Raw genomic sequence first — 57,671 nt, forward strand, 5'->3', positions numbered from 1 at the left:
GGGTCAGAAAAATAGATTTCTTCTTATTTAGATTATCTAATCTTTTTGCTTAATCCCCAACTTTTGCAACTGATCCGAAGAATGCTGTAAAAGTTAGGTGTAGGGTAATAAATTGTTGTTTTGTCTGTGATAGCCCGCATGAGGGATGGAAATGGCATCCTTTTCTTTTGCTTCTTTAGCAAAAGAAAAGATATAATGTACAGCCCGACCCAAAGGGACATGCCATAATTTGAACTAATGAATTGATATTGTTTTTATTAATATCTCGTTAGTTGATACTAGTAAGAATTTGTGATTGATAAAAAAAAGCTCAAAATTTTTATTTTGAGCTTTTCTATTGTTGTTAACGTGGTCTTGTTCTGTTTTTTTTGTACTAATATTTCCAAATTAATACATCGGCTGTTTTCATGGTTTTTGTCCCAATAAGAATCTCTGCTTTATTTGGGAGTTTCATTTCATAAACTTTATCGGTATAATTGACTGCGATTCCAAAACCATCACGATACTCTACAAGTATTCCTTCTGGATAATTTTCTATTGGAATATTTAGCTTTTGGTATAATTTGGTTAGAACTTGTTTTTCAAGATCTCCTTTCAATGAATCAACGCCAATGTATGTAACAGTTCCTTTGCCTAATTTTTGTGTTATAACAGCTGGAGTTCCTGCATAAAAGTCTCCTTGATAGGTAGCCCAGATTTCAGTTTTGTCGTAGGGTTTGAGTAGATCACCCCAGCTTACCCAGTCAAAATTTTGATTGTCAAACTTAATTTGGTCTGGCGAATTTGGCATTAATAAATCGTATGATTCTATTTCGGAACCTATAAGTTTCCATATTGGTTCGTAAAATTTAGATTCCCAAAGATGCCCTTTCTTATTTTGGATTCCTGTTCGGCAACTTAGTATTAGGTTTCCTCCTTTTTGTACATATTTAGTTAATTTGTTGATGAAAGGAATGTCAATCATTTGATACGCTGGAGCTATTATCACTGGGTAGTTGGCTAAATCGGTTGTATCACGGATGAAATCTACAGGGGCTCCAAATGATTTTACTGCTTTGTAATATTTTAAGAAATGTTTTTCGGTATCCCATTCCTTAGTTTGTTTGTTGAGATTTATTCCCATAACATTATCGGTATTGAATACAATACCAGTTTTGCGTTGTAAATAATCTTTTGGTAAGGATGTGTTCGAATTTTGTTTTTTTCTTAGAATATTTATTTCGCTGATGAATTGCATAAATTCTTGTCCTCCTGCTGTTGGGGTTATACCATCAGGACCGACTATTCCATAATGAAATTGTTCGTATCCATACAATGGCGCTCGATATCTGTAGGTGCAAGTAAATTTACTTCCTCCAGCAAAAACATGCCATAGCCATAAGCGTATTGCTCCGGGTAAAGGTTGTGGGTTGATACTTCCCCAATTGACTTGTCCTGGTTGTAACTCCATTACTCCATAACCATTTTGTATAGGACGGAAAAAATCATTTGCCATAGAGATACGGGAATATTCGCCTACTCGATACCCTTTTGCTCCTATACCTGTATCTTGTCCGTAAACCATATAACGTGTGTATGATACAAAATCTAATTCTTTGCTTGCTCCTATGTATCCTACATCATACATAGGGATATAATTAGAGGTAATCCATTGATTAGGATTTGAATATTTGCGGATTTCTATTGCTTGTTCGTCTAAAAAAGTAGCTGTTTCGTTGTCTGCAAATCGATAATGATCTAGTTGAGAATGAAGGTTCATTCCCCAAAGGGCATGTAAAGGAATGTTTATTTCTGAGAAATTTTTATATGTTCCACTCCAAAAATTATTTCCCCATGCCTCATTGAGAGTTTCAATTGTTTTGTATTTGTTTTTAAGCCAATCTCTATATCGTTGTGTAGCATTTTGTCCGTAATCGAGAAAACGACGCGGTTCGTTGTCTATTTGCCAGCCTATTATGTTTTCATTATTACCATATCTTTTAGCTAATTCGGCTATCATTTTCATTGAATAACTACGATAATAATTGCTCGAGAAAGATGCGTGTTGGCGTGTGCCATGATCCATTTTTGATCCATCTTCCATTGTTGCTAATACGTCTGGATGTTTTCGGACAAGCCATACTGGAGGGGTTGCCGTTGAAGTACACATTATAACTTTAAGGTCGTATTTCTTCGCTAATTCTATAGACTTATCAAGCCAGCCAAAATCATATTTGCCTTCTTCGGGTTCTAGTTGCGCCCAAGCAAATTCTCCAAAATGAGTAAATTCAAAACCCATTTTTTTCATGTTTTTAAAATCACGTTCCCATTGGGTTGGATCCCAATGTTCAGGATAATAATAAACACCGATGCTGGTGATATTTTTTTGAGGGAAGAATTTTTCTATTTTTTGTGAATACCCTAAAAAAATAAATAAAAAATATATTGCAAAGAAGTATTGAATGTTGATAGTTTTGATTCTATATTTCATTTTTTTGTAAATTTTGTTATTTACAAATCTAAGTTTTTCTAACTATCAAATTAATTTTATTTTTAGAAGGAGTTTAGAGTGCAAAAAAAAAATCCCGTCTTGAAGTATTAACAAGACGGGATTGGAAAATATTTTTAATCGAGTGTTTATGCAAGCATGGTTACTGGATTTTCAATATATTGTTTTAATGTTTGTAAAAATTGGGCTCCAGTTGCTCCATCAATTGTACGATGGTCACAAGCTAAAGAAAGCATCATAGTGTTTCCAACTACAATTTGGCCGTTTTTAACAACTGGTTTTTCAACAATTGCACCTACGGAAAGAATTGCCGAATTTGGTTGATTTATAATTGAATTGAATTCAGTTATACCAAACATTCCAAGGTTAGAAACAGTAAATGTACTTCCTTCCATTTCAGCAGGCCCAAGTTTTTTGTTTTTAGCTCTTCCAGCTAGGTCTCTTACGCTAGCTCCGATTTGAGATAAGCTCATAGCATCTGTGAATTTTAGAACCGGAACTACTAGTCCATCTTCAACAGCAACAGCAACCCCAATATTCACATGGTGATTGATAGTGATGGCATCATCTTTCCATTGAGAATTGATTTTTGGATGTTTTTTAAGTGCTAAAGCACAAGCTTTGATTACCATATCGTTGAAAGATACTTTTGTATCAGGAACAGTGTTGATAACGGCTCTTGATTGCATAGCGTCATCCATTGAAACTTCAATTACTAGGTTGTAATGAGGCGCAGTGAACAATGATTCAGATAAACGTTTCGCGATGATTTTACGCATTTGCGAATTTTTGATTTCTTCTGTGAAAACTTCTCCAGCAGGTACAAATACTTTTGGAGTTTCTGCTTTAGCAGTTTCAGGAGCACTTGAAGCTGGAGCATTTGAAGCTACAACTGATGGAGTAAAGTTTTCAATATCACTTTTTACGATACGTCCATTTTCTCCAGTTCCTTTAACTTGAGACAATTGAATTCCTTTGTCGCTAGCAATTTTCTTTGCTAACGGAGAAGCAAGAATTCGTTTTCCGTCAGTAACAGTTTCAACTATTTCAGTTGCTTTTTCAGCAGGAGTACTTTTTACTTCTTCTTTTGGGGCAGAAGCAGTTGTGCTACCACCTACTTTATAATTTTCTGCAATTCCATTAATATCTGTTCCTGCAGGACCAATAATTGCTAAAAGGCTATCAACAGGAGCTGTACTACCTTCTTGAATTCCGATATATAATAATGTTCCTTCATTGAAAGATTCGAATTCCATTGTAGCTTTATCGGTTTCTATTTCTGCAAGAATATCACCTTCGCTTACTTTGTCTCCTACTTTTTTCAACCAAGAAGCAACAGTACCCTCAGTCATTGTGTCGCTCAAACGAGGCATAGTTACTACAATAACTCCTTTTGGAAGTTCTGTTGCTGGAGTTGAAGCTGGAGCAGATTCTGGAGCTTTAGCTTCGGCAACAGGCTCTGATGCTGGAGCAGCTGGTGTTGCGCCTCCTGCTATTAAAGCAGAAACGTCTTCACCTTCTTTTCCTATAATTGCTAAAAGAGAATCTACAGGAGCAGTTTCTCCTTCAGGGATTCCGATATATAAAAGAGTTCCTTCGTTGAAGGATTCAAATTCCATTGTTGCTTTGTCGGTTTCTATTTCGGCTAAGATATCACCTTCGCTTACTTTGTCTCCTACTTTTTTAAGCCAAGCTGCTACCGTTCCTTCAGTCATAGTATCGCTCAAGCGAGGCATTGTTACAATTGTTGCCATAATTGATTTATAGTTTATGAGGTGTGAATGGATAGTTTTCTTGTTCGTACACTACGTCGTAAAGTTGTTGAATTTCAGGGTAAGGAGATTCTTCAGCAAACTGCGCACATTCTTCAACTAAATCTTTTACTCTTTGATCGATAACTTCAATTTCATCTTGCGTAGCATATTTTTGATCTAAAATAACATCTAATACTTGAGTGATTGGATCGATTTTTTTGTATTCTTCTACCTCTTCTTTAGAACGGTATAATTGAGCATCCGACATAGAGTGTCCTCTGTAACGGTATGTTTTCATCTCAAGGAAAGTTGGTCCGTCACCTCTTCTTGCTCTTTCAATTGCTTCGGTCATTGCTTCAGCAACTTTTACAGGATTCATTCCGTCAACAGGCCCACATGGCATTTCGTATCCTAAACCTAATTTCCAAATGTCAGTGTGATTTGCAGTTCTTTCGACAGAAGTACCCATTGCATATCCATTGTTCTCGACAATGAAAACAACAGGAAGTTTCCATAACATAGCCATGTTGAAAGCTTCGTGTAATGATCCTTGACGAGCAGCTCCATCTCCAAAATAAGTCAAAGTTACTCCTCCAGTTCCGTTGTATTTGTCTCCAAATGCTAAACCAGCACCCAATGGAATTTGTCCACCAACGATACCATGTCCTCCGTAAAAACGGTGTTCTTTGGAGAAAATGTGCATAGATCCTCCCATTCCTTTTGAAGTACCAGTAGCTTTTCCTAAAAGTTCAGCCATTACACGTCTTGGATCTACTCCCATTCCGATAGGTTGCACGTGATTTCTGTAAGCAGTAATCATTTTGTCTTTTGTCAAATCCATAGCGTGCAAAGCACCTGCTAATACAGCCTCTTGACCGTTATATAAGTGTAGAAAACCTCTAACTTTTTGTTGGATGTATAATGCCGCAAGTTTGTCTTCAAACTTTCTCCAAAGTAGCATATCTTCATACCACTTTAAATAAACTTCTTTTGTAACTTCTTTCATTTGAAATAATTCTTTTGCTTAAGTGTTATTGTTTTACAATTGTGACCTAGTAACGCAAAATAGTTTCCTCATCACAAATTTGCGCCCCGAAGGGATCGGGATGCAAAAATAAGACATTCCTACTTAGAACTAAAATTTAAAAGCTAATTTTTAGTTGTTTTTTTAGAGTAATTTGTTATCAAACATAAATGGGAGTAAATTTTTTAGTGATTCTGATCGATGAATTTCTCCTTTTTCGCCCATATAATAAATTTCGATTGAGGTATTTTGTTTTATTTCATATTCTGCAATCGACTGACGACAAGCTCCGCAGGGAGGTACTGGGGTGGTGGTTGTGTTGGAATCTGATGCTGCGGTAATCATTATTTTTAGAATTTTGACTTCGGGATAAAGTGTTCCTGCTTGAAAAATAGCAACTCTTTCTGCACAAAGTCCTGAAGGATATGCTCCGTTTTCTTGATTTGATCCGAATATGATTTTGCCATTGTCTAATAAAATTGCAGCGCCAACTTTGAATTTGGAATAAGGAGCGTAAGCTTTTTTTCTTATTTCTATAGCTTTTTCCATTAATTCTTGATCCAGTTGCGGTAATTCATTAATAGTATTAAATATATTGATTTTGGAAGTGATTGTTAGTTCTTTCATTCCGTTTTTTAAATTAAATAAGTGTTGAAATACAATAGATACTGTTAAAAATAAAAAAAAATCCAATTTCAAAATAGTTGAAGATTGGATTTTTGTTTGCTATAATAGAAAAAAATTAATAAGTCTCGTATTTGTCTCCAAAATTGAATGATAATGAGAATCGCAATGTGTTTTCCAATGGATTTTGAACTTTGGATGTTGAAAATAAGTAAGAGACATCTATTTTGATTGTAGTGTATTTGAAACCAGCTCCAAGCGAGAAATATTGTCTAGCTCCTTTGTCTTGATTTTCGTGAAAATATCCAGCTCTAAATGAAAATGAATCTTGATAAACATATTCAGATGCTAGTGAGTAGGTAACCTCTTTTAATTCTTCACTAAATCCTCCTGGTGCATCTGTAAAAGATTGAAACATTCCCGAGAACCATCCAATATTGTTGTAATCGACATTGTTTAGGTCTTCTTCCTCGGAAGTAACAGTTCCGTCGCCATTTAAATCAGCATTTTGAGGGGTTGGAACTAATAATTTGTTTAATTCTAGATTTACTGCAATCTTGTTGTATTCGTCAAGTATAAAATCGAAGCCTCCTCCCAATTTCATATTAGCAGGTAAAAAATTTCGGTTAATGTCGTTATTATCATAACTCATTTTTGGTCCCATATTTTGAAAATTGAAACCAGCTCTCCAACGTCCGTTAAAATCGTTATAGGCAATTTCTTCAGATTGATAAAAACCTGCTACGTCAACCGCAAAACTGCTGGAAGATGATGAATCATTATTGTCTGTTGCGACTTTTAAATTTGAATTGATAAAACGACCTGCCACTGCCATCGAGAATTGCTCGCTTAGTTTTAAAGAATAGGATAAGTCTAATGCGAATTCATTAGGAGAAACAACAAGTACAGGACTGTCATAATCGGTTCTTAAATCGATGTCTCCAAGTCCGAAATAACGAAAACTAGCGCCAAAAGCACTTTTGTCACTGTATTTGTTGAAATAATTTACCTGTGCCAAAGAAATGTCATTTACTAGCTCTGTCAAATAAGGTGTGTAACTAACTGAAACTCCTTGTTGATCTTCTGCAAATGCATATTTGGCTGGATTCCATTGTTGAGAAAAATTATCTGTTGAAGTAGCTACTCCATTATCGGCCATACCTGCAGATCTAGCATCGGCAGCAACTAATAGGAACGGAACAGCCGTTGTGATTTTGTTATTGTCTTGAGCCTGAATAAAATTATACGAGTATAAAAAGATAAATATCAATAAGGATTTTTTCATTATTTTAAATAAAATTAGTTGGGTATAAATATACTATGATTATTAAAGAATGACAAGTTTTTCAATTTTTTCAACTTTTTTGTTGGATAAAGTTGCCTTTACTTTTAGCTTATAAATGTAAACTCCTTTTCCGATTCTATTTCCAAAATCATCACGAGTATCCCATGTAATATCTCTCGATAAAAATCCTGGAGTTGTTATGGTTTGGTTTTTTGTCCAAACAACTTTTCCAGTAATTGTTAGTACTTGAACTTGTACTTCTAATGGCTCGTTTGGTTTGTTGTGAGTAAACCAAAATTCGGTATAGTTTACACACGGATTTGGATAATTTAGAACATTTGTTAGTGTTACCGTTTCATTTCCTACTACTAAAAATTGTATTTCGGTTGTAGTTGGATTGTTGTAAACATCCCATACAGTAAATGTAATGGTGTGTAATCCTGGTTCTAAATCTCTAAATTGAAAATGTAAATTACCTTTTGAATAACTATCGAGTTCTGTTTGATAATAATCGTTCAGAATAGTTGGGTTACTTTCGTCGCCATCTAATATTGCTATTATATCATGTCCTATCCCTCCAGCAGTGTTGATCCCGCTTTCATCCTCTAAATAAGCAATAAATATTGGTGATTGATTTGTAATTCCTCCAGAAACAAAAGATTCATCATTCATATATAACTTTACTTTGGGACTATTATTGTCTGCAATTGCATTTTCATTTATACCACCAACTTTAATTGATAAATCATAACCAGTAATGTTTTCTAAGGTTTGGTTTTTTTGTGAATAAAAACTGATTTTACCGTTGGCTAATGGGATTCGAATATCTTTTGGAACGATAAAACTGTATTCGAATTGTCCGTTTGTAACTGTTGCGTTTCCTCTAAAAATAGCTTCTCCTAGAATATCAAAATCTATCGAGGGGCTGTTTCCATCATTGTTTAAAGTGCTTTGTGTAATTTCTTTGTCAAAGAGTATTGTAGAAACAACACCGTTGTAACTAGTAAGGGGTGTGTTGTTTTCGTCTGTAACTTGTCCTGTGATTTTCATTTTTGCTAATGATTTAAAATCAGGTAAGGGTTCGGTAATTGGGATATCATTTACTTTGCTGAGAATGATTTTTGGCTTGGGTATGGCTAAGAATAAAGCTGGGTCACCTATATATAAAATAACATTGGTTGCTGAATTTGGATTTTCGTTTTTGGATATTCTAAGGGCTTCGGCAGTCGAAACGTATTCGTTAGTGCTATAGGATAAAAGGTTTTTTGTAAAAACATCGTTAAAATTTTCAGCACTAAATTGACCTATAGACCGAATAGTAGAGACAAGTGAAATTGCTCCTCCTTTAGAATTCCAATAAATGTATTCTCCCGCTGTTGGTCTTGTCGGATTGTCAAATCTTGAGAAATCACAGGTAATGGTTATAAAAAGAGGGTATTTGTATTGGTTGTTAAGGTTTTGACTATCTGTTTTGTCCCAAATGCGTTCGCTGGCCAATCCATCTTCTCCACCATGGCCTAAATAATTAAAAATTAATGCACCTTTTTCGAATTCATTGTAAAAATCGGTTTTGGCTTTAGGGTATCTTTGTCCACCCGCAGAAGCTTCTTGTGTATAAGAGTCAAGGAATATTTTAAAGACATTCAAGAAAGGTTTTTGCGATTTGATTTCGTCAGCCAGTGTGTTTTGTCTTGATTGCAAGGTTGCGTCACTGGCCTTGTCAGAATCATCAGCTATAGTTATATAATTGTTTCTCCAATGACCAAAAGATTTTTTATTATGGTATTCAATAACTTTGGTAACCATTTCTTCAGCTTGAACAGTGTTGCTTACAAGCATTCTTCCAACAGCAATATCAATTCCTCCAAAGTTAGTGGTGATATTTCCTTCAGTATCATCCATAAGCCCATAAAAGTCATCCGATGCAAAAGAAGCTTCTCCTGTTGTGTTGCTTGTTAAGGATTCATAAATAGGAACAATGTTAGAATTGTTGGTTATGTTATTTTTATAATCAAAAGAAGCATCGCCAAAAAGATTCACGTATTTTATTTTTTTGTCCACAGAAGAGGCATTGTCATAGATGTATTTGATGCAATTTCGAATGGCAGCAATGTCTTGTTTGCCTGATGAAAATTCTTGATAAATAGATTCTAGGGTTAAAACTTTGGTGTTTAAGCTTGAATTCGATCTGTGAAAATTTGCTAGTTTTTCGGCCTGGCTTCTTAAAAAATCTGGTGCAATAATGATGTAATCTATATCTTGAAATTCTCCTTGAGAATTTTGAAATACGGTACCTTTAATATTAATATTGTTGATTTTGGATTTGTTTTCTCTTAAAGGGGTGTAGTAATCGTTAGAATCAAGTGCAATATATTTTTGAGTTTCACCCAAATTTGCTTTGAATGAAAATTGACTTCCAGAATTGTTTTCTATGTTGGAGATATTATAAATGTCTGTAATGTTCCAGATTTGAGGAATAGATGAAGCGTTCGAAAAGTTATAAGAAGCAATACCAGTATTTGAACTAGCTAAATCGTATTGAAAAGGAAACTGTTTGCCAAATCCTTGCAGATTGCTTTTTGTTTTAATTTGAATATAATCTAAAAAACCCTTAGAGCCCGGAACTCCATTGTTATTATAAGTTAATTGTATAGTAATCGAAGTTGAACCGGTAAAGGTAATATCAGAAAGTTTGTTGTTGAAGTATTGAGTTTCGGAACTTGTGTTTAATGCTGGAAAAGAGACGTTGCTAATGTCAATTCCGTTAGCGGTAATTTTAAAAGAAGTTGGAGTATAAGCAGCCGAAGCAAGAGAAATATTTAGACGGGCTGGTGAAATACTGTTGATATTTGGAAAATTGAATAGAAATTCTTGTGTATTGTTGATTTCGAAAGATTCTCCCACCCATTGACGACCAACTTGGGCAATATTAGTGTTGTCTATTTCATGAAATTGATATTCATCGTACATTGTTAAATTTTCAGTACTGATACCTGTTGGTTGAGCCATTTCGGTTATCCTCTTTCCGTTATCCCCTTGAACTGTTATGTAATAATAAGATTTTGTGTCATAAAGATTAATGTTGGTTTGACTTTCTTCGCTCCAGTTCGTAATTCCTTCCCCATAAAATAATATATAATCGTTGGAATTGAAAATGCCGTCGTCTTCTCCTTGAATTTGAATTGCATTTTCTGTTAAATCAAATGGATAAAATGTTTCGTTAGAAAGAGGAAGCATTCTTCCTCCGTTGCCGTAGATTTTTATTTTCTTGGGGTCAACTCCGTTCAAATTTAAGCCTATTTGTTGTAAAAAATCAGTTGTGATTTTGTAAACTCCTGATTTTTCTATGTAAAATCGATACCATTCACCAGAAGCTAAAACAGAGTTACTGATGATTGTTTTTTTGTTTGTTGTCGAAATTCTTCTTGTAGAACCATTTTCAATTATGTAAGAAAATGATTTTATTTTTTTGTAACCTAAATCATCTTTAATAATGGGTGAAATTCTCAGAAAATTTTGAACATTATTTCTTGATTTTGTTGTAATAAGTGTTGGTTTTAACGAATTTGGAATCTCTTTTGTGTTTAAATTTCCAATTCCAGAACTAGCAATAGACTCATAAATTATATTGTTAATTTGAATGTTTTTTGGGTTTAAATTTTCGTCATTTTTTAGATTTAATTTAAAAAAAAGGGCTTGGTTTTTAGCATCGTAATCATAACTATTACCTTCAAAAATTGGAGTCTGAAGTCTTATGTTTGTTGGGTTGACGTGTGTTGGAGTTATCCAGTTTATGGTAACATCTCCTTTGGTTTGAGCAAGAGCAAAAAAAGGTAAGAGAATTATATGATAAAAGACTAGATTTCTCATGGGGGAAATGTGAGGATTTGTGTTGGAAATAATGTCTAAAAGTAATTAAAAAATATTAAAAGTGATTTTAGTTGTTTTGTGTAATAAAAAATATATTTTTGCGTTTCTATAAACATCTAAAAAAACGTTAAAAAATTAGTTAAAAAAGGGTTTTGTGATTTAATTTAAATTATTACATTGCACTACCTAAATTTTAATTATTACCTACTAGAAACTATGAGAGTAAATAAGACTTTTTCCCTACCAGTAATGCTATCACTTGCATTAATATTAGGATTAGCTAGTTGTAGCAAAAAATCGAAATCGGAAAGCGCTTCGAGAGGTACAGGCTGGAATGTTAGTAGCTCAAAAGGAGGTTTTACTAAAGGAACAGCTGGTAAACCACAAGAAACAGGGCCTGGATTAGTGTTTATAGAAGGAGGAACTTTTACAAAAGGATTGGTTCAGGATGATGTAATGCACGATTGGAATAATGTTCCTAGTCAACAACATGTTATGTCCTTTTATATGGATGAAACTGAGGTAACAAATTTAATGTACCTTGAATATCTTGAATGGTTGAAAAAAGTATATCCACCTACAGAAGAGAACTATAAGAACATTTATGAAGGAGCTTCACCAGATACCCTTGTTTGGAGAAATAGATTAGGATATAATGAGACAATGACTAATAACTATTTAAGACATCCTGCTTATGCTAATTATCCTGTTGTTGGAGTAAATTGGGTTCAAGCAGTTGAATTTAGCAAGTGGAGAACTGACCGTGTGAATGAGGCTGTCCTTGAAAAAAATGGTTATTTGAAGAAAAATGCTAAAAATTTAGATGTTACAGCTGAAAGTAATTTTAGTACAGCTACATATGTAGCCGCACCAACATTAACTTATGGAGGAAACGAAGAAATTCTTTTAAAAGGAAAAGGATCTTCTAAAAAAGCTCCAAAACCAGATAAAGACGGAAATGTTGTTGAGGAGAAAAACGTTTATGCTCAAAGATCTTCTGGAATTTTATTGCCAGAATATAGACTCCCGACTGAGTCAGAATGGGAATATGCAGCAGCAGCTGATGTAGGACAAAGAGAATACAATATCTACAAAGGACAAAAGAAATATCCTTGGTCTGGTAGTTATACTCGTTCTGGAAAAAGATCTAATAAAGGTTTCCAATTGGCAAACTTTAAGCAGGGTAATGGTGACTACGGAGGAATTGCAGGGTGGTCTGATGACGGAGCAGATATTACAAATCAAGTTAAGAGCTATCCAGCAAATGACTTCGGATTGTATGATATGGCAGGAAACGTTGCAGAATGGGTAGCGGATGTTTATAGACCAATTGTTGATGTTGAAACAAATGACTTTAACTATTTTAGAGGTAATGTTTATACTAAAAATAAAATTGGTAAAGACGGAAAAATTGAAATCATTACAATTGATAAAATTATTTATGATACGCTAAGTAATGGTAAATTAGTTCCTAGAAACTTACCTGGAGAGATTGCTCAAGTTCCAGTTGATGATAATGAAACATATTTGAGACAAAATTTCAGTACAAGTGACAATATCAATTACAGAGATGGTGATAAACAGTCTAGTAAATATTACAAGTTTGCTGGATCAGATGATGGAAAATCATCGGATAAAGAAATCATGTATAATGCTCCTAAACACAATGTAAGTGTTGATAGTTTAGGTACTATGGAAAGAAAATACGACAAGTCTAGTAAAAGAACAACTTTGATTAATGATGCGGTTCGTGTTTACAAAGGAGGTTCTTGGAGAGATAGAGCATATTGGTTAGATCCAGCGCAGAGAAGATTCTTCCCGCAAGATATGGCAACAGATTACATCGGATTTAGATGTGCAATGTCTAGAGTAGGTTCTAAATCAAACACAAAAAAAACACCAAGAAATTAATTTTTTTAGATAATTTAAACAAAAGCCCTTTTATTGGGGCTTTTGTTTTTTTAAAGCCTTTTATATGAACATAGATTATATTCATAATTTATTTTTAAAGTGCGATTCGATTTCAACCGATACACGAAAAATTGGTCCTAATTCGTTATTTGTTGCTTTAAAAGGAGAAAATTTTGACGCTAATACATTTGCAAAAGAAGCTTTAGCAAAGGGGGCAGCATATGTATTAATTGACAATCAAGATTTTTTTATAGACAATCGAACTGTTTTGGTTGAGAATTGTTTAATTGCTTTACAGGAATTGGCAAAGTTTCATAGAAATTATTTAAAGTTGCCAATTATTGCTTTAACAGGGAGTAATGGTAAGACAACCACAAAGGAGCTGATTAATGCTGTGTTGTCTAAGAAGTTTCAAACAAAAGCTACAATTGGAAATTTAAATAATCATATCGGAGTGCCATTGACGTTGTTGTCTTTTGATGAACAAACTGAAATTGGGATAGTTGAAATGGGTGCTAATCATCAAAAAGAGATTGAATTTCTTTGTGAAATAGCTCAACCTGATTATGGGTATATTACAAATTTTGGTAAAGCACACCTCGAAGGTTTTGGTGGTGTCGAAGGAGTGATTCAAGGTAAAAGTGAGATGTATAATTATCTTTTAGAAAATAATAAATTAGCATTTGTTAATTTTGAGGACGCTATTCAAGTAGATAAGACTAAGTCTATTAAATCTTATAGTTTTGGAGTTAATAGGATCGGTGTCGATGTAAATATTAATCATATAGAGGCAAACCCTTTTGTTGTGGTTAAGTATGCGAAAAATGTTATTACTACTCATTTAATTGGTTTGTATAATGCCAATAATATAAATGCAGCAATTGCTATAGGGAAATATTTTGGAGTGGAAGTAGTGAGTATTAAAGATGCTCTTGAAGGTTATATTCCTGAAAATAATAGATCACAATTGATAAAAAAAGGCTCGAATGAAATAATTTTAGATGCCTATAACGCCAATCCGAGTAGTATGAAAGTAGCAATCGAAAATTTTATCCTTTTAGACAAATCCAATAAGACAATTTTCTTGGGAGATATGTTCGAATTAGGTAAAGAAAGCCTTCTAGAGCATAAAGGTGTTTTGGATATGTTATTGAATCAAGATGCTATTAATTGTTATTTTATTGGTAAAGATTTTTATCATAACAAAATTGATATGCCTAACTTTTTCTTTTTCGAGAATTTTGATGTTTTTTCAAAAGATATACAAAATAAGAGTTTTCAAAACAGCATGATTCTTATCAAAGGCTCGAGAGGAATGGCTTTAGAGAGAGTATTAGATTTAATTTAATTTGTATAAACCCTGTTGTTTTCAGGATAATTTATATGTCGTACTCTGTTTATAAGGGCTACAGACATTTTTTATATCATTATGTAAAACTTTCGGATAGCTGTGAAAATATATAAACAATAAACATCCCTCATCTTAAAAGGGATGTTTTTTATTGGACGCCTTTGGTTTATTTACAGTACATGATAAATTTAACAATCTACACTTAGATTCGTAAGTGTAGATAAATAACCTGAATAGTTTTATTTGAAAGGAGTAGCTATTTGATGCTCATTAAGTAACTATTTAAATTTTCTTTTTGATTTAAGCCTAATTTTTTTCGTAATCGGTACCTGGCCAAATCAACTCCTCCAGTCGAGATATTCATGAATTCTGCAATTTCTTTTGTGGACATGTTCATTAATAAATAAGTAGCTAAGTCCATTTCTCTGGAGGAAATATTTGGGTGTTTTTCTTTTAATTTTTTTAGAAAATCAAAATGTACATTTCTCAAGTGTTTCTCAAGATCTTTCCAACTTCTATCGGTGTTGACCTCTTTGAAAATGCTTCGGTTTAATTTAGAAAACTGAGCTTTTGTAGATTCGTCAAATGAATTAGTGTCAATGTCCTTCAATTTGTGAATGATGCCGTTTAAGACTTTGTTTTTCTTGACTACTTGTAAGGTGTTGTTTACTAGTTCTTTGTCTTTTGATGAAAGCATTATTTGTAATTTTTCATTTTCTAATCTTTTAATCTCTTTTTCTAGTTCATATTGTTCTTGTTTGATTTTGGTTTCTTTTTCTAAATATAATTTTCTTTGTTCTAAAGTTTCGACATGTTTGTTTTTTCTTATTTTCATTTTAATACTAAATCGGATATAAAAAATTAAACAGGTAAACAGTAATAAGTAAAGAAAATAGGCTAATGGATGTCTGTACCAAGGAGGAGATATCTTAAATTCTATAATGGTTTCATTAGATTCGATTTTAAAGCTGTTTCTAGCTTTTACTTTCATTTTGTAAGTGCCTTCTCTTAAATTGGTGTATTCTTTTATCGCATTATTGGACCAATTGCTCCAATTTTCATCAAAGCCATCTAACTGATAGGAGAATTCGATATTTTCAATATTTTCATAGTATGGTGATGAGAATGTAAATTTTACTTGGTTTGAAGCATATGGGAGGTTGAATTTTTCAGATTTTTTTTGATCATTTCCAAGATAAATGGTGTCACTAGGGAACGAAAAGGTTCTGATGTGTGCGATAGGTTTTGACATAATTTTGTTCTCAATTGTAGAGTCATAATGCGCTAAACCATTTGTTAGACCAATAAAAGTGTTTTTTGAATCAATTGTATTAATAGACATATAATTGGTTACCAAGCTTCCAGTCAAGCTAGAAAAAGGTGTTACTACATGTTTGTATTTGTTTTTTTCTGTTTTCATCAACGCTCCCAAAGATTCATCATAATTATACCAAATATTTCCCATATCATCCTCAGTTATATTTTTAACCTTAGGGATTGATTTGAAAATATTGGTCATTTTTGTATCAATTACAAAAGTATCTTCAGTTGAAGAGTAGGTGTAAAAAATGTTATTGGATTGAAATAAAACGGTATTATTTATTTTTTGAAGGCTTCCAATACCACTATTTTGTTTTGAGAATCCAGTAAATCTTTCGATTGAGTTTGTGTTGGTAAAAGTATTGTTAAGTGTTATTTGATAAAGATACTGATCTTTTTTCAGCCACAAATAGTCATTATCAATTTCAAAGGTGTTTGAAGATTTATCTAGTCCTTCTATCTTATTCTTAAATTTCATTCCTGAATTTGTTTTTTCAAAAACAGAAAAACCATTGTAATTGGCTCCTATAAAAAGGTTGGGATGGTTGGGTATAGACTTAAATCCAAAGTATCCTTTTGGGTCTAGATTTTTTATAATACGCTGATTTTGTATTAATAAAGCCCCTTTGTTACTGGCGCAAATTAATTCTCCATTTATAACTTGAACGTTCCAAGTCTGAGTTGTTGTTTCTGGAATAAGCTTAAAGGTTTCTTCCTTAAAATCATCTCCCCAATGATGATAAAAAACACCTTGATTAGTAGCAACATACAAATAGCCTTTGTGTATGATGGAGGAATAAACGGTACCCAAGTTATAGCTAAATCCAAAATAGGTCAGAAATGAATTCTCATTAACATAAGCAATTCCATTATCCAATCCCAGCCACAAATTATTACTATTATCTATAAATGAAGTAAGAACAGTATTGTTTTGGAGGCCTTTGCTACGATCAATATGTTGTAGAATGTTTCCTTTAAGATCACAAACTATGATTCCATCTAGAACTGAGTTAATTACAATGTATTTATTTTTATAAAAGACGCATCCTAGAGAGCCATTTTTTTTGATAAAAGTGTTGGCCTCCGTATCCCAAGTATGGGTTTGATTATTTGTTGTAATAAACAGTCCTCGATCTAGAGTAGCGACCAAAATTTTGTTCTTCTCTATTTCGACCATACCCCAAATTTCAGAATGGTTTAAAACATTTGTTCCATTTAGATAAATTAATTTGCCATTTCGGTATTCTAAAATTCCAGAAGCAATGTCTTGGAAATAAAGCTTTGAATTTGTTTGAAAGGAGAACTGAAATTTCTTTGGTGCATTTATGATTTTTATTTTATTGTTTTTGTAGATATAGATGTTATCAAAGGATTGGAAAATTACTTCGTCTTTATAAAGATGGATTTTCCAAATAAAATCTATTGTATTTGAAGTTTTTTTAAGTAAAGAATTAGAGATAGAAAAGTATTGGAATTTTCCTTTAGAATTGGTTTTAAAATAGCCAAATTCATTATAACACCCTACATAAATTTTTCCAGACGGATCTACTTTAAGACATTTAATAGCATCCGAGTTTTTTGCTTTGTATTTATTCCAGGTTGTTCCGTCAAATTGTAAAAGACCATCGTTATTTCCAAAATAAATATTCCCGTTTTTATCCTGATCAATATCCCAGTTTTGAGTTCCTCCTTTATAGTCTGTTCGATTATAATTTTTAATATGGGGGAGACCAATTTTTTTTACTTGTCCCGAAAGATGTAAAGAAAAAGTAAGGAAAAAAATGAGCCATACAATGTTTGTCAATTTTATAAATGGCTTTTTTGCTGCTATATGGTTTAGTTTCATTTTGAAAATTAAGATTGCCTTTTTGATATTTTTTTTTCTGTTTTTTAGCCTTGTTTTCAAGGCTATTTTGTTGTTTTTGAGCTAAAGTATTCAAATTATAGCAATTGTAGTGATTTTTTTGAAATTAATATTTATTTAAGTAATGTTTTTTGAATTATAATTATCTGTTAATTAATGTGTTATTTTTTTTTTGATAATATTTTGTAATAGTAGAAAAGTGTTTTTGATGTGATTTTGTAGTGATATTTAATTTTTAATATGGAAATTTAGAGCCTACTTTCGCATCAAATAACTAATTAATTAACCAAAATAATCAGAAAAATGAAATTATTAAAAACATTTATTTTTTGTGTTTCATCAATCTTATTCTCAGTTTATGGTCATGCACAAGATGCTACTATAAGTGGGAAAGTAATCGATGAAACGGGTATGCCAGTACCAGGGGCTACCATTTTATTAAAAGGAACATCAACGTCGTCGGCAACAGATTTTGATGGGAAATTTCAAATTATTGCTCCAAAAAATGGAGTACTTGTTGTTAGTTTTATTGGTAATAAAACTGTAGAAGCAGCAATCAATGGGCAATCATCGATGCAAATAAAGATGTATTCTTCTTCAGAAAACTTAAATGAAGTTGTAGTAGTTGGATACGGAACTCAAAAAAAATCAGTAATAACTGGAGCAATCTCTGGAGTAAAAGCGGCTGAACTAAAAGATTTGCCAATTACGAGAGTAGAACAGTCATTACAAGGTAGAGTTTCTGGGGTTACTATCGCAGCTAATGCTGGACAACCAGGATCATCATCAACCATTCGTGTTAGGGGTATTACCACTTTTGGGAACAATGAGCCTCTATGGGTAGTAGATGGTGTTGTTGTAGATGCAGGGGGTATTGGGTACTTAAATCAATCCGATATCGAATCTATGGAGGTTTTAAAAGATGCCGCTTCACAAGCCATTTATGGAGCTAGAGCTGCTGCAGGGGTTATTCTTGTTACTACCAAGAAAGGAAAATCTGGAAAACTTAAGGTAAGTTACAATGGATATGCAGGATTTTCTTCAGCAGCTAGAAAACTAGATTTACTAGATGCAACTCAATATGCAACTATTATGAATGAACGCTATGCAAACGGATATAATCCTTCATCTGGTGCCTACAATTTGCCTTACCAATCTGCCGAAAGCTATGGAGCAGGAACGGATTGGCAAGATCAAATTTTTAATGATGGGGCTTTACGTTTAGGTCAAGAATTTAGCTTGAGTGGAGGTAATGATGTTTCGACATTTTATTTGTCTTATGGATTATTGGATCAAGAGGGGATTGTTGCTAGTCCAATTTCTAAATACAACAGACAAAACATTCGTTTGAATTCAACTCACAAAATTGCAAAAGGTTTAACCTTTGGTCAAACATTAGGATATTCCCATGAAAAAAATATCGGATTGGGTAATACAAACAGTGAGTACGGTGGGCCATTAAGTTCTGCAATAAATCTTGATCCTATCACTCCAGCTGTAGTAACAGATCCTGCAGTTGCTGGATTACCGCCTTATAGTAATCAAGCTGGAATTTTGAGAGACGAAAACGGGAATCCTTATGGTATTTCACAAGTAGTTACACAAGAAATGAGTAATCCATTGGCTTATATCAAAACTAGATTAGGTAATTATGGATGGTCCGATAATATTGTTGGGAATGCTTATCTAGAGTTAGAAGTTATAAAAGGACTTAAAGTTAGAAGTACCTTGGGAGCAAAATTAGCTTATTGGGGTGCTGAAAGTTTTAATCCAGTATCCTATTTAAATTCTTCTACGATAAATGCAGTAAATAGTTTGTACCGAGAAAGAAATAAAGGTTTTGGTTGGAATATAGAAAATACAATTTCTTATACAAAAGAAATAAGCGGTCATAATTTCACAATTTTAGGAGGGCAAGGAGCTTATGTTGATAATATTGCTTCAGGAGCTAATGTTACGTATAAGAACTTACCAGCTGATAACTTTGATGATGCCTCTTTTAATTCGGGAGCCACTCAAGATGATATTACTGCTGGGGCATATGATGGATACGAGCACGTAGTAACGTCATTATTTGGTAGGTTAAATTATGATTATAAAGAAAGATATTTAGTTACTGGAATTATTCGTCGTGATGGTTCATCTCGTTTTGGTGATAATAATAAGTACGGAGTTTTTCCTTCATTCTCTTTGGGATGGGTACCTACAAATGAAGAATTTTGGCCAGAAAATAATATTTTAACTTCTTTGAAAATTAGGGGAGGTTATGGAATAACAGGTAGTGATGCTATTGGAGATTTCAAATATTTGGCAACTATTGGAACTAATAGAAATTATACTTTAGGAAATCAAGGTTCTGTAGTTATTGGAAAGAGTCCAAACGCACCATCTAATCCTGATTTGAAATGGGAAGAAACCAGCCAAGGAAACATTGGTTTTGATGCTACATTTTTTAATAGTTTAGATTTAACTGTTGATTTTTACAACAAAAAAACATCTGGAATCTTGCGCGATGTTGTATTGCCAGGTTATGTAGGAAGTACAGGTAATCCATCGGCAAATATTGCAGATATGGAAAATAAAGGTGTTGATGTTGAATTAGGATACCGAAAAAGAATCGGAGAACTAAACTTTAAAATAGGAGGAAATATCTCTTATTTAGAGAACAAAGTTACTTATTTGGGTAACGGAATCGAATTTATTTCTGGTGATGCGTCCTTTCAAAACATGGGAGCTATTACAAGAACACAAGTTGGTCAGTCTATTAATTCTTTTTATGGATATAAAACAAACGGAATTTTTCAAAACCAAGAAGAGGTTAACGCTTACACAAACTCTAGTGGAGGTTTGATCCAGCCAAATGCACAACCAGGAGATTTTAGATGGCAAGATTTAAATGGTGACGGATCGATTAGCGATGATGATAAAACATTCATCGGAAGCCCATTGCCAAAATATACTTATGGGTTTACATTAAATGTAGATTATAAAAACTTTGATTTACTTGTTTTTACTCAGGGTTCGATTGGTAACCAAATTTTTCAAGGTTTACGAAGATTGGATATTGGGAATGCTAATTATCAAACATCAGCTTTAGGACGTTGGACTGGAGAAGGAACTAGTGATTCTTATCCAAAACTTTCCACTGTTGACAATAATAAAAACTTTTCTAATCCATCTGATTTTTATTTAGAAGATGGGGATTATTTCAGATTCAAAACTATTCAAATAGGGTATAGATTGCCAAGTGATGCTATTGGTAAGATTGGATTGTCAAGTTCAAGGATTTATTTGACTGGTGAAAATCTATTCACTTTTACAAAGTATTCTGGGTATGATCCTGAGATTGGTGGAAATGTATTAGGTATCGATAGAGGTTACTATCCACAGGCTAAATCGATCATGTTTGGTGTTAATTTACAATTTTAAAAAAAAGATTATGAAACTTAGAAATATAAAATATTCATGTGTTGCTTTTGGAGTGCTATTTTCGGCAATCTCTTGTAGTGATGATTTTTTGACCGTTACCCCAAAAGGACAAGCGCTCGAAAGTAATTATTATAAAAACGAAAGCGAAGCTTATGCAGGACTAGTGGCAGTTTATGACGTAATGGGTAAACAATCCAGAGGTTTTGAAAATATGATTTGTATGATGAATGCAGGTTCAGATGATTTTTTTGCTGCTGGAGGTGGAGCTGGAGATGGAGCTGGAATTCATGCTTTTGATAATTACACATTAGATCAAATCAATATACCAGGAAGTTTTTGGGGGGATTTTTACCAAGGAATTTCAAGAGCTAATATTCTCTTAAAAAAATTGCCTAATGTAAATATGGAAGCTTCAAAAATTGCCAGATTTACAGCAGAGGCCAAAGCATTAAGAGCTTATTATTATTTTGAATTAGTGCGAACTTTTAGAAACATTCCTTTGATTCTAGAGCCGCTAGCTCCTTCAGATACTTATAATGTAGTGCAAGTTTCACCTGAAGAAGTTTATGCACAAATTGAAAAAGACTTAATCGAGGCCAAAGCAGCTCTGCCTACAAAATTAACAGACTTAACTACCGAAGCAGGTCGTTTTACAAAAGGGAGTGCACAAGCATTATTGGGTAAAGTGTATTTGTATCAAGACAAGAAAAGTCAGGCAGCAACAGAACTTGCTGAAGTAAACGGAACTCCTGGAGGAACTAGTGTTTACGGCTATAAGCTACTAGCTAATTATGCTGATTTATGGGAAATAAGTAACAAGTTTAATACTGAAGCGATTATCGAAATTACGCATACTGATAAAAGTAATGCCGACTGGGGATTCTGGGGAGGCGGAAACGATGAAGGCAACTCTATAAATATTATGGTTGGTCCTCGTGGATATACAAGACCAGCAAATTCTCCAGCGCCAGATTATGTATCAGGATGGAGTTTTAATACAGTTACACCAGCATTGTATAATGTATTGAAAGGGGATCCTCGCTTTGATGCAACCATATTAGATATGAAAGCTTTGAAAGCTGCTGGCGAAGCAGATTGGGCTCCAAATTATCAAGATACAGGTTACTTTTTGAAAAAATTTATGCCTTTAAATTCAGATACATCAACAGGTGGAGGAGCAACAGCTTTAAATTACAAGCAAGACACTTATGCCATTCGTTTGGCTGACACTTATTTGATGGAGGCAGAAGCTTTGGGAGCCACAGGTACTAGAGCACAGGCTTTGTTGGATGCAGTTAGAGCTAGAGTTGGACTTCCATCGGTTCCTGTTTCTATGGATGCTATTATGTTAGAAAGGAGAAAAGAATTAGCTGGTGAAGGACATCGTTGGTTTGATTTAGTTCGAACTGGTACAGCAGCAGCTGCACTAGCTAATGATGGTTTTGTGGCAGGTAAAAACGAAATCTGGCCAATTCCACAAAAAGATTTAGAAAACACCAAAATTGTTCAGAATCCTAATTACTAATTGTCTAAAAAATATTTTATGAACTTACCTATAATAAAAACAAAAAGAAATTTACTATTGCTTGCTTTGACAACAATAGTAAGTTTTACAAGTTGTCAACCAGAAGATTCTTTTGCGGATAACGGTCTGACTGCAGAATCAGTTGATGCATCCTTTTCGATAACTCCAGTAGAAGGGAAGGTAAATACTTATAAGCTTGTGGCGCAATCAAAAGGGGTACTAAAATCACTTTGGGATGCAGGAACAGGAGAATTTGAGGGTAAAATGGAAGAAGAAGTTTCATTACCAGATGCAGGAACATATACAATTACGCACGTAGCAATTGGCGCTGGTGGAGCAACAGCAACTACAAGTCAAGAGGTAGTTGTTACTACTTCAGATCCCGAAAAAGGAAACTTGGTAAAAGGAGGAAGTTTTTTGAACGCCGAGGATAATGCCAATTGGACTTCTTGCCAAATCAATACCAATAATACTGCTTATTGGACATTCAACAATGGTAGTGCCACAATTCACTCAACTGGAGGATGGGCCCAGGAAGGAATTTATCAAGCAATAGATGTTGTTAAGGATAAAGAATATACGATTGATATGTTTGTTTCATCCACACAAAACTCCGATGAGACTTGGTTTGAAGTATATGCTGGAAAAACGGTACCAACTGCAGGTGCCGAGTATAAGGATAACAAAGTAATGGGATTAAGTACTTGGGATGGTTGTGCTAAAACAGCTTTTTCAGGAATGTTATCTAAAGTAGGTTGTGTCAAAAACGATGTTACAAAAACAGTGAGTAATGTCGTAAAATTTGATGTTACTGGCAAAGTTTATTTAGTAATTAGAAGTGGTGGAAATAGTTTTACTACTTCAGGAATAACTGTTTCTAAAATTGAATTAAGAGGAAAATAAAGTTAGTTGAGTTTTTAAGTTTGGTTTTTAAATGGCCCATATTTTAAAGTATGGGCTATTTATTACTACTTCTTGAATTCAATTTGAAAGTATTATTCATTAAATAATGAAGGGGCAACTCAAGTAAATCCAAAAAAGCAATGTGCATTGTTTAATAGCCATTGGATGAATTATAAAATATAAATTATGAATTTTTCAAAGTATTTATCAGTCGTAACTTTAAGTTTAACATTTCTAATAGTAAACTGTTCTTCTTCCAATGATGAAACATCTGAAAAGCCAACCCCAGTAACACCTCCTGTAGTTGTGAAAAATGATGTGGATTTTTGGTTGACAAAAGGAGATCAAAGCGCATTGTTAAAAAAACAAAATGTGATTTTAGGATTTGGAACCAATGCTAATAGTTTTCCGATAATAGAAGTTAAGCCGTCTGTAACCTATCAAACAGTAGATGGTTTTGGATATACCTTAACTGGCGGAAGTGCTCAGGTAATTAATGAGTTGACGGCTTCGGTTAGAAAAGAACTTTTACAAGAGTTATTTGGGAAAAATGAAACATCTATAAGTGTAAGTTATCTTAGAATTAGCGTTGGAGCATCAGATTTAAATGCTGAACCCTTTACCTATGATGATATTCCTTATGGAGATACTGATCTAGAGTTATCCAAGTTTACTCTTGAAAAAGATAAAACAACAGTCATTGCTGTATTAAAAGAAATTTTAGCAATCAATCCAAATATTAAAATTCTCGCTACTCCTTGGACTGCGCCAGTTTGGATGAAAGACAAAGATAGTTTTGTAGGAGGACATTTAAAGGCAGAGTATTATGAAACTTATGCTAATTATTTGGTAAAATATATCAAAGCAATGAAATCTGAAGGAATTACAATAGATGCTATAACCCCTCAAAACGAACCCTTACACGGCGGGAACAATCCAAGTATGGAAATGTTAGCAACAGAACAAACAGATTTTATAAAAAATAATTTAGGGCCTGCTTTTCAAAAAGCAAATATTACAACGAAGATTATTGCTTATGATCATAATTGTGATAACACACAATATGCAATTACAGTTTTGAGTGATCCAATCGCAAATACTTTTGTCGATGGTTCTGCTTTTCATTTATATGCAGGAGACATTAGTGCATTATCTACTCTACATAATAAATTTCCAACTAAAAACGTCTATTTCACAGAACAATATACCTCTTCAAATTCAGATTTTAAAGGAGATTTAAAATGGCATTTGAAGAATGTAATAATCGGTTCTATGCGCAATTGGAGTAAAAATGCTTTAGAATGGAATTTAGCTAATGATGGTAGTTTTGGCCCTCATACTACAGGGGGATGTACCATTTGTAAAGGAGCTATAACCATAAAGTCATCCGAAGCTTTTGATCGAAACGTAGCGTATTACATTATCGCCCATGCTTCGAAATTTGTTCCAGTGGGTTCTGTTAGAATTGGCTCTGAAATTGTTGGCAATCTGCAAAATGTAGCCTTTAAGACCCCAACAGGAAAATATGTTTTGATTGTAGAAAATGATAATGATACAGCTCAAAGTTTTAATATAAAATACAACGGGAAATGGATTACCACTTCGTTAGAAGCTGGAGCTGTAGGGACATATACTTGGTAAGGACTTTTCCCGAAAAAAAAACATTTTTATTTTAAATTATGAAAAAAATATCCACAACAGTATTAGTACTAGTTTCATTTTTTGTTTTTTCACAGAAAAAAAACAAAACTCATAGTAATTCTTTCTCTGCCGATAATAAAAAAATCACTGTATTTACAACAGCCGAGAATACTCAAAACCGTCTTTCATCTACGGCCAATATAGGTTTTGAAAAAGCGAAGCAATCGGTAGAGACCGAGATTTCTGTTTTTGTTGAGCCCGATATTACATTTCAAAATTTTATGGGCATTGGCGGTGCTATTACCGATGCGAGTGCTGAGGTTTTTGCAAAACTGAGCAAAGAAAAACAAGAAGAATTTTTAAACGCATATTATACTTCGGATAAAGGAATTGGGTATTCGATATTACGAACCTCTATCCATAGTTCCGATTTTGGTAGCAAAAGCCATACTTATATCCAAGAAGGCGATAAGGATTTAAAGACATTTTCTATAGAGCCAGATCAAAAATTTAGAATTCCAATGATAAAAAGAGCCATTGCTACAGCAGGAGGAAAATTACTGACGTATGTTGCGCCTTGGAGTCCACCAGCTTTTATGAAAAACACCAATACTATGCTCAAAGGAGGCGTTTTATTGCCAGAATATTATCAATCATGGGCCAATTATTATGCCAAATTTATCAAGGCATATGAGAAAGAAGGAATTCCAATTTGGGGAACTTCTACTCAAAACGAGCCATTGGCTACACAAACCTGGGAGTCGTGCCTTTACACGGCCGAACAAGAGCGAGATTTTATCAAAAATTATTTAGGACCAACATTAAAAAAAGAAGGATTAGGTAACAAAAAAATCATCGCTTGGGATCATAATAGGGACTTGATGTATCAAAGAGCCAATGTGATTTATTCAGATCCAGAAGCATCAAAATATGTTTGGGGACTTGGGTTTCATTGGTACGAAACCTGGACAGGAGCACAGCAAAATTTTAATAATGTTCGAAAAGTTTGGGAAGCTTACCCAAGCAAAAACTTAATGTTTACCGAAGGTTGTATCGAAAAGTTTGATGCATCAAGATATCAGTATTGGCCTAATGCAGAGCGTTATGGGCTTGCGATGATAAATGATTTCAATAATGGGACTACAGCGTGGACCGATTGGAACATTCTCTTGGATCAAAACGGAGGCCCTAATCATGTGGGGAATTTTTGCTTTGCTCCAATTCATGCTGATATCACGACTGGAGAGTTGATATACACACCATCGTATTATTATATAGGACATTTTTCAAAATTCATAAAGAAAGAAGCCAAAAGAGTTAGCTCGGCAGTAAGTAGAACTACCTTGTCTAGTACCTCATTTATTAATCCAGATGGGAAAGTCGTTACAGTTATAATGAACAACAGTGATGCTATTGTTGATTATAGTTTATATGTTCATAATTCAAAAGCAACATTGAGTATTCCAGCACACGGAATTCAAACATTGGTTTATTAACTGTATTTCTGTTGATTATGATTAGTTTAAGGGATAAAATCATAAAAAGAGCATTTCTATTATTTGTTTTGTTGTTTTATGTAATTGGCGTTTCCAGTCAAGGATTTCTCCATAGAGAAGGACAAAAAATTGTTGATGGTTCCGGAAAGAATATTGTTTTGCGTGGTTTAGGATTGGGTGGCTGGATGGTTCAGGAAGGCTACATGATTCAGACAGGAGCTTTTGCAGGACCTCAATCCAAAATCAAACAAAAGATAGCGGATGTAATAGGTAATGAAAGTACAGAAGAATTTTATAAGGCCTATAAAAAAAACGGAATTACAAAGAGAGATATAGACTCGCTGGCGGCTTGGGGATTCAATTCCATCCGATTACCAATGCATTACAATCTTTATACTCCAGCAATCGAAACCGAAAAAAATGGGCAAATTACTTGGTTAGAAGAAGGTTTCAAAATGACAGATGATTTATTGAGTTGGTGTGCTGCTAATAAAATGTATTTAATTCTTGACTTGCATGCCGCTCCTGGAGGACAAGGAAAAGATGCTGCAATATCCGACTACGATGATTCAAAACCATCGCTTTGGGAGAGTGCTGCAAATCAGGATAAAATGGTGGCTCTTTGGGAAAAACTCGCACAACGCTACAAAGACAATCCTTGGATTGGCGGTTATGATATTATCAATGAACCCAATTGGAATTTCACCGGTACCAACCAAAATGGTTGCGATGAAACTTCAAATGCTCCATTAAAAGCATTGATGATGAGAATTACCAAAGCAATAAGAGCTATTGATACCAATCATATGATAATTATCGAAGGGAATTGCTGGGGGAATAATTATAACGGAATTTTTCCGCTTTGGGACGAGAACATGGCATTGAGTTTTCATAAATATTGGAATACCAACGATACTGCTTCAATTCAAACAATGCTGAATTACCGTGATCAATATAATGTCCCGATTTGGTTAGGCGAAAGTGGAGAAAATTCGAATGTTTGGTTCAAAGAAGTACTCTCTTTGGTAGAGTCCAACAATATTGGGTGGGCATTTTGGCCAATGAAAAAAATTGAAAATCTGGCAGGAGTAACTTCAGTAACTAAACCTGAAGGTTATAATGATATACTTGAATATTGGAAAAATGGAGGTGTAAAACCCAATGAAAATTTTGCAAAAAAAACACTAATGCAGGTTGCAGAAAATTACAAAATGAAAAATCTAACCATTAGACATGATGTAATTGATGCAATGTTTAGACAAGTTCAAACCAATCAGACAAAAATCTATAAAAAGCATTCGTTACCAGGAAGGATTTTTGCGACCGAATTTGATTTGGGTTCAAATGGTTTTGCTTACTTTGATAAGGATGTTGCCAATTATGATGGGACAAAATTTACACAATGGAATAAAGGAGGCAAAATGCGAAACGATGGAGTAGATATAGAAGAATGTGCCGATAAAATTAGCAATGGTTATCAAGTTTCCTTTATTGAGGATGATGAGTGGTTGCAATTTACGGTTGATGTTAAAAAAGTAAATAACTTTGATGTTGAGGTTCGATATGCCAGCGAAAAGCCAGGGGGTAAATTGTATTTGGAAGTTGATGGTGTGAAAGTTTCTGAAGTATTAGAACTTCCAGTTTCTGGCGGATTATCAAATTGGAAAACAGTTACTATCAAAAATATTTCGTTGCATCAAGGACAAAATACAATCCGCGTTCATTTTGAAAAAGGAAATTTTAATCTCAATTTCTTAGATTTTAAAGAAGTAAAAAATAAATAACAATGAAAAAAATAGCCACATTAGCAATGGTAATGGTTTCGGTTTGTGCTTTTTCTCAGCAAACTATCGATCAAAAAGTTGAAGCTTTGCTCAAGCAAATGACATTAGAAGAAAAAATAGGACAACTCAACCAATACACCAGTAATGACGTTGCTACTGGTCCTATTACCATTAATAACAACAAGCAAAATGAAATAAAGAAAGGGCTTATTGGTTCGATGCTCAATGTAATGGGAACAACCCGCACCAGACAATACCAGGAATTAGCCATGCAATCCCGATTAAAAATTCCGTTGCTGTTTGGTCTCGATGTGATTCACGGGTACAAAACTACTTTTCCTATTCCGCTTGCCGAAGCGGCCAGTTGGGATTTAACAGCAATAGAGCTTTCTGCTAGAGTTGCTGCTATCGAAGCAGCTGCATCGGGAATTCACTGGACATTTGCACCAATGGTAGATATAGGCCGTGATCCGCGTTGGGGTAGAGTGATGGAAGGAGCAGGTGAGGATACCTATTTGGGTTCTAAAATTGCTTACGCCAGAGTCAAAGGTTTTCAAGGGAACTTAGGCGATGTAAATTCGGTTTTGGCCTGCGCCAAGCATTTTGCTGCTTATGGAGCTGCTGTAGGTGGACGCGATTACAACTCGGTAGATATGAGTAACAGAATGCTTTGGGAAACGTATTTACCACCTTTCAAAGCTGCGGTCGATGCGGGTGCTGCTACTTTTATGAATTCCTTCAATGATCTTAACGGAATACCAGCTACAGGTAATAGTTATTTGCAAAGAGACATCCTGAAAGGAAAATGGAATTTTCAAGGTTTTGTTGTTTCGGATTGGGGTTCTATGGGAGAAATGGTAGCTCACGGCTATGCCAAGGATAATAAAGAAGCTGCACTTATGGCCATTACAGCTGGTAGTGATATGGACATGGAAAGCAATGCCTATCGCTATAATTTGGAACAATTGGTTAAAGAAAACAAAGTTCCTATTGCTTTAATAGACGATGCTGTAAAAAGAGTTTTACGCAAAAAATTTGAATTAGGGCTTTTTGATGATCCTTATAAATTTTGCAATAAAGAACGTGAACAAAAAGAGATGTACAATCCCGAACATACCAAAGCAGCTAGAGAAGTAGCGGCCAAAAGTATAGTGTTGCTAAAAAACGAAAGAGATGTTTTACCACTTTCCAAAGGGTTAAAAACAATTGCTTTCATTGGGCCTATGGTGAAACCAAAAAGAATCAATCACGGATTTTGGGCTGTCGATGTCAAAGAAATAGATTCAACTTATATTGTTTCGCAATGGGAAGGTTTAGAGAATAAAGTAGGCAAAAGAACCAAAATTTTGTATGCCAAAGGTTGTGGGGTAAATGATACTAGTAAAGAAGGTTTTGCAGATGCATTACACGTTGCTAGTCAAGCCGAAGTGATTATTCTAAGTGTAGGCGAAAAGTTTGACGAAAGTGGCGAAGCCAAAAGTAGAAGCAACATACAATTGCCAGGAGTTCAAGAAGAATTGGTCAAAGAGCTCCAAAAAACGGGCAAGCCAATTGTGATTCTGATTAATGCAGGACGACCTTTGGTTTTCGATTGGATAGCCGATAATATGCCAACTATTGTTTATACTTGGTGGCTGGGATCAGAAGCTGGAAATGCCATAGCCGATGTGCTTTTTGGGGATTACAATCCATCAGGGAAATTGCCAATGACTTTCCCAAGAACCGAAGGGCAAATTCCTATTTATTACAACCATTTTAATACTGGAAGACCTTCTATAAATGGAGATAAAATTTATAAATCAGCTTATATTGACTTGCCAACGACTCCTAAATTTCCATTCGGATTCGGGTTAAGCTATACAACTTTTGAATATTCAAATCTGAAGTTGTCTCAAAAAACAATGAAAAATAACGAGACCATTACAGTTTCTGTCGATATAAAAAATTCAGGCAGTGTAAAAGGGGAGGAAGTAGTTCAATTGTATTTAAGAGATCGATTTGGTTCTGTAGTAAGGCCTATTATTGAATTGAAAGATTTTCAAAAAATAACATTAAATAGAGGGGAAAGTAAAACCATTCAGTTCATAATTGACAATCAAAAATTATCATTCTATAACAATGCATTAGAATTCGTTTCCGAGCCAGGTGATTTTGATTTGATGATAGGTTCTTCATCGGCGGATATTCGAGCAAAAGCTAGTTTCGAATTGGTGAAGTAAAAAATAGCATTTTTAACTATAAAGCGGTACATTTTCATAGAAAATTGTACCGCTTTTTGGTTTCAGAAAAGGTGTAGGACGATTGGATGAAATTAGTTTTGTAAGAATAGTTTTTTTTGATAATTTTATTCAACTCCAAATCAAATAAACATTTTCCTTAAAAATTTAAACCAATTTTTTAATACTTTAATTAAAAACAAAAAAGATGAGAGTAGCATTCAATTCCTATTACACAAAACTATTTGGTTTTTTTCTGATGTTAATTTTGATTGTTTCTTGTAAGCAAAACAAAGTCGAAACAACCGAAACGACAATAGATAGTACCACAGTAGTTCAAGAAACGCCATTAGCTTCTTGGAATGATACTAAAACGAAAACAGCAATTCTAGATTTTGTAAAAGAGGTAACAGATCCCAAAAGTCCAAGTTTTGTTCCAGTTGCTGATCGTATAGCAACATTTGACAATGATGGAACATTGTGGACAGAACAACCAGTCTATTTTCAATTGTTTTTTGCAATGGATAGAATCAAAGAGTTAGCCCCAAAGCATCCTGAATGGAAAAACAAACAACCCTATAAAGCTGTTTTGGAAAATAATATGGGCGAATTGTTGAAACAAGGGGAGAAAGGACTGGTAGAAATTGTAATGGCGAGTCATACTGGTGTTACATCCGAAGAGTTTGAAGCTATTGTAAAAAAATGGATTGCAGAAGCAATACATCCAACCAAGAAAAAACATTATAACGAATTGGTATTTCAACCTATGTTGGAGCTGATAGATTATCTTAAAGCTAATGAGTTTAAGGTATTTATCGTATCGGGTGGAGGGATTGAATTTATGCGTGCTTGGGCAGAGGATGTATATGGTATTCCAAAAGATCAAATTATTGGGAGTAGTCTAAAAGCAAGTTTTGAGATTAATAACGGAGCAACCAAAGTAAATAAACTCCCCGAACTTGATTTTTATGATGATAAAGAGGGTAAACCAGTAGCTATAAACAAATATATTGGACGCAAACCGATTTTTGCAGCAGGAAATTCTGATGGTGATTTGCAGATGTTACAATATGCAGCATCAAATAAATTAAAGAATTTTGAATTATATGTACATCATACCGACTCAATTCGAGAATGGGCTTACGATAGAAAATCACATATTGGGACATTTGATAAAGGTTGGGATGAAGCAACTGCAAGAGGTTGGACTATAGCTGATATGAAAACCGATTGGAAAGTGATATACCCTTTTGAAAAAAAAGAAAAATAAGACATTGAGTTTTTATTAGCTGCAAAACCTTCAAAGAAATTACTTTGGAGGTTTTTTTATTTATTACAAAAAGTAAAAATTTTAATTTATCCCAAAACCTTTCAAAAATGCAATAAATACTACAATTAGATGTTTTATATAAATCAGATGCAAGTGTATCAGATTTTTAAAAAAATTAATTTGTTGTAATGTTATTGCTTAAAAGTATGAAAAGGTTATTGTTTTTAGTGGTTGTTGGATGTGTTTCTCTAACAGGATTTGCACAAAAGGAATTTGATAATAAATTTAAAGCTATTCCTGCCAAAGAATCAAAGGTTAAAGAAGTTATCCCACCAAAGGAAATCCCACCACAAAAGGAGGAGCCTGTAGCTGAAAAGAAACCAGATCCTTTTCAAATTAATCCAGAAGAGCTTTTTAAGGATCCTAATCTGTATAAAAAAGAGGCAAATACAGAAGGAATTTTTTATAGACGAAATCAATATTTAGGGAGTTTTAAAATAAAATCATTTACTTCGGAAATCCGATTTAGAGACGCTGCTTTTGTAGATGGTGATAAGATAAAAATTTATGTAAATGACAAAATTGTTCAGCCCGAAGTAAGTTTGAGTGGAGAATACCAAGGATTCAAAATAAATCTAGTTCCTGGGGTTAATAAAATTGATTTTGAAGCTTTGAACGAAGGTTTTGCTTCGCCTAATACAGCACATTTTCAGGTATATGATGACAAAGGAGTTGCCATCACGGATAGCCAATGGAATGTTGGTACTGGTTACAAAGCCACAATAATTTTGATTAAGGAATAAACTACTATTGCTGTCAATCCAATCTCTTTTGCAAGAAACTCCAACTGTTTCAGCCAGTTTATCAAGGTATTTGCTCAATAAACTTCAAGATGAGGTAATCTTTTATCCTCTGCAAATTTCTTAAATTTGCCAACCACAAGCAGAGTTGATTTATTTTAGAAAAGTCAAAAAAAGAGAAATTTTAGAGTAAGTGAAAAAAGAGAAAACCGAACAAACTAGTTGGACTGTATGTCAAGAATGCTTGGGGCGAGGCAAAAAAAGCCAAAGACTGAGCAAGAAAGTTAGACTTCACTATCAAAGACAATTGGAGGAGTTTGAAAAAGGGAATGGAGAAGCTAATGCTCCTGTTCGTCCTAAGGCTCATCAAAATATTTGTTCGAATTGTTCGGGTTCAGGATTGATTAAATCTGTTTTACCTCCTGTTGCAGACACAGCGAATTATCCACACGTTGCAATAATAGGAGGAGGAATTGGCGGAGTGGCACTAGCGGTAGCCTGTTTACACCGTGGGATACCTTTTACTCTTTTTGAAAGAGATGAGAATTTTGAGGTTCGATCTCAAGGCTATGGACTTACTTTGCAACAGGCAAGTAAAGCAATCGAAGGATTTGGGATTTTTTCGTTAAAAGATGGTGTAGTTTCTACCAGACATCTTGTTCATACTACCCAAGGGAAAATTATTGGAGAATGGGGAATTCGAAAATGGTTGCAATCAGATGCAAAAACTACCCCAAAAAGAACCAACATTCATATAGCAAGACAATCTTTACGTTTAGCACTACTGGAACAACTTATAGGACAAAATAAGATACAGTGGGGACATCAATTAATTGATTTAAAACAAAATGAAGATAATACTCTAGCACTAAATTTTCAAGTAAACGGAACTTTAAAAAACGTAAAAGCTGATCTTGTTGTTGGAGCCGACGGAATTCGGAGTGCTGTGCGAAGGTTATTAATAGGAGAAGATACGGTTCCGTTACGGTATTTAGGCTGCATTGTGATTTTGGGAATTTGTCCATTGAGTTCAGTCGAGAACGTTAATAGTTCTTTGTTGGATTCTGCAACCGTTTTTCAAACAGCCAATGGTAATGAACGAATCTATATGATGCCTTTTACATCAGATTCGGTAATGTGGCAACTTAGTTTCCCAATGCCAGAAGAAGAAGCCAAAGCATTAAGCGCTTTAGGTTCTCAAGCACTAAAAGAAGAATCATGCCGAAGAACACAATGGCATGATCCTATTCCTCAGATTTTGGCTGCAACTCAAGAAAATCAGATTTCGGGTTATCCTGTATATGATCGAGAATTACTGCACAAAGAATTGTTAGAAAAAATGGGTTCGGTAACCTTGATTGGAGATGCTGCTCATCCGATGAGTCCATTCAAAGGACAAGGAGCAAACCAAGCGTTATTAGATGCCCTTTCCTTAGCTCGTGAAATTTCAAGAGGATGTAAATCTTTGTCCCACTGGAAAGAAAAAGGATTGAGAGAAAGTGTATTGTCCAAATTTGAAGAAGAAATGCTCAAACGCTCTGCTATAAAAGTAAAAGATTCTGCAAAGGCAGCAGCATTTCTGCATTCGGAAATCGTACTCTATGAAGGAGACGAACCCAGAGGAAGATGTCTAAAGAGATAATGCATTTCAATATTTTAAAACGTATCATACAGTATAAAACTCCTTAAGCAATTAAGGAGTTTTTTTGTGCGAATTTGGTACAAAGTTGAGATAAAGTCATAAAAAAAACTCCTTAATTGCTTAAGGAGTTTTTGGAATTTTGTGGGCTGTCAGGTATTACAGTCGAACAATTAATTCCAATTTTAACTTTTTTTCAAAGTTTGATATAAAAAAATAACGCCATTGGAAGACAATGGCGTTATTTGTCTTTTTGTGATCCTTAAGAACCTGTTTTCTAACCGTTTTATGCATGATTTGAAGAAACTTTCAGTAAAATAGAATTAGGTTTTTTACTAAATTATCTTCTTAAAAAACCTTTAATGAATATTTGATTCTATTTCTGTTATTATTCCTCGTTTTGGATCATTTTGTCTATATTGTCTTTTACCAATTGTTCTAATTGATAGGTAGCTACTCCCAAAGGTTTATCAAGCCCACGCATTGCATACTCCACTTTTATATTGCTTTTTGATGCACAAAGTAGTAGACCTATTGTTGGCTCATCAGTTGGCGTTTTGAGTTTGTCATCAATAGCACTAATGTAAAAATTAAGTTTAGAAACATACTCTGGCATAAATTCACCTGCTTTGAGTTCGATAACTACATAAGCGTGTAAAATGGTATGATAAAAAAGTAAATCAATTTTATAATCAGTATTGTCAATTTCAATAGTGTATTGTCTTCCTATAAATGCAAATCCTTTACCAAGTTCCAATAAAAAGTCGGTAATCTTTTGTGTCAAAAGTTTTTCTATTTCAAGTTCCTTTACTTTAGTAGAAAGCATTAAAAAGTCAAAGTGATAAGGGTCTTTGAAAATACTTTTTGCTAAATCAGATTGGTATTCGGGTAAAGTTTGTTCAAAATTATTCAATGCTTTTCCACTTCTAGAGTACAATTTGCTTTGTATCTGTAAAAGCATTACATCTCTGCTCCATTCATTTTTAGCTGCTTCAGCTATGTAAAAAGCTCTTTCTACAGGATCTTTTACTTTGGTAAGCAAGCTAATATGATGATACCAAGTAATTTGTGCAAGGGGCACTTGCACAAATTCATTCCCTGATTGTGCAAGCGGTACTTGCACTATTGGGAAATGAGGGTAAGCTTCGGAAAAAGCTCTCATATATTTTAAATTTCTAACCGAAAATCCTTTACTATCAGGAAAATTATGAGTTAAATCATAGGATAAAAGATCAATAACCTTACTCCCCCAACCATTTTGCTTTTGCTTATCAATGATGGAATTCCCAATTTCCCAATATAAAGTAAGCATTTCAGCATTAACTTTGAAAGCAGTTTGAATTTGTGCATGCTTTATTTTATTAAAAATAAATGCTGACCAATCTTTGTAATCGATACTTTGAATAATTTCATCACCCATAATAAAAAGACTTCGTTTGAAGATTTACAAATATAGCAAAAAAGCAATTTTATTCTTCTTTCGAAATATCGATTTGTCATAATGGTTTTAATGTTTTGATAATTTTCTTAGATTTAAGTAAATTATATTTCACATTAATCGTTCCTCTAATAGTCCTTTCCAAATTATAAATCCTTTGTTGTTGTCTGAATAATCGTGAACAATTCTTGAAAAATTTTCAGGATTGGTTTCCAAATAGGATTGCCGTCCTTTTTCTCTGATAATATTTAATTCTTTGTCTAATTGTTTTATCATATCTATCAGAACTGATTTGTCTTTTTTGGTATGCCAAATATAAGTTGCTTCTTCGGTGTCTAAAGTTTCTAAAATGATATGATAATTTTGTTTCCCTGCAATTAAAAACACAAATGAGAAAGGTTGGAGAACAAATCGTAGTTTCATTACATTTCGTTCGTGTCTTTCGGCTAAAAACTGAATATGCCTTGAATGTTTGTAATGTTTTTCTTTTAGTAAATCTTCTAAGATATTTTCGGCATCTGTATAAATATTTTGATTTTTAGGAAGTTCATTCATTGTAAGAACGCTTTGTTTTGAAATAGGAATCTGGTTGATGAAATTTTTGTTCAAGTACTGAAATTTCACACTGTCAACGATTTCTTTATTAATATTTTCAATATCGGAAGATGTTGCCAATTGTGATAGAATTACTCCATTCTCTATTTCAGCGTTAATATCAATAGTGATTAATTTTGATTTCAAAACCTTGATGAAATATGATTTCAATACTTCAAATTCCGGTCTGAATTCCTCGTTTTCAATTTCAAAATCAAATCTTTGATTAGTTTCTTTATCAATGTATTCGAAGAAAACGTTTCCATATCCGAAATCTAAATTATCTATTGGCACTTTAATTTGTTTTTCAATGATAACGCTTTGCTTTTCGGAAATAAGCTCAGTTGGCTCGTCAAACAAACTTTTTTGCTTGGCAATTTGCCGATAATAGGTATTTCGTTTCAAAAAAAGTTTATTCAAATAATCAATTTTGATATCCCGATAATCGTAAATTGTAGGATTAATTTCTGAACGCTGTACCCGTCCAATATATTGAATCAACTTACCTTTAAAAGAAAAAGGATAAACCAAAAACAAGGAATTGATATTTGACAAATCGGAGCCTTCACCAAAATATTGTCCAGTCGTAATCAGTATTTGAAAATTGCCTTGTTGTAAAGCTTGCCATTTTGGTTTTCTGCTGGGTTCTGAATCATCTCCACTTAGCGTAACGACTTCGTAAGACTGTTTAAGAAAAAGATAAAGCGTATCAATATGCTCTTTCCTTTCTGTGATAATAGCAACTCGTTTTCCTTTGGAAAGTTCTGTTTTAATATCATTCAGGATTAATTTACTCCTTTCTGAATCATGAATTAAAATCTTTGAGAGTGTTTCAAAATTGTCAGTTTTAGAATTGAAAGGAACATCCAAATTGGTCCCCCTGACAATAATTTGGGCGTGTTTGTAATTTTCAATTTCCGTTGGTAGAATTTCAGAAATTATATCTCCAAGGAAAGCAAAAATCAATTTGTCGTCGTTGTGTTTTCTAAATGGTGTTGCCGTCAATCCATACAAATAAAAAGTGTTTAATTTTTCAATGGTTTTACGAAATGTTTCAGCAGGGATATGATGACATTCATCCACCAAAATAGTTCCAAAATGATTTTGGATTTCTTCAATTTGTTTTGGTAAACTTTGAATAGTTGCAATGGTTATACGCTTTCCTATTTTTGTTTTTCCTTGACCGATAATACCAATTTCGTGTTTCGGGATTCCAAGGAATGCTTGAATCCGTTCTTGCCATTGTTCCAGCAATTGTTTGCGATGAACGATAATTAAAGCAGGTTGTTGCTTTTCTTCTATGACTTTCAAACCCATTATAGTTTTACCGGAACCAGGCGGAGCAACAATAACACCAAAATCCTTTTTCGAAACAGCTTCTATGACTTTAGTCTGATGATTTCTTAATGTTGAGTCGAACGGAAAAGGGATTGCTTCTTTTAGTTTTCGTTGGTCTTGAAAATCAAATTCCAAGTTTTGTTCTTTACAAAAACGAAGTAGCTTTCCGATAAACCCTCTTGGAATCACAATTTCATTCTCTATTTCTTCTACAAGTTTAAAATAACGTTCTGTTCCAAAAGTATTTTTGCCTGATTGCTTTTTGATAAAAAATTCCGAATTGGCGAAATTTAATTCTTCTTTCAAAAAATTGATTAAAGGAGTTGTCAATCCAACTCTTTGAATACGGATATTTTGTTGAAGTGTAATGGATAATTTACCGTTTAGATTTTTAGTAATGGGTAAATTTTGTGCACTTAAAATTTCCCGATACAAATTATCCAAATTTTCAGTCGAAACTCTTTCTATCTCTTTTAAAAATTGCCACTGATTAGCTATCGGTTCAAATGTATCAGTATTTATAAAACAACTATTTCCATTCTCTAATGCAGGTTTGAAAAGAGGCAAGGCTATTAAATTTCCTAAACCTTTTCCTGAAAGAAAATCTTGGTTTGGAAATAAGCGGTCAAAGCTGGAGGTTTTGTCAAACATCGAAAAAGCTCCCGATTGCTCCAAAATAGATACGAAAACTTTTCTGCTTTGGATTGCAGGATAAGACCTGTCAAAAAACACCCAAACGTGTCCTCCATTTCCTGAACGGGAACGTTCTAAATAAGCAGGAATGTTTTTCTCCTTACAAGCGTTTAAAAAATTAACGGCTTCTTCTTTCCAATTTTGTTTATCAAAGTCAGCTACTACAAACCAAGACGTATTATTCTGTAGCAATGGATAAATCCCGATTTGTTGAATTCCGTTTAAGTGTTTATGGATTTCGGTTTCAGTAAGCGATAGATACGTTTTGTGAGGATAGTTCTGAAAAGTTCCTCCATTCATTTTATGCATCCGATAATGATACAAATCGTACTGGTAAGCTGGCATATAACCCGATTTTCCAGATTTTTCCCAACGAAGCGCAAATACATCATTTCTTCCTATAAAAACAGATTTGAATAGTTGGATAGTATCTAATGAGTTTACAGAAGACATTATTTAGATTTTTAAATAAAACTAGTCAAATATAGTAAACAAAGGGATGATCAGGATTTTAGAGTGAAAGATTATAAAAATAGATTGGAATTTATAGATTTTGAAACCTTAAGTAATACGAACCATTTATGTCAGTATTAATAAGGGTTCTCTAGGGGACATGGGAAACGAGCTATTTTTTCGAATCATAAAAAACCCTCTAAAATCATTAATTTTAGAGGGTTTTAAATTTTGGTGGTCCTTAAGAATCTGTTTTCGAACCATTTTCTACAGGATTTGAAGAAACTTGTTAACAAATAAATGAAATTTGCGGCTTTACATCAGAATAAACTCATGTTTTTAGCCGCAGTAAATAAACTTAAAAAACAATGCTTCTCTTACCTAAAAAAATGTAATTGCGATTATGTACTATTAACAAATATTACTAGTACTTTGAGATACTTTGAGTTCCATCAAAAGTATTAAATTCTCCTTTAGTGATTTTCTGAAATAAAAATTTTACATCATCTGTACAATCTTTCCCATAAGTAGGATAAACAGTACCCTTAAAATGCAAATTATCTTCAAACGGAACTGTATATTCAACATAGCAAAGAACAATTCCAAATTTACTTTCGTTACTAATAATTTTTAGAATATTATTGAACTGTGTATTGGGCTGATAATCACTTTTGTTGGCAAAATGAACGATTTGTGTAATTTCAATTAAAAGCAAAGAATTAGCATTTGCATAATCTTTTCCATTTTTTTCTCTGAATTTGCTTAGAAGCTTAGAGTCTGCGTTATTCTTTCGAGATTCTTCTAGAAATCTTATTGATGTTAATTCAATACCACAACCATCAATTATGAAATCAGGTTCTTTCTTATTAGAATCTCCAAATTTAAATTGCATTTTATTCTCGTTAGAGATTTTAATTAGATGCGAACATTGTATAATTTCAAAGATCCAACCATTAAGAGAAAAATCAGCATTTTGAATTGTTTTCTTTATATAAAAATCATAAATTTTTTGGTCATAATCTTTAATATCCATAAATGCCAAGCCAATAATTCTCAATTTCTGCTTAATTTGTTCTTCCTCAATTCCAGTTGTATTTTTAGCTAAAGATATTAATTGGGAAATTGGGTGATTTAAGTTCTTTAAATCTATGCCTAGTATTGATTCATAATATGCCGTAATTTTTTCCATTAGTGTCTATTTTACTCATATGTATGCCCGCTACTTTATAGCACGGATATCTAGCTCTTTTTCCCAATGATTTGTAAAATTTCACAATACTACACAAAAAAGCATACAATGTAGTTAAACTTCTAAATGACTTCGTCTAGATTTCGATTCCAAGCAAGTGTTCTTAAGTAACAATATGGGCTAATGACCCAATTAAGATTCAAACAGATATGGCATACTTGTCCTAGTTTGTTTATCGAAAATATACATTTGGTCTTCATCTTCAAATTCAATAAAAAAAATTGTTGCTTCCTTTGTTTCTATGGTTTTAAATCTCGGAGTTGGATTAGATTGTATGATGCTCAAACTTATTCCTAGAAGAAACGCCTCGTATTCATGCGAAACTATTAGTTGATATTCGAACATAATATTACTTTTTTATGAATAAAATTAAAGGAATTGGATTAATTTAAATTCTATGTATACACTTTTTATAAATAACTGGGGTCGCTTGGGGTTCAAGCCGCTGTAAATATCGAAAGCTTTTATATAGATAAGAATGCATTGAACAGTCTGCTCCACTTCTCTACGTATTCTTTAGGAATAGCTTCTACTTTTTTATTTTTTAATTGAGCTTTTGCAGCCATAGATATTCCGACTTTCCATCCCTTTTCTAATTCAATTCCATTAGCCTCAGCAAACGCTTCAATTTGAGAAACAACAGGAGTATCGCTATTATAGGTGTCTTCAAAATCTATTTCATCTAAGGAATTAAAAAGTCTGCTAACACCTTTTTTTATCAGCGAAAAAGGGATTAAATCTTCCACTTCTGATTTTTCAATTCCTGTATAATCTTTAACATCAAGTATTCTATTCTCAAATCCTTTATACAAACCTGATAATAATCTTTTCTTTGCATCTTCGCCACTCTTATCAGAATCAATAATTAAGTAAGGTATATCGTCTGCTTTACTCGAAATCATACTAACAACACCTGGAACTCCTTTTACTCCTCCTGAGGGTACAAATACAATTTCTTGTTCCGGAGCAATTAACTTTTCTCTAATTAAGAATCCCTTTATGGCATTAAAATAAAACTGGTCAGATGGCCCCTCCACTACAATAGCTTGGCAACCTTGTAATAGAACATCAGAAACGCTTAACCCTAAGGCAGCGTGAACTGCATATATAGATTTTTCATTCAAAGCATCACTTCCTTGTCTTAAATTAGTTGAAGCTACTGTATATCCATCTTTATCCATATATACAACCCTGCATCTGTCAATGTTGGAAGTATCCACAATAAAAGGAGAATGCGTTGTATTGATAATTTGATTGCCATGAGATAAATTATCAAAAAATATAGCAAGGTCTTTTTGTGCTAATGGATGTAAAGTTAGTCCTGCTTCGTCAAGCAATAAAATTGCATCTTTGTGCTGTTCATGACTCTCAACAAGAAAAATTAAATAAAAACTAATAAACCATTGAAGTCCTGTACTACGAAGTTCTAATGCTACTTCATCTGTACGAATACTATCTGATACCCAAATACGGAAATAATCTCCGTCGGCTTCAAATCTAAATTTATATTCTCCCTGTTTCCACCATTCTTTAAACCTTTTCGTTAAATCTCCTGAAGCTGATTGCAAGAGAATACTACGTTCTTCTTTATCGTCTTCTGCTTTTTTAATATCAGCGCTTGTTGGTTGTACATTTGCGTGTCCTCCATTACGAGTAATTGCCATTTCTTTAGGGTCTTTACCCAATTCTAAAATTTCCTTAGGATCTAACTTCACAAATTCAAAAAGAACCCTCAATGTACGAACCTGTTCTTCATTTACCTCTATTCCATCTACAGTCCTTCCATTCAGCCATTTGATAACATTTGGAAGATAAATTTTTGATGATAAATTTCCGTAGTTTGAATAATAAACAAATGATGGTAGTTCAGCAAGAATAGCTTTTTCTAAATCTGTATTTTTAAATGGTACAATAGTATCTTCTTCAATCGGTTCTTCTTCGCCTTCAATTTCTTTTACTACTTTTTCTTTTTTCGTTGAAGCAGGATTACCGCTTGGGAACTCGAATGTGTAGCTTCCATCATAAAAACGTATAACTGTTACAGATTTATCTCCTTGTAGATTACATTGAACCTCAGTTTCAATTTTCTCTATGGCTTCATCATCAAGTTCAAACTCTGCTGTAATGAATTTTATATCTGCTGGAGTTTTTCGATAAGTGCTTAGTTTAGAAACCGGCATATCGTGTAAAATATCAATATTTCCTTCTCTTGCTGGATTTAGTTTCCACAAGGCCAAAAGTAAATTTGATTTTCCAGCTTCGTTAATTCCTACTAATGTTGTTACATTATCACAATCAATCCAACCACTATCAAGAACTGATCTAAAATTTTCTACTTTGTATCTTTTAAGTACCATATCTTATTAAGAATTTACATTTGTTTTTGTATTTAATTTTTATGCCCGTTACCTATTTTTTTAATTCTTATTTTATAAACCAATCTATAATATCATCTCCAATATTTTCTCTTAATGCCTTATCATTTGTGTTGAAAATTGAAATTTTACCTAGTCCACATTTGTGTTGGTTGTCTTTTGAACCGTTCTCTTCAAATTTATCAAACTCACAGAATGAAGTTTCGTTGGATGGATATAATAACATTGCTTTATCTGATTTCCAATAATCATTGTAAACATACATTTGTCGTAAATCGTCCGTTGATGGCTTGCCTCCATTAATATTTTTCCACTTGGTATCGATAATAAATTTATTTATACCACTTTCAATCACAATATCCGGTCTTATTGAAATGTTCTTCCAAAACGTTATTGATTGTTGTCCGTAGATTTTAACTTCTTTTTCTGATTGTTTCAGTCGAGCTAAAATATATTCTTCCCATAAGGAATTCATATCAAAGAGTAAAGCTAACATATTTTCGGAACCACTTGAAATATTGGGTGCAAAATTTAAAATGATGAACTTTGAAATCATTAAAACAGTTTCATAGGGTGCTGTTTTTCTACTTTTAGGAATTTTAGAAAATGTTGCTTCTGTAATTGGAATTGTCTTTACTTCCGGGAAATCAAGCTGTACAGTTTTACACTTTGAATATAAGTAACTGCTTTTGGAACATTTCTCTACAATATATAAGGCTTTGTATATGATTTGATGGATTAAATGGTCTTTGTCATATACTTGGTGTGTAGTGTAAAAACGGTCTTTATGAACGAGATTTTTACTGATGTGACCAGCAAATTCCAGTTTACCTTTAAGTACTTTTAAGTTATCTGTTTCTTTGTAGTATTGTTTGATTAATCCCTGATGGATTAACAATTGTACTTCGTTTAAAAAACATTCAAAATAAATATCTAAAAGATGGATGCTTTGCTTGTTTACATTTGCCTCTCCTACTTTTTGGACTTTGAGTTTTCGTGTAACCCGAAGCATTTCGATTAATACTTTCTGCCAAACGTTTTCATCTGCATCGTTGTTGTCAATTTTAGGTAAAATTTCAATGGTTAAGCCATCTACCTGAATCACCCCTACAAATTGTTTGAATTTTATGCCGTTATGGCGAATTTCAAAATACTTGTCGTTGTGCAACACATTTAACTTTGACAAGGCTATATAATGGTGCTTTTCGAATTTCACTCCACTATATACTTCATCAAAATAAAGTATGTTATGCTCAAAAACTTGTATTCTATTCATTTTAAAATATTGTTGTTTTTAAAATTTTAAACTTTTAAAAGTATATTGACAGCAGCAACTATATCAAAATCTTCATCTATTGTTTTTATTCTCAAAATCGTTCCATTATCTGGATAATTTTGGGTATCAAATGATGCAAAGATATCCTTCGAATATTTCCCTGATTGTTCAAAAAAACCGTTTCCTAAAATCAGTCCTATTTTTTCGTAATCCCCATAAAAATATTCTTGTAATAAAGGAATTATATTATTCTTAAAAGTAGCTTTTAATTGTTCTTCGGTTCTTACTTTTAGAAAATATGAATGTCCAATTAAGTGATCTCTATTCAAAAGTATTTCTATCCGTTTATTTATTTTTTCTAAAATAACTTGAAGATTAAAACCATTATATTCGAAGTCATCGAAATAAGAAAAATCATCTCTAATATAATCAGCCTTCATAACTTCCCAAATTTCTTTTCTTTGAGCTAAAAAATCTTCAGATACTTGAGCAAAATCAAAAAATTGAACTTCCTTTTCTTTGAATTCAGGATCCTCCCAATCTGCTGATTCATAATCCCACAATAATTGACAATATAATGCAGAAGGACTTAATAGTTCATGCATTGGCATCATTTCCTCAAAACTAAAACGTCTTCTTAAAGCAGTATCTAAAGCTTCAACGCTTCTGTCCGCTGTGTTCATAGTGCCAATTATATACAAATTAGATGGTACTCCAAACTTTTCTTTACTGTAAGGTAAGGTAACTTCCAGAGCTTCTTTTTTACCTAATCGCTTGTCTTCTTCTATTAATGTAATTAATTCTCCAAAAATTTGAGAAATGTTACCACGATTAATCTCATCAATGATTAGAACGTAATTTTTCTTTGTATTGTCGATATTTTGGACAGAAATATTATACTTACTTTTTAAATACTCCCCAATTGTAGTAGTATATGTCTTCCAATCCTTGACAACTCCATTAATTACATAATCCCTCATCATTTCTTTGGTTACTCCCATTTCAGTGGCGATTTCGGTCTTTGGAATGGCAACAGCCGTTTCATTACTATTTATTCTGACTGTAAAAGGTTTTTTTTGAACCAACGAAGTTAATTCGATAGTACCACTTTCAATGACATCATTAACAAATAATGAATAAGCTTCATCAAAATTAACCGAAGCTTTTTTCTCTGTCGCTTTTTTACAAAGATTTTTAAAAATTCCATTTTCAATTTTATAATTAATGCTGGAATTTTCAGAAGTAGGAGCAATTGGTTTTATACCTTCAATAAAATCCTCATAACTCATGCTCTGATGAAATGTTGTAAATACAATTTGTCCAGAACTAACTAATTCTTCGAATTTATCTTTAATTTTTTTTCTACTTTGATAGAAATCAAATTGAGGATCAATAATGAAAATAGCTTCATTAATTGTATGATAGGTTTTTCCTGTACCAGGAGGTCCGTAAAATATTTGATTTAGCATTTCATTGTTGTTTTCAAGTCCTTCTTCCCGTTTTAATGTTATTTCTGAATCCACCGGATTCATTAATTTGGTTTGAATTAATTTAATACGATTTAAATCTTTCTGAAAATCATTTTCCGAAATTACGTACTTAGCTTTCAAGTCAAGATTATCCAATAATTCTATAGCATAATTTCTAAAATTAGTTATATACTCCAGAAGATTGTTCCATATGTCATTTTGATCGCTAAATGCTTTAGTACCATGATTTTTTTCATGTAGCTGAAGGTCAATACGGTTTGCTAATTGCTTATGAAATTCTTTTTCCTTTGGATCGTCAATTCCTGATTTAAAAGAAATTTCAATGTAATTGTTCATATTACCATCTTCTTGAATACCAATTACAAAACCAACTGTTTTTATTTTTCTAGCACTATTACCTTTTTTAAAAAGGGGGACATAAATATAATGAGAACCCTGAAACCATTGACCATTCACCAATCTTTTATCTTTTGACTGGACACTATCTCTTTTTCTTAAGGAAAATGTGAAATCTGGATGCTTCTCTTTAAATTTTAAAAGATAAGTCAAGATTTCATCACTTAATTTTATAATTTTTTTTTGTCGATTATTCACTATTAGTTTACTTTTAGTCCGATAATAATTTTATTTGATTATATTCAATTTTTTTAAAATATCATTTTTAAACTTGCTCAATGGTAACTTCTGAAAATCCTTTGATGCAAATTCAACACCAAATAGTATTCGATACACTTCCTCCTTAGCTAACTTATTACCGAATAATTTTTCAATACTTTCAATATAAGATTTTGAATAATTTGTTTTAATCTTAATTAAATCAATTAGTTCTGATTGATGGGAATTATACATTTCATCAATAAACATTCCTGTTAAAGTGTTTCTGGCTTTACTATTTAAACTATTAATATCTTGAAGGTAAATTCTATAATTAGTTAAAGAGGAATTATATTTATAGTTAAAACAAAATTCTTCATTTTGGTTTACATCTACATACGGATGTATGTGATCGTTCAAATTAAAATTAGTTGACCCTTTTACAGAGCTATTACAGTTTGAACAGGAAGGAATTAAGTTAAAAAAGGACAAGGATAGCAATGGGAAATCCGTTTTTGGGAACCAATGATCTAATGTAGTTCTGATTATCTTTTTTCCTCTTCTATTAATTATTGTTGAAGTATAGATTCTATTGCAATAAGTACAACTATTTCTATTCAATTTTTTAGCTAAATCATAAGCCGAATAATACTTGCTTTCTTTGTTGCAAAACCAATCTTTATAACTGAAAATTTTTTCAATACTTTTCTTTATGTTAACGATGTCATTAGTGTTTGCATTAAGATAATTATCCCAGTTATTCATTGTGAAATGGGGAATTAAAACATTCCAAAATCTTTTATTTACATCTAATAATTCTTGAGGATTCCCAGAAATTATTACTTCTAAATTATTATTATTTAAAAGGAAAGTTCTTAAATTAGGGGTGATGGGAACAGAGGTAATTTGTGAAATACAAATAATACAATTTGGAACAGCACAAACAGGTCCTGCTATTTTTTTATTAATAAAACACTTGATGTTTTTTAAGTGTTCTTGTCTTGCCATGACAATTTCAGGCTCCAATGGGTCTATATAAAACATTTTTTATAAATCTTCTTTAGTTACCCCTAATTCCTTCATCATGTTTTTTATTTTTTGAGCTTTATCTTCATTATTGAGTTTAAAAACCTCTTCATACATTTCAAGTAATTTATATTGGATAACAGGCTCACCGATTAGGGCAATAGTTTTTCTAATAGATTTTTCATTTATTTCTTTATCAATATCGCTGTCATTTATTTCAAAAGAGATTTTATCCTTTATTTCTTTTATTTCTGTGTTTACTCTATCAATTTTATCTTTGCTATCTTCATTATTTAGATTTTTCTTTTCATTAATCAATTTGAAATAATTGAGTTTTAAGATAATCGATTCAATTTTTTCTTTTGCAAAATCACCTATTAATTCATTTTCAAGATAAAAACTATTGGATAACAATTCATTAATGTTCGTTGAAAATGACTTAATTGTATCCTTTTCAAGTACTGTAAAGTCATTTGTTTTATTAAGATAAATAATTTTGTCACTTGGTAAGTCTGAAAGAGTCAAAGGATCATGTGTTGTAAAAATCACTTGTACAGAAGGACTTTGATTGTTTTCTTTTGATTTTTTGAGATTTGAAAAAAATATTGGTAATGTGGATGAAATAGCTTTTACAAATTTCTTCTTCCAGAAAGGATGATATCCTAATTCTGGTTCATCCAATAACAATAATAAATTTTCATTAACAATCATATCATCGTCAAAATTTATTATATAATTATGGAGTGAGGAATAAAAATCTAAAATAGCTTTTTCTCCTGTAGATAACTTTATGTTAGTTGGTACAATATCAAGAATAATATTTGAAATTACTGAGTGTTTAAATGTTTTTTGCAATTTATTATATTCACTAACAAATCTTTGGAACTGATTAATATTCTCATTATTCACATTAATTTTGAAGTGATCATTTTCATATTTAAAAATTTTATCTTCAATAATAGAAATAATATATTCATGAAATTCTTTTACTGCTGAAATTTTATTTACAGCATTTATCATTCGTTCTTTAACAAATTTCATTTCAATCCCTTTAGGAGCACTTCTATAATTATCCCTTTTTATTAGTTCTATAATTTGTTCTTTATCATCAATTTTAATTTTTTTTAATTTGTTAATTATTGAACCAACCAATGCATTGTCTTCATTAGTCAAATAAAATTCAAGAAATCTATCTAATTTATTATAAAATGTTTTTGATCTAGTTATCTTACTGAAATCATAGGGACCACCCAGACCAGTCTGAGGAAATACAGCGTCTAATAATAAATAACTTAATAATGTTATTTCAAGATTATTTATAAAATCATTACTGTTATTAATTACTCCATTTTCATCATTTAATTTATATTGTTTTAAATTCCATAGCTTATCAAATTGTTCTGTGAAACTTTCACTTTCTAGCAATTTTATAAAACCTTCATATTGTTTTAAGATCGTTTGTGGAGTAAGAATAAATGTTTCAGGTCTACTTTTTAATTGAGAAATCTCTCCAATTAAATGATTTTTTAGTGCATCACCTCTGTGTGGATTCCCAAAATTGGCTTCTAAATAGGGACTCCTAAAGTTTGTTTTCTTTCTTTTTCTAACTGATATTGTATAGCTTCCAATTTTAGGAAAATCTGGATATACTTTTCTCAATTCATCAGAAATTGGATCATTCAAAAAAAACAAATACCTAAGAACTGCATCCAAATAGTATCCTTCTAAATCAGTTTTGAATCTATTTGATAATGAAATTGGTGAATGCGTATCCATCAAATCATGATCAAGTGCTGGAGAATAAAAGAGAGTTTCAATAGGCTTATTATCTAGTATTTCAACATTTTCGATTACATTAGAATTTCTAAAATCAGATTTCAACTCATTGCAAATCTTAATCTTCTCATTATCTTCAAAAATAAACACTGAATTTTTATGATTAGGATCAATCTCACTATTGATTGCTCGTAATATTGATGTTTTCCCTGCTCCATTTTTACCAACTATACAAGATACCAAACTTAATCCTCCCCAAAAACCATTGATAAATGAACTATTTTTAATGACTGATTTTAATACAACTACTTTGTTGATTTCTTCAAAATCATATAAATTTTCTCCACCAAAATTTAGTGTCTGTCCATCATGATTTTCTCCAAAAATATGAGGAAGTGAATTATTCGGTATATATACGGCTGCTAATCTCATTATCTACTATTTATTTCGGCTCAACACCATTTCTCCTCATCCAATCCAAAGCTTTATACATGTTTTCTTCTCTAAATTTCTCTTTTTCTTTAGACTATTGATAAAATTTGCTAATGATTAGTTTGTCTGTTATTAATTCCTTTTTCTCAATTGCTTCTTTCCAACAGGCATAAAGTGTTGCTACGGCTTCAATCTGGTTTGAAGTAAACTTAAAGAATTTGTTGATCAGATAATTTATTTGTTCAATTTCTGTTTCAAAATACTTTTCAAAATCTTCTCTATGATTACCACAATTTCTAATGGCTTGTATTTTAGTAATGCTCCATTTTGATATTCGAACCATTTTTTTACAACAAATTGCTTATCTAGCAATCTAGCCAGCTGGTTGTCATAAGACCCCATTATCGATTAATTTTCTGCTATTCCATTTACAAAAGTATCCACAAAACTTAGAATCTTATTTAAAATTCTATCGCCAATTTCTTTAGATTTTAAAACACTTGGTCTTCCTTCTATTCTGAGATCTAAAATTTCGGTTCGCAATGGTTCCCTTTCTGCAAAAAGATAATTTTCGATTAGTTTTTCTGTTTTTTCTTCTGAAAGATTTTCTTCTTTAACCAAGTCTTTAAGCGCTTTTTCTTGTTCTTCATTCCAAAATTTTTCAAATTCTTCCGGAATAGTATCTGTATCATCAATTTGAGGGAGACTTTCTTGAATAAATTTCTCAATAAGTTCTCTCTTGCTTCTTAAAGATACCTCAGTGTTCAATAAGTTGAAAATTTCCTTTTCAATACTCTCTTTGTCTTTCCCACTGTTTTTTGATTTAAATTTAATCAGTAACTGAACAATATAAGAGACATTAATGGTGTCTCTTCTTATTAATTCCAATTCAAAATCAATATCGTTGAGAATTGAAGCTTTATCTGGAGATGGATTTGTCCCAAGTTTATCTTTTAAATCTAAATATTTACTAGTGTAGTCTGCAAAAAGCTGTTCTTCTATTGCTAGATCAGCCCAAGTAAATTCTGTAAAATGGCTCATTTTTTTGTGCAAACGCATTAATGATCGGAATGCTAAAATAAATTCCAATTTATCTTCTTCAGTATATAAACTATCTACTGCTTCAACCTGTGGGACAATTTTAAATAGCTTTTCAGTCGCTTCATTAAATTTTTCTACGTAAGCTTCGTACGGTTCAACGATAATTTCGTCAATAGCTTCTTTATTGCTGAATAAGGTAATCGCTTCGTCTGTTTTGTCTTTCAGATTTCTAAAACAAACAATGTTGCCTTGAGTTTTATTTTTATCCAAAATACGGTTGGTACGGCTAAAAGCTTGTATCAGTCCATGATATTTCAGGTTTTTGTCAACATACAATGTGTTCAGGTTCTTGCTGTCATAACCCGTTAAAAACATATTGGCTACCAAAAGAATATCTGTTTCATGTTTAGGATGTTTCGATTTTTTGGCTACTGCATTATAGTAATTATAAAAACTTTCGGTATCCTTAATGCTCTCAGCCATTCCAAACATTTCGTTGAAGTCCTCAACATAATTTTCAAGTAATTCCCTGCGGTGTGGTGTATAATTATCGTATTCTGTCTGAGGTTCGGCAACCATTCCTAACTGAACGGCTACTTGCTCTTTCATTTCTTCCTCATTTTGACCATAGCTGAAAATAGTGGTTATTTTTAGATTGTGTTCTCCGTTGCGTTTTTTACGATTGAATATCTCATAGTATTGAATAACCGAATCAATATCCTGCACACACATCATTGCGCAGAAATTTTTGTTTTGGGTTTTCTGGTCATGGTATTTAATAATATAATCAACAACAGCCTCTTTTCTTTTAGGGGCTTCATAAACTTCTGTTTCGTTAATTTGTTCTACTTTCAAATCAACGATATGATCCTTCATTTTAAAAGTCTGAATATATTCTACGGAAAATTTCAGCACGTTTTCATCCCTAATAGCATCTGTAATTACATATTTATGTAGGCATTTTCCAAAAAGACTTGCAGTGGTTTTTTCCCCGTCTGCGTTTTCCGCCAAAATTGGTGTTCCCGTAAAACCAAATAATTGGATATTGGAAAAATAATTGACGATGTTTTTATGTGTATCACCAAATTGTGAACGATGACACTCGTCAAAAATAAATACCATTCTTTGGTCTTTGATGGCTTTCATTTTAGATAAATTTCGTCCAGAAATTGCATTATTAAGCTTTTGAATTGTCGTAACAATAATATTCTCATTCGGATTATTAAACTTTCGTATGAGATCGTCTGTGTTGGTAGCTGAGCTTACACAATCCTTGCTAAAATTATTGTATTCTTTACTGGTTTGTGAATCCAAATCTTTTCTGTCAACCACAAAAACTACCTTTTTGATTGCTGGGATTTTGGACAGAATCTGACTTGCTTTAAAACTTGTCAATGTTTTCCCGCTACCGGTAGTATGCCAGACATATCCGTTTTTCTCTATGTTATATCCGTTTAGGATTTCATTCTCCTTCACTTTTTTGATAATGCTTTCCACTGCGTAATACTGATACGGACGAAGCACCATCAATTGTTTTTCGGTTTCGTTTAGCACAATGTATTTGCAAATCATTTTACTGATATGGCATGGTTCCAAAAAAGCGTCCGTGAAACCATTCAGAATATTATTGAGCGGATTATTGTTCTCGTCCGTCCAATGAAAGGTCTGAAGATATTCCTGTTTGTGTGTTCCATAATTGCTGAAATATTTGGTGTTTACACCGTTACTGATAACAAACAACTGAACAAAATGAAACAACCCCTTGCCTGCTCCGAAACTGTGTTTTTGATAACGGTTGATTTGATTAAAGGCTTCTTTCATTTCCAAGCCTCTTTTCTTTAATTCGATTTGAACCAAAGGTAAACCATTAATAAGCAAAGTCACATCATAGCGATTTTCGTATTTTCCATTCTGTGTAATTTGATTGGTAACCTGATATTCATTTTGGCACCAATGTTCCACATTCAAGAATTCAAAATAGAGGTTATCTCCATTATCCCTAATAATATGATGTTTCTTTTCGCGCAGTGTTTTGGCCTTTTCATACACTGATCCTTTACTGAGAATGTTCAAAACTTTCTCAAATTCGGCATCACTAAACTGGATATGATTGTGTTTTTCCAATTGGCTTTTTAAGTTTTCCAATAATCCTTTTTCGTTACCAATAACGATGTATTTGTAACCCAGCTTTTGTAATTGAGCGATGAATTGTTCTTCTAAAAATTGTTCGGATTGCATTTGAAGTTATGAGTTGTGAATTATGAGTTTTGAATTCTCTAAACAAATATAAAGAAAATGCATCTATCGAATAGCTATTATCTCACAATTTACAACTCATAATTCTCAATTAGCTGCTACCTGAGTGCTTTAAACATTTGCTCAATGGCTTTCTTTTTCTGTTCCATATTAGGATGGACATAAAGGTTTAAAGTCGTGCTAATATTGGAATGTCCCAAAAGAACACTGACCGTTTTGTAATCACAATTACTTTCTATGCATCGAGTTGCAAAACTATGTCTTAAGCCATGAAATTTTAGTTCCGGCATATTTAATTCTTTCATTAGGTTCTTATAATAACTGCGATATGTTCTTGGTTCAGTAGGTTTGGCATCATTTGTTAATACAAAAAATGAAGAGTTGACAATCTTTTTAAACGGTTTAAGTATTTTCAATAGATCTTTGCTTATTGGAATTTCTCGAATGGAATTTTTAGTTTTTGGAGTATCAAGAATAACCTCTGTTTTTCTGTGTCCATCTTCGATTACATAGATACGCTGAATAGTTCTATTTACACTAATAACACCATTGTCTGTATCGACATCCTCCCAAGTAAGCGCACAGACTTCACCAATTCGCATTCCTGCACTCAGGCAAATGTAAACACCTAAATTTCGGAAGGTAAAATGTTCTTGAATATAGTTCATTATTATTTTCTGGTCATTACGGTTGAGGACTTCGATGTTGTATTTTTCCCTTTCGGTAGGAAACTGAATATCCCAGGGCTGATATTCGAACCATTTGTTTTTTGCACCGAATTTGAGGATCATTTTCAATACTATTAAAATATCCTTGATTGTTTTTTGGCTCAAACCTGACTCTATTTTTTGCAATACAAAAGCCTGTACATCTGCTTCTTCAATTTTGTTTTTGTCACCAAAAACAGGTAATATATGGTTTTCTATCAAGAGCGCATAAGCCGAGAAACTTGATTTCTTTACATACTGTTTTTTGTCTGTTCGCCATAGACGGATTACTTCTGAAAGTTTTTTGTTCATTATTATTTGATTTTAAAATTAAATCTCAAAAGAAAACAATAAGGATTAAGGATTTTTAATCCTCTAAATAATTTTATAAGATTTGTCTTGACAAATGTTCCAAATTTGAGATTTCCGAGGTTTGAGGGAGAGTGGGAAATGAAGAGTTTTGGTGAAGTGGCTACTAATAAATCTGGAAAATACAATCCAATAAATGCAATAGATTCTATAAAATGTATCGAATTAGAGCATTTGGCAGGAGAAACAGGAGAATTACTTGGTTATACGGATGGAAGTAAATCAGGAAGTATAAAAAACGTGTTTAATGAAGGAGATGTGTTGTTTGGAAAATTGAGACCTTACTTAAAAAAATATCTCCAAGCACCATTTGATGGCGTGTGTTCATCTGAAATATGGGTACTAAAAGGAAAAAACATTTCGAATAATTTTTTGTATAGAATAATTCAAACCAATTCATTTGTTGATTTAGCAAATCAATCGAGTGGTTCTAAAATGCCTAGAGCAGATTGGAATATCGTTGAGAATGGACTTTTCTTCATTCCTTCTTTGCCAGAACAACAAAAAATCGCCTCTTTTTTATCATTAATAGATGAACGAATTCAAACCCAAAACAAAATAATTGAGGAATTAAAAATATTAAAAGTTGAAATTGCTAAAAAAATATTTTCCCAACAATTTAGATTTAAAGATAATAGAGGTCTTAATTATCCTGATTGGAAAATTCAAAAGCTAGGTGATGTAACAACACCTGTAAACAAGAAAAATAAAAATAATGAAAAACTACCTGTATATTCAATAAATAATAAATTAGGTTTTGTTCCACAAAATGAGCAATTTGAAGGAATTAACAGTGATGATAGAGGTTATGATATTAAACTCTACAAAATAATTGACAAACATACTTTTGCTTATAATCCTGCTAGGATAAATGTTGGGTCAATTGGTTATAGTCGTGATTTAGAAAACATTATTATCAGTTCACTATATGTTTGTTTCATTGCAAAAGATTCAATTAACAATGATTTTTTGTTTCAATATGTCAAGACAGAAATGTTTAATAAAGAAGTTCTCAAAAATGTTGAGGGAGGTGTAAGAGATTATCTTTTTTATGAAAATTTTGCAAGAATAACACTTGATACTCCTTCTATTGAAGAACAAACCAAAATAGCCAATTTTCTATCCTCCATCGACAACAAAATTGACATTGAAATTCAGCTTTTGAAAAAACTAGAGGAACAAAAAAAGTACTTGCTTCAAAATTTATTTGTTTGATTCTTGTCAATAGTTTTAAACAAACATTTGTTGCAATAGATATTTCTTTTGTTTTTGAAGCTGTTCCAAGATTTGTTTCTCTGTTTCAATTTTTTGGTCAATTTTGGTTAAAAAAGAAGCTATTTGCTTTTGTTCATTTATAGAAGGAAGATTAATTTTTATATCAAAAAAATCAGAAACCCCTACGTTTAAAAGACCATGATTTCGAGCACCTTCCTGTGCTATCTTTTCAATTTCTGAATTCTGAATACCAGATTCAAAATATTGTTCAATAAAATCAATACTTACTGTTTTTTTAAAACGAAAACAAATGTATAAAGTCGAAACAATTCCTTTCTCATATCTTTTTAGTCGTTTTATTGCTCCCATTGGATAGCCATTAGAGTAACTTTTGTTATAGGCAAAGTCATTTTCTTTTAAAAGATAATATCCCGAAACATTTTTAGAAGAAACAGACTTATTAAAAAAATCGAGTTGACTTATTAACCCAAATTGTGCTGATATGGTCAAAATATTTTGATTATTTTCCGAATTTTTATGAACGATCCTTTCCGAAACCTCTTTCAGTTTATATATTTCCCATTCCGGAAATTCATTTCCGAACTCATCTTTAAATCTTATTTTTTGTTTGAATATTTGATTTCGGAAATCTTTGATTAAGGTTTCTAGTTCCTCAATTATTTTGTTTTGGGTTTGAATTCTTTCGGCAAGTAAAGCCAAAAAAGCAGAAATTCTATTTTGTTCCTCCAGTTTTGGCAAGCTTAAAGACAAAGATGCTAATTGACTTGAATATAAGTGTACTACAGAAATTCCTTGTGCCAAATTAGCTATTTCCAATTTCTTTTTACTGTTCAAATAGTAAGACAAAAACACTCCATTATTATCTGTTTTAATAATATTTAAATCACCTCCTAACGCAACTCCTGATTTCAAAACACAAGAAGCCGTTGCAATATCAATTGTTGTTTCTCCAGATGCTGGAATTATAACATCATTTGCATCGCTAAGAACTAAAGCAGACATATTTACATTAGTCTTGGATTTTATTTCATCAATAACTTCTCCATAATGCGTATAAAGTTCACCATATCTAATACACTCTATAACTCCATTTTCTTTAATGTCAATTTTTGAAATACCTTTCCCTTTTGAAAATGTGGCAATATCACCCAGATTCTTAGTTTCCCATTCTTTCTCAAAACCCGGAAATCTCAAATTTGGAACATTGCTTATATTTTTATTTTTTTTTGTAATCTCAGTCATTTTATTTCTCAATTATCAAACATTAGGGAGTTTCTTCTATTTTACTTTTTTTCAGATTCCGCAGACAGTGTCTACGGAATTGGGTACGTTAAAAAAAACAAGTCCCAATTCCTTGAAATAGACATCAATTTCTTTATCTAATTCTGCTCGTTTGGCTTCCAAAGATTTGATTTCCTGCATTACATATTGGATATCGATTTCTTCTTCGGCTTCGAAAGTATCCACATAACGAGGGATGTTCAGGTTATAATCATTATTTGCAACTTCTTGTAAAGTTGCCAAATGGCTGTATTTCTCAATTACCGTTCTATTGCGGTAGGTTGTTACAATCTTATCGATGTGTTCCTCTCGGAGCATATTTTGGTTTTTTATCTTTTCAAATTCCTTACTGGCATCGATAAATAAAATATGATCTGGATCTTCTTTACATTTTTTGAAAACCAAAATACAAGTTGGAATGCTGGTTCCGTAGAAAATATTGGCAGGTAAACCAATTACAGCATCTAAATAATTTTTCTGTTCAATAAGATATTTACGAATATGTAATTCAGCTGCTCCCCGAAAAAGAACTCCGTGTGGCAAAACAATAGCCATTGTTCCATTTTCGGACAAATGATGTATCATATGCTGAACAAAAGCAAAATCGGCTTTGCTGGCAGGAGCCAACTTTCCATATTGACTAAAACGGTCATCGTTCAAGAGTAAAGGATTTGCACTCCAATTTGCCGAAAATGGAGGATTTGCAACTATGGCTTCAAACGGCATGTCATTCAGATGTTGCGGATGTTCTAAAGTGTCTTCTTGCTTAATGTCAAATTTCAAATAATGTACTCCGTGAAGTATCATATTCATTCGGGCAAGGTTGTACGTGGTGCGGTTCATCTCTTGACCGTAAAAATTATTGACATCTTTTACCTCTCGGGCAACGCGTAATAATAAAGATCCTGAACCACATGTAGGGTCATAAACCGATTTTAGCCTATTTTTTCCTGTCGTAACAATTTTTGCCAAAATTTTTGAAACTTCCTGAGGCGTATAAAATTCCCCCGCTTTCTTACCTGCTCCGCTTGCAAACTGACCTATAAGGTATTCGTAGGCATCACCCAAAACATCCAATTCAGTATCTCGTAGCTGAAAATCAATTTCATCCAAATGAACCAAAACTTTCACGATAATCGCATTTCTGGCTTCGGCAGTTTTTCCCAATTTTGTACTGTTGAGATCCATATCTTCGAAGAGATTATCAAAGTCTTCTTCGCTTTGGGTTCCCATTGTGCTCAATTGGATATTGGTCAGGATTTTTTGCAAATCTTCCAAAATAAAAGTGTTGGTATCACCATTTCCACGTTTTGCAATTTCGCTAAAAAGTTCTGATGGTTTCAAAAAATAACCTAGAGTTTCTAAGGATTCTTCTCTGATGGCATTAATATATTCCTGACCTTCTTTTGTGTTTTCCTTAATATTACGAAACTGAATGTTATCCTGCTGCAAAATGGAATTGGCATAAATCTCCATTTTTTCAGCCAAATATTTGTAAAAAATAAAGCCAAGTATATAATCGCGGAATTCATCTGCGTTCATTTTTCCACGTAATGTATTGGCTATATTCCAGAGCTGTTGCTCTAATAATTTCTTTTGTTCTTCTGACATTTTGCAATAAGCTTTATTTGATTAGGGATTCTTAATCCTTAAGAAGGCACTAAAATAGTAAAGTTTGAACTTGTACACATTGAATCAATCCAAAAAAATGTGTAAAAATTAGATAAAAAAACTTTCAATTTCTTAAGAAGTTTTGTGTTCTTACGAACCATTTTTTACAGAATTTAAATAAACTCTCAATAAAATATTATTAGAGATAACTTTTGTACAGGTAAATAAGACAATGATTTAAA

34 protein-coding genes are annotated in these 57,671 nt (G+C 32.7%); 13 read left to right on the plus strand and 21 right to left on the minus strand.

From position 1 onward, the window contains the following. Positions 1 to 373 precede the first annotated feature (373 nt). From ABEB18_RS10810 to porU, 6 genes are all read right to left on the minus strand, one after another. The gene (locus ABEB18_RS10810) at positions 374 to 2,470 is read right to left on the minus strand and encodes a beta-galactosidase (protein ID WP_348799323.1); all 2,097 of its coding nucleotides are present in this window, start codon (positions 2,468 to 2,470) and stop codon (positions 374 to 376) included. A 146-nt stretch (positions 2,471 to 2,616) separates the two neighbouring features. Then, entirely contained in the window at positions 2,617 to 4,242 is a 1,626-nt protein-coding gene (locus ABEB18_RS10815; RefSeq protein WP_348799324.1) for a dihydrolipoamide acetyltransferase family protein, read from the minus strand. A 7-nt stretch (positions 4,243 to 4,249) separates the two neighbouring features. Continuing rightward, positions 4,250 to 5,248, minus strand: a complete 999-nt coding sequence (gene pdhA / locus ABEB18_RS10820) for a pyruvate dehydrogenase (acetyl-transferring) E1 component subunit alpha (protein ID WP_348799325.1) — start codon at positions 5,246 to 5,248, stop codon at positions 4,250 to 4,252. 162 nt (positions 5,249 to 5,410) lie between these two features. Then, on the minus strand, positions 5,411 to 5,893 hold the full coding sequence (cdd, locus tag ABEB18_RS10825; RefSeq protein ID WP_348799326.1) for a cytidine deaminase: 483 nt from the start codon (positions 5,891 to 5,893) through the stop codon (positions 5,411 to 5,413). A gap of 115 nt (positions 5,894 to 6,008) precedes the next feature. Then, positions 6,009 to 7,175, minus strand: coding sequence for a type IX secretion system outer membrane channel protein PorV (gene porV / locus ABEB18_RS10830; RefSeq protein WP_348799327.1), 1,167 nt, complete (start codon positions 7,173 to 7,175; stop codon positions 6,009 to 6,011). A 42-nt stretch (positions 7,176 to 7,217) separates the two neighbouring features. Then, positions 7,218 to 11,045, minus strand: coding sequence for a type IX secretion system sortase PorU (porU, locus tag ABEB18_RS10835; protein ID WP_348799328.1), 3,828 nt, complete (start codon positions 11,043 to 11,045; stop codon positions 7,218 to 7,220). A gap of 216 nt (positions 11,046 to 11,261) precedes the next feature. Here porU and gldJ point away from each other — a divergent pair, with 216 nt between their 5' ends. Further along, positions 11,262 to 12,956: a gliding motility lipoprotein GldJ gene (gene gldJ, locus ABEB18_RS10840; RefSeq protein WP_348799329.1), complete on the plus strand. Its 1,695-nt coding sequence runs from the start codon at positions 11,262 to 11,264 to the stop codon at positions 12,954 to 12,956. A 64-nt stretch (positions 12,957 to 13,020) separates the two neighbouring features. After that, positions 13,021 to 14,304, plus strand: coding sequence for a UDP-N-acetylmuramoyl-tripeptide--D-alanyl-D-alanine ligase (locus ABEB18_RS10845; protein ID WP_348799330.1), 1,284 nt, complete (start codon positions 13,021 to 13,023; stop codon positions 14,302 to 14,304). 259 nt (positions 14,305 to 14,563) lie between these two features. Here the strand turns inward: ABEB18_RS10845 and ABEB18_RS10850 are convergent, their stop codons facing one another. After that, positions 14,564 to 17,473, minus strand: a complete 2,910-nt coding sequence (locus ABEB18_RS10850; protein WP_348799331.1) for a helix-turn-helix and ligand-binding sensor domain-containing protein — start codon at positions 17,471 to 17,473, stop codon at positions 14,564 to 14,566. A 321-nt stretch (positions 17,474 to 17,794) separates the two neighbouring features. Between ABEB18_RS10850 and ABEB18_RS10855 the strand changes: the two genes are divergently transcribed. The 10 genes from ABEB18_RS10855 to ABEB18_RS10900 all read left to right on the plus strand — a co-directional run bounded on the left by ABEB18_RS10855 (position 17,795) and on the right by ABEB18_RS10900 (position 34,197). Then, entirely contained in the window at positions 17,795 to 20,920 is a 3,126-nt protein-coding gene (locus ABEB18_RS10855; RefSeq protein WP_348799332.1) for a SusC/RagA family TonB-linked outer membrane protein, read from the plus strand. 10 nt (positions 20,921 to 20,930) lie between these two features. Next, positions 20,931 to 22,445, plus strand: coding sequence for a RagB/SusD family nutrient uptake outer membrane protein (locus ABEB18_RS10860; RefSeq protein WP_348799333.1), 1,515 nt, complete (start codon positions 20,931 to 20,933; stop codon positions 22,443 to 22,445). Positions 22,446 to 22,463: 18 nt separating this feature from the next. Beyond that, a complete protein-coding gene (locus ABEB18_RS10865; protein ID WP_348799334.1) occupies positions 22,464 to 23,348 on the plus strand; it encodes a hypothetical protein in 885 nt (294 codons plus the stop codon). Positions 23,349 to 23,534: 186 nt separating this feature from the next. Further along, a complete protein-coding gene (locus tag ABEB18_RS10870) occupies positions 23,535 to 24,989 on the plus strand; it encodes a glycoside hydrolase family 30 protein (protein ID WP_348799335.1) in 1,455 nt (484 codons plus the stop codon). Positions 24,990 to 25,027: 38 nt separating this feature from the next. Beyond that, positions 25,028 to 26,485: a glycoside hydrolase family 30 protein gene (locus ABEB18_RS10875; protein WP_348799336.1), complete on the plus strand. Its 1,458-nt coding sequence runs from the start codon at positions 25,028 to 25,030 to the stop codon at positions 26,483 to 26,485. A 17-nt stretch (positions 26,486 to 26,502) separates the two neighbouring features. After that, positions 26,503 to 28,269: a cellulase family glycosylhydrolase gene (locus ABEB18_RS10880; RefSeq protein ID WP_348799337.1), complete on the plus strand. Its 1,767-nt coding sequence runs from the start codon at positions 26,503 to 26,505 to the stop codon at positions 28,267 to 28,269. A 2-nt stretch (positions 28,270 to 28,271) separates the two neighbouring features. After that, complete coding sequence (gene bglX / locus ABEB18_RS10885) at positions 28,272 to 30,488, plus strand: beta-glucosidase BglX (protein WP_348799338.1); 2,217 nt, start codon at positions 28,272 to 28,274, stop codon at positions 30,486 to 30,488. A 205-nt stretch (positions 30,489 to 30,693) separates the two neighbouring features. Continuing rightward, positions 30,694 to 31,755, plus strand: coding sequence for an HAD family hydrolase (locus ABEB18_RS10890; protein WP_348799339.1), 1,062 nt, complete (start codon positions 30,694 to 30,696; stop codon positions 31,753 to 31,755). Positions 31,756 to 31,961: 206 nt separating this feature from the next. Then, positions 31,962 to 32,558 carry a hypothetical protein gene (locus ABEB18_RS10895; protein ID WP_348799340.1) on the plus strand — a complete coding sequence of 199 codons (597 nt, stop codon included), beginning with the start codon at positions 31,962 to 31,964 and terminating at the stop codon, positions 32,556 to 32,558. 190 nt (positions 32,559 to 32,748) lie between these two features. After that, positions 32,749 to 34,197, plus strand: a complete 1,449-nt coding sequence (locus ABEB18_RS10900) for an FAD-dependent oxidoreductase (protein ID WP_348799341.1) — start codon at positions 32,749 to 32,751, stop codon at positions 34,195 to 34,197. Positions 34,198 to 34,582: 385 nt separating this feature from the next. Here the strand turns inward: ABEB18_RS10900 and ABEB18_RS10905 are convergent, their stop codons facing one another. The 12 genes from ABEB18_RS10905 to ABEB18_RS10960 all read right to left on the minus strand — a co-directional run bounded on the left by ABEB18_RS10905 (position 34,583) and on the right by ABEB18_RS10960 (position 53,244). Beyond that, positions 34,583 to 35,614, minus strand: coding sequence for a PDDEXK nuclease domain-containing protein (locus tag ABEB18_RS10905; RefSeq protein ID WP_348799342.1), 1,032 nt, complete (start codon positions 35,612 to 35,614; stop codon positions 34,583 to 34,585). A gap of 129 nt (positions 35,615 to 35,743) precedes the next feature. Further along, the gene (locus ABEB18_RS10910) at positions 35,744 to 38,710 is read right to left on the minus strand and encodes a TOTE conflict system archaeo-eukaryotic primase domain-containing protein (RefSeq protein ID WP_348799343.1); all 2,967 of its coding nucleotides are present in this window, start codon (positions 38,708 to 38,710) and stop codon (positions 35,744 to 35,746) included. A 424-nt stretch (positions 38,711 to 39,134) separates the two neighbouring features. Continuing rightward, positions 39,135 to 39,899 (minus strand): hypothetical protein, encoded by a 765-nt coding sequence (locus ABEB18_RS10915; RefSeq protein WP_348799344.1) that lies wholly within the window; start codon positions 39,897 to 39,899, stop codon positions 39,135 to 39,137. Positions 39,900 to 40,091: 192 nt separating this feature from the next. Next, positions 40,092 to 40,304 (minus strand): hypothetical protein, encoded by a 213-nt coding sequence (locus ABEB18_RS10920; protein WP_348799345.1) that lies wholly within the window; start codon positions 40,302 to 40,304, stop codon positions 40,092 to 40,094. Between the two features lie 119 nt (positions 40,305 to 40,423). After that, positions 40,424 to 42,316: an AAA family ATPase gene (locus ABEB18_RS10925; RefSeq protein ID WP_348799346.1), complete on the minus strand. Its 1,893-nt coding sequence runs from the start codon at positions 42,314 to 42,316 to the stop codon at positions 40,424 to 40,426. A gap of 67 nt (positions 42,317 to 42,383) precedes the next feature. Further along, complete coding sequence (locus ABEB18_RS10930; protein WP_348799347.1) at positions 42,384 to 43,610, minus strand: McrC family protein; 1,227 nt, start codon at positions 43,608 to 43,610, stop codon at positions 42,384 to 42,386. 26 nt (positions 43,611 to 43,636) lie between these two features. After that, complete coding sequence (locus ABEB18_RS10935) at positions 43,637 to 45,649, minus strand: McrB family protein (RefSeq protein ID WP_348799348.1); 2,013 nt, start codon at positions 45,647 to 45,649, stop codon at positions 43,637 to 43,639. Positions 45,650 to 45,724: 75 nt separating this feature from the next. Beyond that, positions 45,725 to 46,738 (minus strand): hypothetical protein, encoded by a 1,014-nt coding sequence (locus tag ABEB18_RS10940; RefSeq protein ID WP_348799349.1) that lies wholly within the window; start codon positions 46,736 to 46,738, stop codon positions 45,725 to 45,727. A gap of 3 nt (positions 46,739 to 46,741) precedes the next feature. Beyond that, positions 46,742 to 48,928 (minus strand): AAA family ATPase, encoded by a 2,187-nt coding sequence (locus ABEB18_RS10945; protein ID WP_348799350.1) that lies wholly within the window; start codon positions 48,926 to 48,928, stop codon positions 46,742 to 46,744. A 94-nt stretch (positions 48,929 to 49,022) separates the two neighbouring features. Further along, positions 49,023 to 49,271: a hypothetical protein gene (locus ABEB18_RS10950; protein WP_348799351.1), complete on the minus strand. Its 249-nt coding sequence runs from the start codon at positions 49,269 to 49,271 to the stop codon at positions 49,023 to 49,025. Positions 49,272 to 49,336: 65 nt separating this feature from the next. Then, on the minus strand, positions 49,337 to 52,207 hold the full coding sequence (locus ABEB18_RS10955; RefSeq protein ID WP_348799352.1) for a type I restriction endonuclease subunit R: 2,871 nt from the start codon (positions 52,205 to 52,207) through the stop codon (positions 49,337 to 49,339). 116 nt (positions 52,208 to 52,323) lie between these two features. After that, a complete protein-coding gene (locus ABEB18_RS10960) occupies positions 52,324 to 53,244 on the minus strand; it encodes a tyrosine-type recombinase/integrase (protein WP_348799353.1) in 921 nt (306 codons plus the stop codon). A gap of 105 nt (positions 53,245 to 53,349) precedes the next feature. Here ABEB18_RS10960 and ABEB18_RS10965 point away from each other — a divergent pair, with 105 nt between their 5' ends. Beyond that, positions 53,350 to 54,516 (plus strand): restriction endonuclease subunit S, encoded by a 1,167-nt coding sequence (locus ABEB18_RS10965; RefSeq protein ID WP_348799354.1) that lies wholly within the window; start codon positions 53,350 to 53,352, stop codon positions 54,514 to 54,516. Between the two features lie 15 nt (positions 54,517 to 54,531). Here ABEB18_RS10965 and ABEB18_RS10970 read toward each other — a convergent pair whose 3' ends face one another. Both ABEB18_RS10970 and ABEB18_RS10975 read right to left on the minus strand, forming a co-directional pair. Next, positions 54,532 to 55,779 (minus strand): restriction endonuclease subunit S, encoded by a 1,248-nt coding sequence (locus ABEB18_RS10970; RefSeq protein WP_348799355.1) that lies wholly within the window; start codon positions 55,777 to 55,779, stop codon positions 54,532 to 54,534. A 51-nt stretch (positions 55,780 to 55,830) separates the two neighbouring features. Then, positions 55,831 to 57,429 (minus strand): type I restriction-modification system subunit M, encoded by a 1,599-nt coding sequence (locus ABEB18_RS10975; RefSeq protein WP_348799356.1) that lies wholly within the window; start codon positions 57,427 to 57,429, stop codon positions 55,831 to 55,833. Positions 57,430 to 57,671: the final 242 nt, after the last annotated feature.

Origin of the sequence: Flavobacterium adhaerens (assembly GCF_040045115.1) — a bacterium.
Classification (GTDB): Bacteria; Bacteroidota; Bacteroidia; order Flavobacteriales; family Flavobacteriaceae; genus Flavobacterium; species Flavobacterium adhaerens.

Excerpts from the sequence above, each read along its gene's own strand:
- ABEB18_RS10930 (WP_348799347.1), bottom strand. The coding sequence starts at position 43,610 with ATGAATAGAATACAAGTTTTTGAGCATAACATACTTTATTTTGATGAA.
- ABEB18_RS10850 (WP_348799331.1), bottom strand. The coding sequence starts at position 17,473 with ATGAAACTAAACCATATAGCAGCAAAAAAGCCATTTATAAAATTGACA.
- porV (WP_348799327.1), bottom strand. The coding sequence starts at position 7,175 with ATGAAAAAATCCTTATTGATATTTATCTTTTTATACTCGTATAATTTT.
- ABEB18_RS10970 (WP_348799355.1), bottom strand. The coding sequence starts at position 55,779 with ATGACTGAGATTACAAAAAAAAATAAAAATATAAGCAATGTTCCAAAT.
- ABEB18_RS10975 (WP_348799356.1), bottom strand. The coding sequence starts at position 57,429 with ATGTCAGAAGAACAAAAGAAATTATTAGAGCAACAGCTCTGGAATATA.
- ABEB18_RS10860 (WP_348799333.1), top strand. The coding sequence starts at position 20,931 with ATGAAACTTAGAAATATAAAATATTCATGTGTTGCTTTTGGAGTGCTA.
- ABEB18_RS10895 (WP_348799340.1), top strand. The coding sequence starts at position 31,962 with ATGAAAAGGTTATTGTTTTTAGTGGTTGTTGGATGTGTTTCTCTAACA.
- ABEB18_RS10815 (WP_348799324.1), bottom strand. The coding sequence starts at position 4,242 with ATGGCAACAATTGTAACAATGCCTCGCTTGAGCGATACTATGACTGAA.
- ABEB18_RS10875 (WP_348799336.1), top strand. The coding sequence starts at position 25,028 with ATGAAAAAAATATCCACAACAGTATTAGTACTAGTTTCATTTTTTGTT.
- cdd (WP_348799326.1), bottom strand. The coding sequence starts at position 5,893 with ATGAAAGAACTAACAATCACTTCCAAAATCAATATATTTAATACTATT.
- ABEB18_RS10920 (WP_348799345.1), bottom strand. The coding sequence starts at position 40,304 with ATGTTCGAATATCAACTAATAGTTTCGCATGAATACGAGGCGTTTCTT.
- gldJ (WP_348799329.1), top strand. The coding sequence starts at position 11,262 with ATGAGAGTAAATAAGACTTTTTCCCTACCAGTAATGCTATCACTTGCA.
- ABEB18_RS10890 (WP_348799339.1), top strand. The coding sequence starts at position 30,694 with ATGAGAGTAGCATTCAATTCCTATTACACAAAACTATTTGGTTTTTTT.
- ABEB18_RS10865 (WP_348799334.1), top strand. The coding sequence starts at position 22,464 with ATGAACTTACCTATAATAAAAACAAAAAGAAATTTACTATTGCTTGCT.
- bglX (WP_348799338.1), top strand. The coding sequence starts at position 28,272 with ATGAAAAAAATAGCCACATTAGCAATGGTAATGGTTTCGGTTTGTGCT.
- ABEB18_RS10910 (WP_348799343.1), bottom strand. The coding sequence starts at position 38,710 with ATGTCTTCTGTAAACTCATTAGATACTATCCAACTATTCAAATCTGTT.
- porU (WP_348799328.1), bottom strand. The coding sequence starts at position 11,045 with ATGAGAAATCTAGTCTTTTATCATATAATTCTCTTACCTTTTTTTGCT.
- ABEB18_RS10855 (WP_348799332.1), top strand. The coding sequence starts at position 17,795 with ATGAAATTATTAAAAACATTTATTTTTTGTGTTTCATCAATCTTATTC.
- ABEB18_RS10880 (WP_348799337.1), top strand. The coding sequence starts at position 26,503 with ATGATTAGTTTAAGGGATAAAATCATAAAAAGAGCATTTCTATTATTT.
- pdhA (WP_348799325.1), bottom strand. The coding sequence starts at position 5,248 with ATGAAAGAAGTTACAAAAGAAGTTTATTTAAAGTGGTATGAAGATATG.
- ABEB18_RS10870 (WP_348799335.1), top strand. The coding sequence starts at position 23,535 with ATGAATTTTTCAAAGTATTTATCAGTCGTAACTTTAAGTTTAACATTT.
- ABEB18_RS10940 (WP_348799349.1), bottom strand. The coding sequence starts at position 46,738 with ATGTTTTATATAGACCCATTGGAGCCTGAAATTGTCATGGCAAGACAA.
- ABEB18_RS10915 (WP_348799344.1), bottom strand. The coding sequence starts at position 39,899 with ATGGAAAAAATTACGGCATATTATGAATCAATACTAGGCATAGATTTA.
- ABEB18_RS10905 (WP_348799342.1), bottom strand. The coding sequence starts at position 35,614 with ATGGGTGATGAAATTATTCAAAGTATCGATTACAAAGATTGGTCAGCA.
- ABEB18_RS10960 (WP_348799353.1), bottom strand. The coding sequence starts at position 53,244 with ATGAACAAAAAACTTTCAGAAGTAATCCGTCTATGGCGAACAGACAAA.
- ABEB18_RS10810 (WP_348799323.1), bottom strand. The coding sequence starts at position 2,470 with ATGAAATATAGAATCAAAACTATCAACATTCAATACTTCTTTGCAATA.
- ABEB18_RS10950 (WP_348799351.1), bottom strand. The coding sequence starts at position 49,271 with ATGGTTCGAATATCAAAATGGAGCATTACTAAAATACAAGCCATTAGA.
- ABEB18_RS10955 (WP_348799352.1), bottom strand. The coding sequence starts at position 52,207 with ATGCAATCCGAACAATTTTTAGAAGAACAATTCATCGCTCAATTACAA.
- ABEB18_RS10845 (WP_348799330.1), top strand. The coding sequence starts at position 13,021 with ATGAACATAGATTATATTCATAATTTATTTTTAAAGTGCGATTCGATT.
- ABEB18_RS10945 (WP_348799350.1), bottom strand. The coding sequence starts at position 48,928 with ATGAGATTAGCAGCCGTATATATACCGAATAATTCACTTCCTCATATT.
- ABEB18_RS10925 (WP_348799346.1), bottom strand. The coding sequence starts at position 42,316 with ATGGTACTTAAAAGATACAAAGTAGAAAATTTTAGATCAGTTCTTGAT.